Below are 49703 nucleotides of genomic sequence, written 5' to 3' on the forward strand. Positions count from 1 at the left end.
GCGATTGGCGGTAAAGGGCATCCAGTGGGCACGCAGGTTGAGCTGGGCGGCGACGGGTGGCGAAACGGTCAGCGGCTGGTTCATGACGAAGTCTCAAGCGGGACAGTGAGCCTTCAGAGTGCGCTGACACTCGCGTTAGTTAAATCGATCTTTTCTTTCATTCATATTCAAAAACATTCACGCATCACCTGCTGATTAGCCTTCTCGAATTTTTTTCACCTCTTCTCCTGACTCGATTTTCTCTCTCAAAACAAACAGTTAAATCCACGCGTTTAAGCACGGATACCCCTTTACAGCTCCCTTTCTACGATCAAGGTCGTTGACAGCCCGTTTTCGTCGCTCCTAATCTGCATGCAGCGCTGAATACAACAACACACACAAAAAAGCTTTTTTGCCTCCTGCCTATAACAATCGTCCAAATGGAGTAGCAGCTATGGCTCGGCGTCTTTCGTGTTCGCAATCCCTACGTGCAGTTCTGGGCAGTCTGGCGGTAGCCGGTGCCCTCCTCTGGCAGCCGGTCGCCCAGGCCGAGCAAGCTGGTGTGTGGCAGCAGATCCAAAAAGCCGGTGTACTCAAGTGCGGGGCTGCCGTCGCGGCACCCTATGTCATGCGCGACGCCGTCTCGGCGACCTACAGCGGCTACTTCGTTGATCTGTGCCGCGACTTCGGCGAGCGGGTGCTCAAGGTCAAGGTCGAGTTCGTCGACACCAACTGGGACAACCTGGTCGCAGGCCTCCAGGGTGGCAAATGGGATCTCGCCATGGCGCTTAATCAGACCCCCGAGCGGGCGCTGGCTGTGGCCTTCAGCACGGCGGCGACCGATTACCAGATCTCGCTGCTGCTGAACAAGGACAACCCCAAGATCGCTCAGGCTGGCGAAACCCTGGCGAACTACGACAAGCCTGGGGTGACTTTCGCGGTGATGTCCGGCACCGCCGCGGACAAGGCGATCTCGGCGGTCATAAAGCAGGGCACCGTGATGCGCCTGCCCGGCATGGACGAGACGCGTCTGGCTGTTATGTCGCGGCGCGCCGATGTGCTCGTTGACGCCAGCGACACCAATCACCTCTTCGCCCTCGCCAACCCCACCTGGGCCAAGGAGGTACTACCCCAGCCGGCATTGGCCAAGCAGGGCGTGGCCTTCGGCGTGCGCCGCGACATTTCCTGGGCCGACATGCAGGTGTTGAACATCTATCTCACCCAGCGCCGTGAGACCGGTGAGATCGCTGCCCTCGTAGACAAGGCCTCCAACCAGGTCAACGCCCAGAAAGCCCGGTAATCCGCCGCTGAGACAAAGGGCTCGCCCTGGCGAGTCCTTACCGGAGTTCACCCCTATGAAAGCCGTTTCCATCATGCCGACGCCCCTTACCACTACTACGCCGGAGGCTCGCCCGGGTCCCGATGGCTTCGTCCAGCTACAGCACGTGTGCAAGAGCTATGGTCCGGATCTCAAGGTCATGGACGACTTCTGCCTGGACATGCGTGCCGACGACCGCCTGGTGATCATCGGCCCGAGTGGCAGCGGCAAGAGTTCGCTGCTGCGCGTGATGATGGGGCTGGAAAGCATTCAGGACGGCCGCATCCACTTCCAGGGGCAGCCCTATATAGAAGGTAGCACCGGTCGCAGTCGCGTACTGGATCGGGACCTGCACCGGCAGATCGGCATGGTCTTCCAGCACTACACCTTGTTTCCTCACCTGTCGGTGCTGGGCAATCTGGTCCTGGCACCCATGAAGGTGCGCGGCTTGTCACGCGCCGAAGCCACCGAAAAGGCCCGGCTGTACCTCGCCCGGCTGGGGCTGGAAAGCAAGCTGCACGCCTACCCCAGCCAGCTGTCGGGCGGCCAGAAGCAGCGCGTTGCCATCGCCCGTGCGCTGATGCTGGAACCGGCGCTCATGCTCTTCGACGAGGTCACGTCCGCCCTCGACCCGGAGATGGTGATCGAGGTGCAGAACGTGATGCTGCAACTGGCCGAGCAGCGCATGGCGATGATCATCGTCACCCACGACATGCACTTCGCCAAGCACATCGCCACTCGGGTGGTGTTCTGCGCCAACGGCCGACCGGTCGAGCAGGGGCCGCCCGAGGAACTGTTCCGCCGCCCGCGCGAGCCCCGCACCCGGGAATTCCTGGAAAAAGTCCTGCACCTGGATTGAGGACGGCGCCATGAACTACCAATTCGACTTTCATTTTCTCAACGGCACCCTGGGCCCGCTTTGGCAGGGCCTCAAGGTGACCCTGCAACTAGCGCTGGTCGCCAACCTCATGGGCCTGGTGCTGGGCTTCCTGCTGTGCCTGCTGACCTTGAATCGCTGGCACCTGGTGCGGCTGCCCGCCCAGCTGTTCATCGAGTTCTTTCGCTGCACTCCGGTCCTGCTGCAGATCGTCTGGTTCTTCTACTGCGTGCCCATGCTGTTCAACGTCTTCGTCGACCCCATCACCATGGGCGTCCTGGCGCTGGGCCTGAACCTGACCGCCTTCAATGCCGAGGCCTATCGGGCTGGCGTGCAGGCAGTCCCCCGCGAGCATCTGGATGCCAGCGTCGCTCTTGGCCTGGGACCGTTGAACCGTACTCTCTATGTGGTCCTGCCGCAGGCCTTGCGCAGCGCGCTGCCGGTGCTGATGACCAACGGCATCGGCATTCTCCAGCAGAGCGCGCTGGTCGCCATCGTGGCCGTGGCCGACCTGATGTACATCGGCAAGTCCATCGCCACCGAAGCCTATCGCCCGCTGGAAACCTATTCGCTGATCGCGCTGATCTACTTCGCCCTGTCACTGCCGATCGCCCAGTTGGTGCGGTTCGTCGAACGCCGCCAAGACGCGGCCCTGGAGCGCTGAGATGGACATGCAACTCGATTTCTCCATTGTCCTCGGCTACTGGCAGGTGCTGCTCAAGGGCCTGGGACTGACGCTGACCATCACCCTCGGCTGCGCCCTGGTGGGCAGCCTGCTGGGCTTCGGCCTGAGCCTGGTACAGCTGGCGCCCAGTCGGCTGCTGCGGGCGCCAGTGCGGCTCTATGTGGAATTCTTTCGCGGCACGCCCCTGCTGATCCAGCTGTTCTGGGTCTTCTTCTGCTTTCCGGTGGTGTTCGGCCTGTCGATCTCACCCTATGTCTCGGTGGTGATCTCCCTCACGCTGTTCATGGCGGCTATCACCAGCGAGACCTTTCGCGGCGCGCTCAAGTCCATCGCTGGCGAACAGCATGACGCCTGCGTGGCCCTCGGCCTGACGCCCGGCGTCAAGGTTCTCTATGTGATCTTTCCCCAAGCTCTGTTGCGCGCCATTCCGCCGCTGCTCTCCAACGTCATCAGCCTGTTCAAGGAAAGTGCCCTGATCTCCTCGGTCGGGGTGGCGGACCTGATGTTCGTTGGCCAGAACCTTTCCAACAGCACGGCGCGTCCGGTCGAGTTCCTCTCGGCGGTGGCCGTTATCTACTTCTGCATAGCCTTTCCCCTGACCCGTCTGGTCGGCCTCGTCGAGGCCCGACTACTGAGACGCTTCGCCTACTGAACATCCATCCCGAAGAGGTAGTTCCATGAACATGCACGGCATCCTTCCCGCTCTCGTCACCCCCTTCGACCAAGCCGGCAACGTCGACTGCGCCACCCTCGCCTCCATCGTCGAGTACCAGCTCAAGGCCGGGGTGTCCGGCTTCGTCGCCCTGGGTTCTACCGGCGAATACTACGCCCTCGACAACCCCGAGCGCCGCCTGGTGCTGCAGACGGTCAAGGAAGTGGCCGACGGCAAGGGCACCCTGATCGCGAACTGCAACGGCGCCAGCACCCGCGAGGTCATCGCCCAGATCCGTCAGGCCATCGAGTGCGGCTTCAGCAATATCCTGCTCGCACCGCCCTTTTATGCCCTGCCGACCCAGGAAGAATTGATCAACCATTACCAAGTCGTGCTGGATACCTTCGCCGACATCAACGTCATCCTCTACAACTACCCCATCCGCACCAACGTCGAGGTTGGTACCTCGGTGCTGGAAGCCTTCCGCAACCATCCGCGCGTCATCGGCATCAAGGAAAGCTCTGGCAATCTTCTGCGCGCCATCGAGGTCACGGAAACCTTCAAGGGTGGCTATCAGTTGTCTTGCGGCTCGGATGACCAGGCACTGGACTTTTTCCTGTGGGGCGCCACCAGCTGGATCTGTGGCCCGGCCAACTGTTTCCCTGACCAGATCGTAGCCTTCCACAAGGCCTTCACCGCCGGTGACATCCAAGGGGCCCAGGCGGTGATGCGCTCGTTGTTCCCGGTGATGGCGAGCATGGAACAGGGCAAGTTCATCCAGAAGGTGAAATACGGCTGCGAACTGGCCGGTTTCAATTCCGGCAATGCCAGGCTGCCGCTGCTGCCACTGAGCGACGCTGAGAAAGCTGAATTCCGCGCCGTCTTCGAAGCCTCGCAACGCTGATCAGATGGCCCGCCCCAGCACTGCTGGGGCAGGTGGAGAAAGATCATGAGACTCAGCTTCATTGATTCTACAAGTCAGGCGTGCACCCGGCGAAAGGTGCGTCACGCCTTATCTTTGGACGCGCAAGAGCTTAGCTGTCAGGGTTCGCTATCAGCCGGTCCGTGCAACAAGCAGTCACCCAGCGAGAGAGCACTATGAACCAAGAGTCAGGCGTCCCCAGGACCGCGATCGTCGTCGGGGGCGGTATTGTCGGGGTGTGCTGCGCCCTCTGGCTGCAGCGCGATGGCCTGGTTGTGACGCTGGTCGATCCCGCAGCACCGGGCGACAGCACGGCCAAATGGAGCTGTGGCCAGATGGCCGTCAGCGAGGTGGTGCCCCTGTCCAAGCCGGGCATCCTGAAGAAGATCCCGGGCTGGCTGCTGGACCAGCAGGGTCCGCTCGCCCTGCGGCCCAGCGCCTTACCCGGCATCCTGCCCTGGTTCCTGCGCTTTCTGGCCTGCGCCCGGCCGACGCGTATCCAGAAAATCGCTGCGGAGTTGGCGACCCTGACCCGGGAGGTCTACCGCGACTATGCCGTTCTGCTGGAGGCCTGCCCGGACAAGCGCCTGCTCGGCGAGCGCCCGATTCTCGAGGTGTTCGACACGCCCCAGGGCCTGGCCCAGGAGCGTCATCACTTCGAGCTGCGCGAGCGGCTGGGCTTCCAGGTGGAAGAACTGGACGCTGCTGCCATCGCCGATCTGGAACCTGCCCTCACCGGACGCTTCAAGCACGGCCTGCTGTTTCCCGACTGGCGCGCGGTCAGCGATACCGAGGGCTTCATCGCCGCCCTGACCGCCAGCTTCGAACAGGCCGGTGGACGTCGGATTCGCGAACGGGTCGCACGCCTCGACGAGCACCAGGGCCAGGCGACCGGGGTGACCCTGGCGGATGGACGTCGACTGCCGGCCGAGCGCGTCGTCATCGCCGCAGGCAATGGCTCGCGGGCATTTTTCGGCCAGCTCGGGCTCTCCATTCCTTTGGCGGGAATCGCCGGCTACCAGGTGGTCCTGCCGAATCCAGAGATCGAAATCCACCACTCCACCATCTATGCCGATGGCGGTTTCTGCTTTGCCCCCATGACCCGCGGCCTGCAGATCGGCGGCACCATTGAATTCGCCGGAGAGGGCGCCAAGCCTAACTTCGCCCGGGCCGACATCATCCTGGAAAAGGCGCGGCGCGTGCTGCCACAGCTGCGTACCGCCGAGTTCGAATACGGCGTCGGCTATCGCCCCTTCCTGCCCGACACCAAGCCGATCATCGACCGCAGCCGGCGCCTGCCCAACGTGCTGCTCGCCTTTGGACACGGCCAGCTGGGCCTGACCCTGGGCGCCACGACCGGGCGACTGATCGCCGATCTCGCAAGCGGGCGCGCCGTGTCCCTCGACCTCCACCCTTTCCGCGCTTCGCGCTTCTGACAGGACTTCGCCGATGGCTTCCTACGACCACCTGTACATCGACGGCCAATGGGTTCGCCCGCTGCGTGGCGGTACCTTCGAGACCCTCGACCCAGCCCTAGAGACACCCATCGCCCAGGTTGCTGCCGCGACCGCCGACGACGTCAACCTGGCTGTACGCGCCGCACGCCGCGCCTTTGACGAGGGCCCCTGGCCACAGCAGAGCGGCGCCGAACGCGCGACCGTACTGCGTCGCATCGCCTCCGTGATCCGTGAGCGCCAGCAGCAACTTGCCGAACTGGAGGTGCGCGACAACGGCAAGCCGCTGCCCGAAGCACTGTGGGATATCGGCGACGCCGCTGGCTGCTTCGACTTCTACGCCGACCAGGCCGAGCGTCTGGATCGGGACCGCGAGCGCGCCATCACCCTGAGCGATGCTCGCTTCAGCGCTGTTGCGCGCCAGGAGCCCATTGGCGTGGCTGGCGCCATCATCCCCTGGAATTTCCCCCTATTGATGGCCGCCTGGAAGGTCGCCCCGGCCCTGGCCGCCGGCTGCACCCTGGTGCTCAAGCCCTCGGAACTGACCCCGCTGACCGCCGTGGAACTGGCCGACATCTGCCATGAGGCCGGGCTACCGCCCGGGGTCCTCAACGTGGTCACCGGCCTGGGTGCCGAGGCGGGTGCACCACTGGCCGAGCACCTGGGCGTCGACAAGCTGGCCTTCACCGGCAGCGTGCCGACCGGCAGCCGGATCATGCAGGCCGCCGCGCGCGACATCAAAAACATCAGCCTGGAGCTGGGCGGCAAATCGCCCTTCGTCATCTTCGCCGACGCCGATCTCGAGGCGGCCGTCGAATGGATCCTGTTCGGTATCTTCTGGAACCAAGGCGAGGTCTGTTCGGCCACCTCGCGCGTCTTGGTGCAGCGGGATCTCTATGAACCCCTGCTGGAGCGTCTGGCCCAGGAAGCCCAGCGCATCACCATCGGTCCGGGTCTGGATACCGGGGTACTGTTGGGTCCGCTGGTGAGCCGTGGCCAGCACGAGAAGGTGCTCGCTGCTATCGCCCGAGGCGAAGAAGAAGGCGCCCGCCTGGTCACCGGCGGTAAGCGGCCGGCGCAGTTGCCCACAGGGTACTACGTGCAACCCACGGTCTTCGCCGACGTCGCCGAGGACAGCTGGATCTGGCGCGAGGAGATCTTTGGTCCGGTGGTCTGCGTGCGGCCCTTCGACAGCGAAGCCGAGGCGGTGCGCAGCGCCAACGATTCCCGCTTCGGCCTGGCCGCCGCCGTGATGTCCCGCGACCTGGACCGCTGCGAGCGGGTGGCCCGTGCGCTGCGCGCCGGTATCGTCTGGATCAACTGCTCGCAGCCGACCTTTACCGAAGCTCCTTGGGGCGGCTACAAGCAAAGCGGCATCGGTCGCGAACTGGGCGAGTGGGGCCTGCAGAACTACTTGGAAACCAAGCAGATCACCCGCTACGACAGCGACCAGCCCTGGGGCTGGTACATCAAATAGGACGGTCATCATGCGCTGGAAAAAGACCCTGCAACTGGCAGAAGTCCACTGCGAAGGCGAGATCGGTAAGGTCATCACCGGGGGCGTACTGGACGTGCCCGGGCGAACCATGCTCGACAAGATGAAATACATCAACGAGGTGGATGACAGCCTGCGGCGCCTGGTGACTTTGGAGCCGCGGGGCTGCCTGCAGATGTCGGTCAATCTGCTGCTGCCGCCGACCCGCCCGGAGGCCCAGGTGGGCTTCATCGTGCTGCAGGCGGACAAGGCCCATCCCATGTCGGGCAGCAACTGCATCTGCGTGGTGACGGCGCTGCTGGAGCTGGGTATCCTGCCGATGCAGGAGCCGCTGACCACGGTCACGCTGGATACACCGGCCGGTCTGGTGGTGGCCCAGGCCGAGTGCCGTGACGGCCGCTGCCTGAACGTCTCCCTGGACATGGTGCCGGCCTTCGTCGAGGCGCTGGATCTGCAGATCCCTACCGCCCACCATGGCACCCTGACAGTGGACGTCGCCTTCGGCGGGGTCTACTACGCGCTGATCGACGTCGAGCAGATCGGGCTGAGCATCGCACCGGAGCATGCCCGCGCCCTGGCGGAGCTGGGTGTGGCGTTCAAGGGCGAGATCGGTCGCCAACTCAACGTCCAGCATCCGCTGCTGGCCAGCGTGAACGAGATCGCCTACGTCATGTTCCGCAACCGCCTGGACGCCCGCACCTATCAGACCTGCACCACCCTGCCGCCGGGCCGGGTGGATCGCTCACCCTGCGGCACCGGCAGTTCGGCGAACCTCGCCACCCTGGCCGCGCGCGGCCTGGTCGCGGTGGGCGACCAGCTCACCTCGCGCTCGACCATCGGCGGCGAGTTCACTATTGGCTTGCGGGACCTGACCGAGGTGGCGGGCCGGCCGGCGGTCCTGCCCAGAGTCACCGGACGTGCCTGGCTCTATGGTCTGCAGCAGCTGGGCATCGACCCCGACGATCCGCTCGCCGCGGGTTTCATGCTCAGTGATACCTGGGGCGCCGGATTCGGCTAGCGCTGTAGGCGCGATGCTAGACTGGCCCCTCTCAACCCCCGAGCGTGAAGATTTCCTCGATGGCTACCAAAGACGCCGATCCCACCGTTGCCGCCCGCCGTCATGGTGGCCGCTACATCTATGAAGAGCTGCGCAGACAGATCCTCACCCTGCAGCTCAAACCGGGTATGCCTCTGGACGAAACCTCGCTGGCAACCCAGTTCGGGTTGTCACGCTCGCCGGTGCGCGACGCCCTGGCACGTCTGGCGAGCGAGGGCCTGGTTACCATCCTGCCCAACCGTACTCTGCTGGTGACGCCGTTCGAGATTGAAGAATTTCCCAACTACATTTCAGCATTAGACCTCCTGCAGCGTGCGGTCACCCGGCTAGCCGCCATGAAAAGATCAGATAGCGAACTCGAGCAAATCAAAGCGATAGATCAGCAATACCTGCACGCTGTCCAGGCTCGCGACTACGAGCAGATGTCCGAGTTGAATAAGGCCTTTCACCTGAAAATAGCCAAGGCTGGGAAAAACTCATATCTCACGGCTGGATATGAGCGCTTGTTGGGTGAGGGTCAGCGCCTCCTCCACCTTCACTTCGACTACATCATCAACTCGGCGAGTTCGATAAGTCTTCACAGGGACCATGACCGGATCATCGCGGCTATCAGTAGCCGTGACGCTGATGAAGCCGAAGAAGCGGCCCATGAACACACGATGCTTTTTCAAAGAAGATTCCTAGACTTCATGCAGCAAAATCTGACGTCGACTATCGCGACACGGGTCGGCTGAATAGCCGCAACAGAGACATGAGGAGTTTGCCTGCGACCCGATTCGCTCATCACCTAACAATGGAAAGCTGGATCGTCGGAAAAGCCGATTCAAGGCTGGCTCTGTTTTATGGCCTCGGGACAGGAGTGCGCTGCAATACCAATTTTGTCTTCGATGTTATTACAAATATATGACACCACTCATCTGACCACTCACATTGACTACCCCAAAGTCGAAGGTGTACTGGATCATGGCCGGCGTCAGTCTTTGCGCCGGGCTCATGACGGCGGTCTGAGATGGGCTCTCAGCTCACTCGGCCACCCACGGATGCTGATCCTAGGCTTCATCACCTATGCGGTGTTGGTTATTTCGATGATGCCACTCATAGTCCCTATCTGACTCGCGGCGCTGGCGATGCTGGTCACCGCGCTACCGCTGCCTATCGCGCAGTCGGTGTGCTACCCCGCCTATGCTGAGCGGTTTCCCACGCGGGTGCGCTATACCGGCATGACCATCGCTGGACTCCACGATGATTACCAGCAGGCGAACCTGGTGATCGTGCAGCAGACCCAAGCCGATGCCCAGCTGTTGTTCTGTCTGCGCAATCCCAAGACCTGTCCGATTCTCGCCGTGGGGGATGCCGGCGATCCTCGGATGCAGCTGCCCGGGGCGCCCATCGACATCCGGACTATGCTGCCGCGCTATCGGTCAGCCTTCCTCCCAAGACCTTCCCTTTCCCTTCCATCGCGCGTGGGGCGCGGGTGGTTAGTGGGAGAAGCCCGGGCGGAGGGGTGTAGGGGAATGGGAGAGAGGGCATATGCAGGGGTGGTATAATTCGATGTGGCACTCTGTTGCTAGCTCCAACATGCTTGCGAATGCTCTTACTCAATCACCCTAAGGAGGGAATCACCAGCCTCCACTTTCCCGAGTAACTCAGCTGCAACTGCGCCAGTGGAGGCACGTCGAGGTGTGGAAACGCTGCCCATGGGCTCTGCAGGCAGTGCATCACCGCAGCACGAACGACCATGGGATGGGTCACCGCAATCCAATGCCCCGGATCTCGAACGTCATCCAACAAAAGAGCGATGCGTCGGCCTACCTCAACAAATGACTCGCCCCCATGCGAATCGAAGTGGGGATCGGTCAGCCAAGCCTGCAAAAGCGCTGGCTCACTTTGCTGCAGGTCTTTCAGAGACGTTCCTGCCCAACTCCCAAAGTCGCAGTCGCGCAGGCGCTGCTCGACCGTCCCTGATAGGCCGAGTAGCTGAGCCGTTCGCGCAGCTCTCAACTCCGGACCAATCAGGACCCTGGAATTCTCCAGCGCTATCAGCGGCTTCAAGGCTGTGGCTGCTACATCATCGCTACCCAAGGGGAAACGGCCTGATCGCTGAGCTGCGGTTGCTGCATGGGCTATCAGCGTCAGGTAGATAGCTTTCATGTATCGGCCTTTGGTACGTGAATTTTCACAGGGTGTATCATCTTGTTTCGCATTGGGAAGCCGGTGAAAACCCGGCGCGGTCGCGCCACTGTAATCGACTCCGAGAGCCAGACCCCAATGTCGTCAACCGTCCTTTTTTCCTGATCGAACGCGTCATTCTCCAGGAGCCTTGCATGTCCACGACTACTGTTACCGCCCCGGACAGCGATCTGTCGCTGCCTTCCCTACCACTCAGCGAAATCATCCCTTGGGCGGTCTTCGCTGGCCTGCTCCTGCTGCTAGCCATCTATTTCGTAGGTGCTGAGCAAGGTGCTACGGCGCTCTTTTCGGGTACCTACGTACACGAGTTCGTGCACGACGGGCGCCATTTGCTGGGCTTCCCCTGCCACTGATTGAGGAAGACGAAATGACAGGCAATCTCTTGCTGCGCGGCATGATCGCCGGGCTGCTCGCAGGCATGCTCGCTTTCGGTTTTGCGAAGGTGTTCGGTGAGCCCTCAGTCGACCAGGCAATCGCTTTCGAGGGGATGATGGCGCACAACCATGATCACGGCGATGGCACCACTGATGAAGAAGAGGAACCCGTCAGTCGTGGAGTGCAGAGCTCCATCGGGTTGCTCACGGGTGTGGTCGTCTATAGCACTTCTATCGGTGGCATCTTCGCCCTAGTCTTCGCGTTTTCAATGGGGCGTCTGGGTAGCGTAAAGCTCGGCCCGCGCGGATTGGCGGCCGTTCTAGCCGTGCTGGCCTTTATCAGCGTGGTACTGGTACCTGCGCTCAAGTATCCAGCCAATCCGCCGTCTGTAGGTGACCCTGAAACCATTCGGCAGCGCACGAAGCTCTTCTTCCTAATGGTGGTCGTATCTTTGGCCGCGCTGGTGGCGGCGATCAACGTGTTTCGCAAGCTGCTGGGTCGTCTCGACGGCTGGGCATCGATCACAGTCGCCGTCGTTTTTTACGTGGTGATTATGGCAATCGCTGCCGGCGTGTTTCCGGTGATTAACGAAGTGCCGGAAGGGTTCTCTGCCTCGTTGCTCTGGAACTTCCGTATCGCCTCCCTGGGAATACATGCGGTGGTCTGGACAACATTGGGCCTCGTTTTCGGCTGGTTGGCACAGGGGCCCGTATTGGCACCACGAAGTCGGCACATCGCTCGCCTTCAGTCCTGACGGCTCAGTCCAGCTACTAAGCTGAAGTAAAAAGAGAAACGCCTGATGGAAACATCAGGCGTTTTTTATCGGCCCAATTTCAGTATGGGACCGTACTGGATCGTTCGCATGTTGAAAGCGTGGTATTTGCTAGCCTCGCAGCTCTCTCAGAACGATGTCTGCACCATCACTCAAGGCTTTCAATTTGCTTCTCGCAACTCCCCGGGACAAAGGTGCCATACCGCAGTTTGTGCACGGATAAAGCTTGTCGGCTGCAACGAAATGGAGCGCCCTCCGTAAGGTGTGAGCAACTTCCTCAGGACCTGGCGCCCTACCCCATCATCACCTATCTCAACCGGTCGCCAATGCGCTCCTACGTCGATCAGGCTTTGAGCGAAGCCGGCGTCGTCCCGGATATTCGGGCCCAGGTGAGCCTGGCATTGACCGGCATGATGCTCGCCCGCTTCGGCGCCGGCATCGCGCTGGTCGAGCCCTTTCTGCTCTCAGTCATGGGGCTGCCCGGCCTGGTGGCACGGCCGCTCACGCCCAGTATTGCGGTACGCACGCTGATCCTGCGTCACCGTGATCCCGGTTGCAGCAGGACTTCCTCGAGCATCTCAAACAGCGCTACGCGCGTCCGGGACAATTGCCGTTGATGCAAGCGATTCCACAAGAGACACAGAACCCTACGAAGGATATGTAGCAATGCAGGGAATCGGATGAGACCTCGCCATCGAGTACCTTCGCTTCCTTTCCCCAACCCTTCTATCGCGCGCGCGGGGCGCGGGCGGATAGTAGGGGGAGCCCGGGTGGAGGCGGTGCAGGGGGGTAGTGAAGATGAGTGGCATGTGCAGGGGTGATACGTTTATTTCGTTAACAACGCTGAAAAAGAAGCGCCCGGAGATGGGGATTAGGCGTAGCTCGTTTTCGACCATAAAGGGACAGGACATCATGGCCAGCAAGAAGGCCTTGGTGCTAGGGAGAAGTCACCAAGCGGACAGGGTGCCCCGTGTGGTTCCAGGTAGGCGGCTGCCGCGTCCCTCGACGCTCTAACTGATCAGGTCTTTGGTAGGACCAACTGGTGGCGGCTGAAGAAGCGGTCTAGCTCCCGAGACTCCGGCTCCCGACCCGTAAAGATCTTCAGGTATTCAGGAATGAACTTCAGACGGTACTCCAGCGGTTCGACGGTCTTCATGCTGATGTAGCCGATCTGGGTCAGGTAGATGGAGCGAGCACGGGTTTCGGCAGCCCGGCCCTCGAAGCCAAAGCGGTCGAACATGATCTTGAGCGCAGTAATGCGCAAGGCATCGGCCTCGGCGATGTCTTGTGCCACCTCGGCGGACTGCAGCGCCCAGCTGCGCATGGCGAACTCGAACTGGGAATCAAACAGCCGGGTATCCAGCCAGCAGTCGAAGACGTTGAGGATGGCTTCGGTGATGGATTCTGCATAGGCCTCGGTGCGGGCCACTAGGTTACCGGTGTTCTTGCTCTTCCACAGGTCAATCAGCGCCTGCAGCAGCGCCTCCCGATCCTCAAAGGCCCAGTAGAAGCTCGTGCGCGAAAGCTTGAGCTTCTTAGCTAGCGGCTGGATGCGTACGGCATCCACGCCCGATTCTTTGAGGGCCTCATAAGCTGCATTCAACCAGCTCTCCATGGAGCTACGCGAAGTTTCTATTGCAGGGCGGGCAGATGCTTTCATGAGGCAATAGTACAGCGCCCATGGACGCTCGCCAACCAAACATGTTCACCAGCGACAGGCCAGTTGACACCTGTGTACATAGGGTTTTAATTTTGGTTCCACCTGATGAGCGCTGGTGGAACCGAACATGAAGAACGATCCTCTGCTGCAGCCGTATCAACTCAAGCACCTGACGATGCGCAATCGCGTCATCATCACCTCGCACGAACCCGCCTACCCCGAAGAGGGCATGCCCAAGCAGCTCTACCGCGCCTATCACGTGGAGCGCGCTAAGGCTGGTGTGGCGATGACGATGACGGCCGGCTCGGCGGCCATCTCTCGCGACAGTCCGCCGGTGTTCAACAACGTCCTGGCCTACAAGGATGAGGTAGTCGGCTGGCTCAAGGACCTCACCGACGAGTGCCACGAACACGGCGCGGCGGTGATGATCCAGCTGACCCATTTGGGCCGCCGCACCCGTTGGGACAAGGGAGATTGGTTGCCGGTGGTGTCTTCTTCGCACAATCGTGAGCCGGCCCACCGCGCCTTTCCCAAACGCCTGGAAGCCTGGGACATCGAGCGTATCGTCAAGGACTACGCCGACGCAGCCGAACGCATGGTCGCCGCGGGCATGGACGGTATTGAGCTGCAGGCCTACGGCCACCTAATGGACCAGTTCTGGTCACCGCTGACCAATGACCTAGACGAACCCTACGGCGGCTCCCTGCGCAATCGCCTGACCTTCACCTTCGAGGTGCTCAAGGCCATCCGCGCCCGCGTCGGCGACCAATTCATCATTGGCATGCGTTACACCGCCGACGAAGTCGCCAAGGGCGGCTTGACCAAGGACGAAGGCCTGACCATCACCCAGCTGCTCAAGGACAGTGGGATGATCGACTTCCTCAACGTCATCCGCGGCAATATCGCCACCGACGCCGCCCTCACCGACATCATCCCGGTGCAGGGCATGCGCAACGCCCCGCACCTGGACTTCGCCGGCGAGATCCGTTCGCGCACCGCCTTCCCCACCTTCCATGCGGCCAAGATTCCCGACGTCGCCACCGCCCGCCACGCCATCGCCGCGGGGCTGGTGGACATGGTTGGCATGACCCGCGCGCACATGACCGATCCGCATCTGGTGCGCAAGCTGATCGAGGGGCGCGAAGACGACATCCGCCCCTGTGTTGGTGCCAACTATTGCCTGGACCGCATCTATAACGCCGGGGCGGCCTACTGCATCCACAACGCTGCCACCGGCCGCGAAACCACCATGCCGCACACCATCCCCAAGGCTGCCACCCGGCGCAAGGTGGTGGTGGTGGGTGCCGGCCCCGGTGGGCTGGAAGCCGCCCGCGTGGCAGGCGAGCGCGGCCACCAGGTGGTAGTGCTGGAACTGGCTGAGCAGGCCGGTGGCCAGGTGCGGCTTACCGCTCAGTCCGAGCGGCGCAAGGAGATGCAGAGCATCATCGACTGGCGCTTGGCCCAATGCGATCGCCTCGGTGTGCAGTTCCACTTCAACACCTGGGCGGATGCCGAGCGGATACAGGCGGAAGATCCGGACGTGGTGATCATTGCCACCGGCGGCCTGCCCCATACGGAGGTGCTCGAGCGCGGTAACGAGCTGGTGGTATCCAGCTGGGACATCATCGCTGGCGACGTCAAACCGGGGCGCAATGTGCTGGTTTACGACGATGCCGGCGACCATGCCGGGCTGCAGGCCGCCGAATTCATCGCCCGTAGCGGGGCGCGCACCGAGATCATGACCCCCGATCGCAGTTTCGCCCCTGAGGTCATGGGCATGAACCTGGTGCCCTACATGAGATCCCTGCAGGGGCTGGACACCCACTTCACCGTCACCTACCGGCTCAAGGCCGTGGAGCACGACGGCAACGGGTTCAAGGCCACGGTCGGCACCGACTACAGCGATCTGGAAAGGGTCTTCCACTACGACCAAGTGGTGGTCAACCACGGTACCTTGCCGCTGGACGAGCTCTATTTCGAACTCAAGCCGCTGGCCAGCAACGAGGGCGCGGTGGAGTACCAGGATTTGATCGTCGGCCGGCCGCAGCAACTCGCCACCAACCCTGCAGGTCGCTTCCAACTGTTCCGCATCGGCGATGCGGTGTCTTCGCGCAACACCCACGCCGCCATCTACGATGCGCTGCGCTTGGTGAAAGACCTATAAGAACAACGGCTCGCCTCGTGATGAGCCTGTTGCACCCTTTTCTGCCTCTTCGATGTATCACAAGAACACGCCAGCCACGGCTGGCCAGACGAGGTTTTCATGCATTACCCAGAGTCCCTCCCCGGCTTCGATCCGCTCGTAGACGCCCGCTTGAGCTTCCGCCAGGACCCCAGCGTCAGCGATCACCAGCTCGCCCCGCTCGATGAGGAGTTGCTGCGTGCTCACGCCGCCATCGACCGCCGCGCACTGCGTCGCTACCGATTGGAGCGCATCCGCGCGCAACTGGTGGAACACGACTACGCCGCGGTGCTGCTGGCCGATCCGATTAACATCCGCTACGCCACGGACACTAACAACCTTGGGTTGTGGGTCATGCACTCCCCCAGTCGCTATGTGCTGGTAACTGCCACCGGCCCGATGATTCTGTTCGACTTCACCAGCAGCAAGCACAACAGCGAACACGTCGAGACCATCGACGAGATCCGCCCCGCAACGCCCTGGCTGTACTTCCTGGCCGGTCCGCGGGTCGAGGAGAAGGCGACTTCCTGGGCCCACGAAGTCGCCGAACTGGTGCTGCACCACGGCGGCGGCAACCGGCGCTTGGCAGTAGATCGCTGCGATCCCTGGGGCGCTACCAAGCTTGTCGATCTGGGCCTGACCCTGCACGACGCCCAGCCGCTCATGGAGCAGGCTCGACTTATCAAGTCAGCGGAGGAACTGGCCAGTCATCAGGTTTCGATGGGTGTCTGTGACCTGGCCATCGCGCGGATGCGCGCCAGCCTGCGGCCCGGCATCACTGAGAACCAGCTGTGGAGCATTCTGCACGGCACCAATGTCGCCCATGGCGGCGAGTGGGCCGAGAGCCGCCTGCTCAGCTCGGGCCAGCGCACCAACCCCTGGTTTCAGGACGCCACGGACAAGCCTATTCAGGCCGGAGAAATGGTCTGTTTCGATACCGACATGGTCGGCCCTGGCGGCTATCTGTCGGACATCTCGCGCAGCTTCGTTTGCCCCGGTCAGCCGGCCACGGTGCGCCAGCGTGAGCTGTTGCAAACGGCGGCCGAGCAGCTGACGCAGAACATCAACCTACTGCGCCCAGGCCTGAGTTTCCGCGAATTTGCTGAGCGCTGCTGGCCCGTGCCGGAGAGGTACCGGCATAACCGCTACATGATGATGCTGCACGGCGTCGGCCTGGTGGACGAATACCCCAGCGTGGCCTACGCCACCGACTTCGTCGACTGGGGCTACGACGGTACCTTCGCCGAGAACATGGTGGTCTCGGTGGAGAGCTTCATCGGTGAACAGGGCGGCCCCGAGGGGGTGAAGCTGGAAGAGCAGGTGGTAATCACAGCAGCGGGTGCGGTGAAGCTGTCGCGCACCCCGTTGTTGGATCCCGACCTGTACTGAAGGCCCCGCCTCCCTCGTGGAGGCGCCCCTCGAGGAATACGAGATGAGCCAGATGAGTATCGTCAGAACCCCCGTATCGCCAGCGCAACCGGAAACCCGGGAGCGCCCGACCTTCCTGCGCCTGGAAGGCATCGGTAAAAGCTTCGGCCCTTACGAGGTCTTGCAGGACGTATCCTTAGATATGGCCAAGGGCGAAGTCCTGGCCATCATCGGCCCCAGCGGGTCGGGCAAGAGCACCCTGCTGCGCTGCATCAACCAGCTGGAGCCGCCTACCCGGGGCACGGTCACGCTGGAAGGCCTCACCCTGCAGGCCGGCGAGATCCCCCGCCAGCAGCTGGTGGCCCTGCGCCGACGCATCGGCATGGTGTTCCAGTCCTTCAACCTGTTTCCGCACATGACCGTGCTGCAGAACGTCAGCCTGGCCCAGGTGCGTAGCCTGGGCCGCAGTCGCCAGGAGGCGGATCGGCGTTCGCTACAGCTGCTCGAACGCGTCGGCCTCGCCGCTAAGGCCAAGTCCTATCCCAGCCAGTGCTCCGGCGGCCAACAGCAGCGCGTGGCCATCGCCCGTGCCCTGGCCCTGGACCCGGAGCTGATGCTCTTCGATGAGCCCACCTCGGCCCTGGATCCTGAGCTTGGCATGGAGGTACTCAAGGTGATGCAGGAACTGGCCCAGGAAGGCATGTCGATGATCATGGTTACCCATGAGATGCACTTCGCCGAGACCGTCTCTGACCGCGTGGTGGTCATGGCGGACGGGCGCATCATCGAACAGGGGCCGAGCGCCCAGGTCATGCGTAATCCGCAACACGAGCGGGTGCAGCAATTCCTGGCCGCGGTGAGGAATCGCTGATGGGTACCATTCTTTACGCCCTGCTCCAGGGCATTCCCTGGACCCTGGCGGTGACCGCCACCGCCTTCGCCATTGGCGTGGTGCTGGGCTTTCCGCTGTGCGGCCTGCGCGTATGCCGGATCAAGCCGGTGCGCCTGCTGGCCTTCGCGGTGATCCTCACGCTGCGCGCCATTCCTCCTATCGTCTGTCTATTCTTCATATTCTTCGGCCTGGGCGGTGGCTGGCTGACTCTGTCGCCCTTCGCCGCCGCCACCCTAGGCCTTGGGCTGATCACCGCTGCCCATATGGCCGAGGTCTATCGTGGCGCCCTCACCGGAATTCCCGCCGGCCAGTACGAAGCGGCGCTGGTGCTCAACCTCAGCGCCCGACAGCGCTTTTTCGACGTCATCCTGCCGCAACTGGTGCGCATCGCCATCCCGGCCGCGGCCACCTATGCCATCGGCCTGCTCAAGGACTCGGCCATCGCCTCGACCCTGGGCGTCACCGACATCAGCGCCGCCGCCTACCAGCAAACTCAGCAGACGTTTCAGGGCTTGCCGGTATATAGCCTCGCCGCCCTGCTCTACATCGCCCTGAGCGTGCCGGTGGCGCTGCTCGCCCGCCGCCTGGGCGACCACCTGAGCCGGAGGATCCAGCGATGACCGAACTTTTTGCCAACTGGCTCGAGTGGTTTCCCGATCTCTGGCACGGCCTGCTGCTATCGCTCCAGGTGACTGCCCTGGCGTTGCTGGTGGGTATTCCCCTAGGTCTGATATTCGCCCTGGGTGTCTCCAGCCGGGCGCTGCCGCTGCGCTGGCTGACGGTGGTGCTGGTGGAGCTGGGCCGTGGTGCACCGGCGTTGATCCTGCTGCAGTATTTCTATTTCGGCTTACCGTCTGCCCACATCACCCTCACCGCCTACAGTGCCGCTGCTCTGGCCCTGGCCTACTGCACCGGCGCCTATACCAGCGAGATCCTCAGAGGTGGCCTGGACGCCGTCGCCCAGGGCCAGCGCGAAGCCGCGGATGTGATCGGCCTGAACGCGCTCGATTCGCTGCGCTTCGTCATCCTTCCCCAGGCCTTGCGCATCGCCATTCCAGCCTTGCTGGGCTTTTCCATCATGATCTTCCAGGCCTCGTCGCTGTGCTTCACCATCGCCTTGCCAGAGCTGGTGAGCCGCGCCTCGATGATCGGCTCCAGTACCTTCCAATACATGCCCGTGCTGGTCCTGGCGGGCTTGATGTACGCGGCCCTGTGCATTCCCGCAGCCTTGCTGGTGGGAAACCTGGAACGCCGCCTGGCCCCGGAACGGGCCTGACCTTCGCCCTGCCGATCATCTCTCCAAGGACTATCGCCATGACCGATGCAGCTAGCCTTTTCAAGCGCCTCACCCTCGCCACCCTACTGCTGAGCGGCAGCACCATCGCCCTCGCAGACTGCAAGCCCGCGCACACCTTCGATACCCTGGAAAAGGGCGTACTCAAGGTGGCGACCTACGTATTCCCGCCCTATGCCATTCCCGGGCCCGACGCCCAGGTAGGCGGCGTGGAGGGCGATATCGTCAAGAGCTTCGCCGCAGCCGAATGCCTGACCGTACGCGCCACCACGGTCGATACCGCCGCAGTAGTGCAATCGGTGATCACCCGCCGTGCCGACCTCGGTATCGGCGACTGGTATCGCACTGCCGAGCGAGCCAAGGTGCTAGGTCTTTCCGCCCCCACCTTCCTCGACGTTATGGGCATCATCTCCAAGGACAACTTGACCCGCATCGATCAGCTTGAAGGCAAGCGCGTGGGCACCGTGCAGGGCTATCTCTGGGTAGCAGACCTAAAGAAGGTGCTGGGCGACAACCTGGTGCTCTACCCCAACCCCGTGGCCATGGCTCAAGATCTAGCCTCCGGTCGCCTGGACGTCGCCACCGACAGCTTTGCCGTGGCCAAAACCGCCCAGCAAAAAGGTGCCTATTCAGGAGCCAGCATCAACGTCGCCGAAGGTGATCCACGGGTCAGGGCTTCACAGCAGCCCGGCCAGGCTGCCATCCTCTTTGCCAAACAGAACGAAGCCCTTGGTCAGGCACTGTCGGCGCACATCCAGCAAATGCATCAGGACGGTAGCCTGCGCAAGATCGTCTCCAGCTACGGCCTCGAAGAGAAGATCACCGACGTCGGCGCCCCTCGGTTGATCGAATGATGCGACTGGTCGCGGAGAACTGCACGTCGGCTGATACTGGCCTGGACATCCGCTTGCCGCTGCGCGAGCGCTTGGTCCAGGCGGCCCTTAGGTTATTTGTCGCCCAGGGCTATCAGGCCGTGAGCATGCGTGACTTGGCGCGCTGCGTGGGAATACAGCCGGGTTCACTGTACTACCACGTGCAGAGCAAGGAGGATCTCCTAGTCGAGTTGCTGGAAGGTACCTTGACCGAGCTGCTTCACCTAACCCGGCGAGCACTGCGCGACCAGACGCCGCCAAGCGCTCGTTTATCGGCCTTCCTGAGGATCTACTTCGACTTCAAGACTGACCACGAAGATGAGTTACGCCTCCTGGGCCAGGAGATACCTCTGCTATCCGCCGAAGCCAGAACAGGCATCCAGACCCTGCGCGAAGCCTACCTGGCAGAGTTGGTCCAGGTTCTTCAATGTCTGCCGATGGGCGCGGGTATGCCATGCGACGGCCTGGCGCGCCTGCTACTTGCCGCCCTGAGCGGACAGTTCTACTGGCAGGTACCTGATCGGGAGTTGCAAGGATTCCTGCTCCAGGCCTTGAATGCCATGTCCCGCCTGCGGATCAGCCCGTCTTGAGCCAGGCTACCTGTCACCCGCTGACGCACCACGAAGCCGAAGCCCTGGCGCGGGCCTGTTGCCTGCGCCAGGGCGCCAGCCCCGCGGTGTCCGACTCCCTGACCGCGGCGACCCTGGCTGCCGAACACCGCGGCTTGCCTGCGCTTGGTCTCGCCCATCTTCTCGATTACCTGGATGGCTTTCGCCAGGGTCGGATAGATCCCATAGCCGAGCCCGTGCTCACGCGCCCCGCTCCCGCGCTGATCCAGAGCGATGCCCAGCGTGGCATCGCCCAACTGGGTTTCGACCGTGCTTTCGAGGATCTCTGCAAGACGGCCAGGAATTTCGGCCTGAGTCTGTTCGCGCAGCGCGAAGCCTTTACCTGCGGCGAGTTGGGCTATTACACACGCCGTCTTGCCCGAGAGGGATTGGTGGCACTCGCTTTCACTAACGGACCGGCTTTGCTGGCGCCCCAAGGTAGTAGCCGGGCGCTGTATTCGACCAATCCGCTGGCCTTCGCCGCCCAGGCCGCAGACGGGCGTTTACTGGCAATAGATCAGGCATGCAGCTCCACCGCTTTCGTCAATCTTCTGCATGCGGCCGAGACGGACTCTTTAATCCCGGAGGGTTGGGCGCTAGATGCAGCCGGCCAGTCTACCTGTAATGCCCAAGACGCTGTGCGCGGCACCCTGCTGGCGTTCGGCGGCGCCCGTGGCGCCAATATCGCCTTGATGGTAGAAGTCTTGGCGGCTGGGGTCACCGGCGCGAACTGGTCCCTGGATGCAGGCGATTTCCGTCAGGGATCGTCTAGTCCTAGTGCCGGCATGCTGGTTGTGGCGATCGCCCCACGCCTGCTGGACGATGACTTCCCCTACCGCCTTGGACGGCAACTTACACGTCTTGCCGATAACGGCGTTTACCTACCCGGCGTCAGTAGGTGGCAAGACGGGGTAGTGGATCAAAACTCTCATATATTGTTACCTAATGAACTGTATCTGCACCTTATTGCGCTGAGCTAACAAGACGCTCATAAAAGGCTAGCAAAGGCCTTGGCGATGTTCCCTTTCAACGACCCAAGGCTGTTCTTGCAGCCATTCCTGCTCTTCCCTTCTATCACGCGCGTGGCGCGGGCGGTCAGTAGGTGGAGCCCGGGCAGAGGAGGTACAGGGGCCAGTCGGGCAGCGAGCATGTGCAGGGGTGATATGTTTATCGGACCGGCTGGCGGGCCTTGCATTCCGCCAGCAGCGCGTACGCTACAGCTAGATCTCTCGCCTGGCCCCGGGCACATCTGCGACAGGAGATTTCGATGCATGTGGACCGCATGCTCGGTTGGCTGTAAGCCATCCGCCTCTTGGAAGTGATCCAGACCTAACTCAAAATGACCTGTTGATGTAGGTGAGATTGCTCGAATGACAGACCGACCGCCGAATGTGCGCAAGCAGTACAGGGCTATCGCTGAAGTAGTCCGCCAATACACGGAAAAGCAAGTCAAAGAGGCGCCCGAGATGATCGGCGCCGTCGCCGACCACCACCTAATCAGATATGACAGCATCGACCATAACGCCCTGAAGAAAATGGAAGAGTGGTCAAGCAGTGACTTTCGCAAGCAGTGGCGGGATGTGCCAAGGCTGGGTAGAGGGCATCCGAAGGCGATCAGCCTATCGCTCTGGCACGATCAGACGTTATGCGGCCTGTGCTTTGCCACTCCGAAAAAAAGCAAGGTCCGAATCAAACTGATGCTGCTTGAGGGGCATCCTGATGAGCAGCATCCACTCAAGGGACTCGTGGCTTCCCTGATGCTCGTGGCGATCGAAAACTATGCCAGGCTCATCGGTCTGGAGAAGATCCTGATACCGGAACCGCTGCCAGGTGCCGTGCCACTCTACAAGGAGCTTGGCTTCGACTACGATGCGGACAATCAACTTGTCAAGGCTGTCGAACCGTCTTAGCATGAATGACAACGCCCCCGTGGAGGTGCAAATGTCCAAATCCGATAAAGTCGAATCCGGCAAGGTTGCTCACGACGAGCGCTTGTCTGCGATTTGGGAGCTGGCCAATTCACGTCTTGGCTCGAAGCTTTCGGCCTCGCAGCGTCGTATGCTCGCTGTTGCCGTCGCCCGTGGTGCTGAACTGGAACCCAGTGGCGTCCTGGCTGGCCCGATGAACGCGAAAAAGAAAAAGGCGCCAGTGAGCGAGCATAGGCACTCCGCCTAAGTATTCTCCTCTGGAAAGCCGCCTTCGGGCGGTTTTTTTGTGCCTGTCACCCGCGCAAGCTGGCGAGTGCCTGGGGCCAACGCCGCAGGCGTCGTGGAGAAGAACTTCCACGACCAGGACAAGCCGATGGGAGTCCCAGCATTTTCCGACGTCCCGCGAGCAACAAATTTTTTGCTGCTCGCGGGCAACAAATTGCGCTTTTGATGAAAGAAAACTTGGGATGAGATGGAGGCGCACCTTCTCACGAGGATTCCACCCATGGCGCTGTCACCCTTTCACCTTGCGATTCCCGTCTACAACCTGGCAGCCGCGCGCCACTTCTACTGTGACGTCTTTGGCCTTGCCGAAGGGCGTTCCAGCGAGCACTGGGTCGACTTCGATTTCTACGGGCACCAGCTGGTGATCCACGAGCACCCCAAGACTACTTCGCAGGGAGCGGCGCATACCAACGCGGTCGATGGCCACGATGTGCCGGTGCCGCACTTCGGCATCATCCTGAGCTGGGATGAATGGGAGGCCCTGGCCGATCGCCTGCGAGCGCGCGAAACCAAGTTCGTGATCGAGCCCTACATCCGCTTTCAGGGCCAGGTCGGCGAGCAGGCCACCATGTTCCTCTTCGACCCCTGCGGCAATGCCCTAGAGTTCAAGGCCTTCAAGGATATGAGCCAGCTGTTCGCCAAGTAGCACCGGGCGGCCCCGGCCGCTCGTGATGTCGCCGCGACCGGAGCCTCGAGAATTCCGGCGCGCTTCCCGTGATGTCTTCGCCTGCCGGTAACTCCTGTGGAAACTGCGAGCACTATTGCGCCCCTCTCCTCTGCAAGGCTTGAATGGCAGATTCGTCCGGTCGGCGAGCGCCTGTTGGTGATCGAGGCCAGCGCAGCACCGTCCGCGACGTTGAGCCGCCGCCTCGGCGCACTCGCCGCCTACCTGAACGAGCGCCAGGCCCAAGGCGCCCTATCCGGGGTGAGCGATATCGTGCCGGCGCTGGCCAGCATCGGCGTGCACTATCGCCCCTGGCAGGTAGCGGAGTATCTGAGGTATCCGACGCCGTTCGCGGCCCTGGCCGCCCAACTGCAGCTCTTGCTCGACGACAGCGACCAAGTCGGATCCCACTCGCCGCGGCTGATCGAGATCCCCGTCTGCTACGGCGGCGAATTTGGACCGGATCTGGCAGCAGCTGCCGCGGACTGTGGGATGTCCGAAGCCGAACTCATCTCGTTGCACGGTGCCGAGGTCACGGTGCTGATGCTTGGCTTCGCACCTGGACATCCCTACCTTGGCCACTATGACGAGCGCCTGGCACTACCACGCCGCCGCGTGCCCCGTACCCGAGTGCCAGCCGGCAGCCTGGGCCTGGCCAATCGGCAGAGCGTCATCTACCCGCAGACTCTCCCGGGCGGCTGGTCCCTGATCGGACGTACGCCCTGGCGCCTGTTCGATCCACAGGCAGAACAAGCCTGCCGGCTACGCGCCGGCGATCGAATCCGCTGCGTGCCGATTGATGCGGCCACCTTTGCCGCCCAGCAGGAGGTGCGGCCATGACCCTGGAAGTCCTGACCCCGGGCCTGGCCAGCACCTTCCAGGACCTTGGACGCCATGGCCACCAGCAGTGGGGCGTGCCGGTGGGCGGCCCCATGGATGAGGTATCCCATCGCCTGGCCAACGCCCTGCTGGGCAATGCGCCCGACGCGCCGGCGCTCGAGATCACCCTCCTCGGGCCAACGCTGTATTGCCATGGTCGCTGCCGTCTTGCCCTGACCGGTGCGGACCTGGGCGCGTCACTGAATAGCCGGCCTTGGCCGCCCGGCCAGACGCGGACCTTGCGAGAGGGCGACCAGGTCAGCTTCGGTCGCCGTCGGAGCGGCGCCCGCGCCTATCTGGCGGTGGCCGGCGGCTTCCGCCTGGAAAAGGTGCTGGGCAGCAGCACCACCAACCTGCGCTCCGGCTTTGGTGGCTGGCATGGCCGCCGGCTCGAGAAGGGTGACCTGCTGCCCCTAATGGGCAGCTTTGCCAATCCCCCGCGCCTGCTGATACCGGACAGCCTGGCGCATGTGATCGGCACCGCCCCGCTGCGGCTGTTGCCAGGTCGCGACTGGACCGCTTTTACCGATGCCGCCCAGGCCGCACTGCGCGAGAGCCCTTTCACCGTCACTCCACAGTCCGACCGCATGGGTTACCGCCTGCAGGGCCCCACGCTGCAGTTCGCTACGCCCCGTGAGTCCCTGTCCGAGGCGGTCGCGTTCGGCACCGTGCAGGTACCGCCGGATGGCCAGCCCATCGTGCTCATGGCCGACCGCCAGACCACGGGCGGCTATCCCTGCATCGCCCAGGTCGCCCACGTCGACCTTCCACGCCTGGCGCAGTGTGTGCCTGGCGATGTTCTCGCCTTCACCTTCATCGACCTCGCTGAAGCGCAGCGCCTGGATCTTGCCCGCGAGCGCCTGTTGGCGGCGCTTGAGCGTAACCCCAGCGTCGCCTGACACCACCCGGATCGGTGCGACAGACGCCGACCGTTCTCACCTTGCCCCACCCTGCTGAGCAACGTTCCCATTACAGAAGGATACGTCCATGTCTCGCGTGCTCTCTTCCACCCCCCTCACGGCCGCTGCATCCCGGGCCGATACCGAACGCCTGGCGCGCCGCGCGGCCACTGCCGCTGCCACCGGTACCGCCATCGAGTATTACGAGTTCGGCGTCTATGGCTTCATGGCGGCCTTCCTCGGGCCACTGTTCTTTCCTGGTGACGATCCCACCGCGGCGCTGCTCGCGGTCCTGGCGGTCTTCGGCAGCGCTTTCCTGGTGCGTCCCCTGGGTGGGGTGCTGCTTGGGCGTCTAGGCGATCGGCACGGCCGGCGCCTGGTGCTGCTGGTTACCGTGATCGGCATGGGGCTGGCCACCGCCGGTATCGGTCTGCTGCCCACCACCGCCCAGGCTGGCTTGCTGGCGCCAGTACTGCTAGTCGCGCTGCGCCTGGTGCAGGGATTCTTCGCCGGCGGCGAGGTGATCGGCGCGGCTGCCTTCGTCGCCGAGTCGGCGCCTGAAGGCAGACGGGGCTTCTTCGGCGCCTTCACCCCGGTAGGGGTCGCCTTGGGCGGCTCGCTGGCCGCTATCGTCTGTGGCGTCACCACCACCCTCGCCGGCGCGGAAGCGATGCAGGCCTGGGGCTGGCGTGTGCCCTTCCTGCTGGCTCTGCCGCTGGTGGCATTGTCCGCTGTGCTACGGCACAACGTAGAGGAGACGCCGGCATTCCAACGCTTTCTGTCCAAGTCTCAACCACCCAAGGCGCCGGTGCGGGAAGTACTCGCCGACCACCGCCCGGCGGTCCTCAAGGTCATGCTGCTCGCGCTGGGGCAGAACGCTGGCTACTGGGTCGGGCTCATCTTCATGAACCTCTACCTGACTACGCACCTTGGCTACCCCAAGGCACAGATGTACTGGATCATGGCGGGCGTCAGCCTGTGCGCGGCACTGATGATGCCGTTCTGGGGCGGACTGTCGGATCGACTCGGCCGGCGGCGGGTGCTCACCCTGGGCTTCACCGCCTATGTGGTGCTGGTGATCCCGATGATGCTGCTCATGGCCCAGGGCAACATCTGGCTCGCGGCGCTGGCGGTGCTGGTGGCCGCGCTACCAATGCCGATCGTGCAGTCGGTGGGCTACCCCACTTATGCCGAGCAGTTTCCCACCCGGGTGCGCTATACCGGCATGGCCATCGCCATCAATCTGGGCGCCATCCTCGGCGGGGGACTCACCCCCTACCTCTCGACCTGGCTCATGGCCAAGAGCGGCAACCTGCTGATGCCGGGTTTCCTCCTGGCCACTGCAGCAGTCATCGCTCTGGTAACGCTGCGCCTGGTGCGGGAAACCTCGAAGGAGGCACTGCAGTGACGCCGGCCGAGTTGCGCTCGCAGATTGCCCAGGGCGAATGGACCACACCCACCGCCGGCGTGCTCGATGACTACCAGCAGGCCAACCTGGTGATCGTGCCGCAGGCCGAGGCCTATGCGCTACTGCTGTTCTGCCTGCGCAACCCTAAGGCCTGTCCGATTCTGGCGGTGGGCGATGCCGGGGATCCTTGGGTGCCCTTGCCCGGGGCGGCCATCGACATCCGGACCATGCTGCCGCGGTATCGCGTTTGGCAACATGGCCACCTGGTAGCGGAGCCCACGGACATCGAAGCCTATTGGCGAAAGGATTCCGTGCTCATCCTGCTGGGCTGCAGCCACACCTTCGATGCGCCGTTGCGCCGCGCGGGTATTGGGGTCAGCAGCGCGGCACCGCCGGTCTACACCACCACGGTACCCAACACGCCGGCCGGCGCCCTGGGCGGGACGCTGGTGGTGAGCATGCGACCGGTACACCGCGCGCTAGTCAGTCAGGCAGTGTTGGTGACCGCGCGCTTTCCCAGCGGGCATGGCGCACCTGTGCACATCGGTAATCCTGAGGCGCTCGGCATCACCGATCTGAAGGCGCCGGAATTTGGCGTGGTGCCGCCTATGGGCCCAGACGACGTGCCGGTATTCTGGGCCTGCGGGGTAACGCCACAGCAAGTGCTGCCTCAGCTACGAAGCGCCTACTGCATCTCCCACTACCCTGGACACATGCTGGTGCTGGACCAGCGTCCGGAGGCGTTCGGCTAAAAGTGAACACTTCTCGTGTCGGCCAGAAGCGCGTGAAGGAGGATAGGAATAATGGTTATCGGATCAGCGAGAGCGGCGCCACTGAGGGGTTTCCACCGGTCGCCAGAGGCTGCCCCTCAATGCAGTGGTTATTGCAACAACTGATACGCACCCACACTGTTTATGATGTTATTCCGATGCCACAGCTAAGCTTTTCCTATGTCCAGTTTCACCTAAAGTGGGGTCCGCCAAACCTTGCTAAACCCTGCATCGCCAGCTACGGGAAAACTCTGAGCGCCTTAGCGAAATCGAGTGCAACGACCCAAACGCCCGCGCGGTGATCGACGCGGTCGACCCGCTCAATGAGCTCGCAGCGAGCCTTGCCGTGGAAGTATCACTTCTCGTTCCTGCGGTAGAAGGCGTCGGGGAAAAGATCACACGCCAGCGTTTATTAGATTAGGTAGACGTCAGTGAGTTTGGAGGGAACTGCTCTCATCGATCCTTAAGAAGTACATCTAGGCCTTCCCTGGAACGATTGCCACTCCAATCCGCTCCGCCAGATCCAGCACAGCGTCGTATGTGCTGGCGTCCTCGGTCAGACTATAGGAGCTGGTACCCGGTTGCAGGGCGCCCTCGGCAATGCGGTCCCCAAAGAGAACGACGGCCCGTGCGGTGTCATCCTGGCGCGATACCCAGAAGAGTCCCTGCGCTTGGGGGCATTGGCGGTAGAGCGCCATGGCCCATTTACGCGTGGCAGGGTACTGATCCTTTTCCGTGTCGATCAGCCGCTTTCGCGTCACGCCGAGCTTGCGTAGCGGTACGCTGGATAGGTCGACGACCTGCAGAGCCGCTTCCAAGTGAACAGTAGAGTGAACCTGTCCGTTGAGCTTTGCTTTGTCGAAGCTTTTGAAGCCGGCAGTATGAGGAACGTCGTGAAAAACGGTTTCCATCAGCGCGCAAGGTAATGTCGTGCCTGCGTACAACGTCGGTATCGCTTTTCCCTTCTCATCCTGGATTGGACTGAAACGGGCATTGCCACGTACCCCAGGGTTGAACTGATCCGCCTGGTACTCACTCAGGTGCACTCGGTGGAGCACGGTACCCAGGGCGAGCTCGGTAAGAGCTATATGCAGATTCTCCGCCGGCTCGGGCGTGGCCGTTGGCGAACCGCCGTCCTCTTCGACCGAAGGCGTCGCAGGACGCTTAGGCATGGGCGACTTCCTGGATCTCGTCCAGTGCGGCCGCTATGACGCGCTCCGGCGAGCAAGCCAGCAGATCTTGCGGCCGCTTTCCGCCAAGAAAGCTATTGTCGGATCGGAACCAGTAGGCCAAGCCCCAACTGTCCTTATGGTCGCCGAAGGCCTCAATGACCTTGGCCAGTGACTTCAGCGGACGGAAGCCTGCATCAGCATCCAGCCCATAGCCCGGGAAAAAATCGCTACCGTTATGGCTGATGGCGAATATCTGCCCCTGCTTTTTCCATTTATTCGGTTGGGCACTGGGGTTTCGAGAGCTGAGCCCAGCTAGCTCCGCGAGCTGGGCTGCCGTTAGCCAGTCACCGCTTTCCAGCACTGCCCGGCGTGCCTTCACCAACATGCCGGCTTCCTTCAGCAACCGGGGTGATGGTAGATCACGCGGCACCAGCACTTCGGCCAGGCGCTCGAGTGATTCGCGGTCCTGACGTTGGAGAAGCACCTCGAGCATAGAAGAGGCCACGTTGGCCATGTTCTCCTCGAGCGCCGCTAACGCCACGGGCCTGATGTGATCAAACGTCATAACCAGCACACGGTCAGCCTGCGATTTGCCGAGCCGGGCGCGAACCTCTTTCGGTGTGCCCACCAGGGTCGACACACCAGGATGATCTGCAACGTCACTCATGAGTGGGCCCTCAAAGTTATATCGGATATCCGATTGTAACCATAACCACCATAGCCTTCAATCAGGATTCGCCTGTCAAACTGTTGGAGCCGGACCTGGGGGAAGGCTTCTCGGATGTTCAACACACGCGTGCGCCGCCGGCAACTGAGCGCTGCACCTTTCCCCGTCAGGGCCGAGCTGACCGCGGTTGGTTACTGGCCGTTTCAAAAGGGCCGCTAGCCTTCTACTCAGGTCGAGAAAGACGCGCTTTCAGCGGGCCGATGAAGCTGGCTTTCCATAGTTTGGGGGCCATAGTCTGCTCGATCAGCCCTCGGTGCGGCTCGATACGCCACGAAGGCATGAGCTTAAGGATCGGTGTTGCATCAACGGTCGCCGTGGCCGGTACGGGGCATCGCATGATGTCGATCCCCGCTAATAGGCGCTGCGAGATAGGAGCCGGTATCGCCGAACACCCTGGGCAAGAGAACGTGCGTTTCCAGACTCTACCGCCGCGGTACCGCCCGTACACCCTCTCCACCCGCGTGGGAATCCCAAGCCTAATACCGTAGGTCACGGCTGCCGCCTTAAAGACGACCATATACCGATCGAAATAGGCCTGCGCACTTACGTCTGCTCCCATCGCCGTCGTCGAGGTGAATGTGCGGCCGGTAAGGCAGCAGCTGGCATAAGCAGGTGAAACCTCGGCGCTCACACGGTTAGGTAGCAGGATTGCGCCAAAGGGATAGAGCCAACGTTGGCCACAGGCGCAGTCGATACGCAGCGCCAACGGCTTGGCCGGGGTTTTCCTGAAGATTGAGAGATCGTCGAAGAATGCTCTACCGCTGCAGACCGCGCTGGCAATCCGTTCGGCCTCCGTGGCATTTCGAACGACAAATACCGGCGTGCTTTCCAGGAGGTCCGAGGAAAGGTGCCCCATGAGTCGGCCGGTACCAAATAGCCATAGCGTTGGCACGCCCGCCCGGCGTCGCTGGGCAGTCCGGTCATAGGTGCGCTGGGCAGACTGTTGGGTGAGCTGAACCTCAATGGCCAGCGCGGTTGCAAATGCCGATACTCCAACCAGGAGATCTGCTCGCCAATCGTCATGCCCCGCCTCGAGTTCGACGGGAACACCGAGCTGCAGCAGCCGCTGGTAGATGGCAAGCTTCATCGCCATGTGCTCAGGGCTCTCCGTGCTGGCATAGCCCGGCGGCGCTTCACCCGGGAAGTGCGAGAAGTACCGGGTGATGCTTTCATTCCAGCGTAGTGTCTTGGCCTGGGCCGGACACCTGGTGTCCGGCATCAGTACTTTACGGTCTTTAGACAGTGCCACGACCTCTTTCCAAGCTTCAGCGCTCAGAAGCGGTGCGACGACTCGACGCCCGTCGATCTCACCGACACATCCCAATGTCTGCCCCTCCAATGGCTCGCTACCGCACGTTGAGCGACCGTTACTTCAAGGGCCAGTAGTTCTGCCCAAAAGGGATCACATTGGGGATACGGCCAAACCGCTGGGCCATGGCCGGTGCCAGGTCGGGATAACGTTCCTCAACGTATGGGATCATCATAGCGGCGTACTGCTCGAACGAAGGGTGCTTGCGCCATAGCCCCGCGTCGATAGCGCTCGCGAACGAGCGATCAAACCAAGCGCGTAGCACCAGAATCGCCCCTTCTACGCGCTCCTCAAGCGTCGTAGCCCTATGCACCAGGTCATATCCCTTCGTCTTCTGAAGCTCCCGCTGTGCAGCGGTCATAGGGCGGAACCCACAACGATCCTCCGCCTCCATGATCCGCTCATGAAATTCTCGGTGCTCCAGCTGATCTTCCTTGAGCTCTGGCGCAAACCGAAAGCCGCAGTAGCGACAATACGCAACACCGCTTCGTCCTTCCGGTAATTCCAGGTGCTGATCGATCACCGCCTTAAACCGGCGGCTCAGCTCGTGGTAATTCCTGACGCCCAATAGATCGGCTGCAGCAAGATCCAGACGCTTACCGTGAGGCAGCTCAGGATGGGTAGCTTTGAGTGTTTTGGCGTGGCGCTTGACGTTTTGAACGTCAGCAAAAGAAGGGGCGTGCTGCATCATCAGCCTCCAGAGGCCGGCCTGGCGTCCACAACGAGAACCCATAGGGTTGGGTAGAGCGAAAGATCACGATAGTGCTGTTGCTTTGCGAACGTGGACCGCAGGCACCTACCGAGCGCCAGTGATCATCCTACCTGAAAGGAATGAGATGAGGGTCTTCTGACAGGTCGATTTGCACGCGCTCACGGTGAATCTCGAACCGGCGCTGCGGACTGGTCGTCGATTGCGCGCAAAGCTGTTTCCAGTGTTTACCGGAAGCAAAATCCGCGCATGCGCGGATTATTAGATGCGTCCAGCCTGCTGTAGCCGTCCAGGTCAATGCCTTTTGCTAGAGGGATAGCTCGGACGTTGCACTAAGCCAGTGCTCTGCTCCCCTGCTGGATTCATCAACGGTCAAAGAGCCTACAGATGTCCGGTACAGCACGGCGACCGTAGTTGACCACGAGGCTGCGCTGAGCCCCCATGAAGTAAAAGCGTGAGGTTGAGTGGCACCGCGGCGACGTTTGGGAAAAGGTTAACGCGTACACCCCGCGTTATCTTGAGAATCTTCGAAGTATCATGAACAGACCTAAACGCATTCTAGTTGTAACTGTTGGCCTGACTGCACTGCTGTTTTCTTCCTCACTCTCCAATGCTGGATATGTCATCCAGCTCCACTCAACCGGACTGTGCGGTGACTGCATCCCGTGGTTACGGCCGCCTACCGAGCGAACCGGTTACCAGTTGCTACGCTCATTCGGATCCGCCGGCGCTTCTAAGAGCGGCCACAATTCAGCCTGCAAAGGTTGGCTTAGGGTAGGACCTTAGGTGGTAAATCTCGCGATATAGCAGCTACCGAGCTCTTGGCGCAGCTTCCTCAGTTCTTCCACATGATGCGGCAAGAGGTCGAGGTAGATGGCGTTGTAAGCCACGAGAAGCTTCCGAATAAGGGATCCGGCGACGCGGGTGTGGTGCAAGGCGCGTTCCTCCAGGTCGTTGAATGCGTCCCGCGTAGTTGCTCCGTTCATAAAGCCTCCTAAGCGATGGTCTGGTTTGTAGTTCTTGAGATTTGTGGAGCGCCACCCGGGGCGCCCTTCCGGTCGCGACTATTACAGCTCAGCGGAGCGACGCCCCTGAAGGAAATCAAGCGCCTCGCGCTCTGCGTTCAGCTAGTGAAAAGGTAGCTCCAAAGTAACCGTCCGGCCAAGGCACCTACCGAACTCCAGCATTAAGGGCGATGGTGTCCGCCTATTTTTAAGCGGACACCATCGCCCTTATCGCTAGGACTTTCATGCGCCAACGAAGCTCTTACCCCAAACCATTCAAAGCCCAGGTCGTCCAGGAATGTCTGCAACCCGGAGCGACGATTTCCAGCGTGGCCATCCATCACGGCATCAACGCTAACGTGATCCGCAAGTGGCTACCTGCTTACCGGGATCAATCGCCTGCAACCTTGCCGGCTTTTGTTCCAGTAAAAGCGGTACCAAGGCGAGCAACAGAAGAAATGGTCACCATCTCGCTGCCTCTGGGTGATAAATCCATCACCGTAAAGTGGCCAGCCTCGGATCCGGACGGCTGCGCGTGTTTTATTCGTGGCCTGGCCCAATGATTCGTGTCGATGCCATCTGGCTCGCCACCGAGCCCCTGGACATGCGCGCCGGCACTGAGACCGCGTTGGCCAGAGTGGTCGCAGTGTTCGGTGCGGCGAAGCCGCACTGCGCCTACCTCTTTGCCAACCGCCGGGCGAACCGGATGAAAGTCCTGGTGCACGATGGCGTCGGTATCTGGCTGGCGGCGCGGCGCTTGAACCAAGGTAAGTTTCATTGGCCAGGCATCCATCGTGGGATGGAGGTCGAACTCGACCCCCAACAACTCCAGGCGCTGGTGCTTGGATTGCCTTGGCAACGAGTCGGTGCGGGCGGCGCAATTACATTGCTTTAAATGCTCCTTTCAGCTGTAGCACTCGGGCTGCTTTGGTAAAATCCACGGCATGACTTCGTTGCCCGATCTCGACCAAATGACTCCCGAACAACTGCGCGCACTGGCTGCGCAGTTGATGTCCAAGGTCGACACCATGGGCCGAAAGATCCATCGTGATGAAACGATCATTGAACAGCTCACTCACGAGATCGCCATCCTCAAACGGCACAAGTTCGCCAAGCGCAGCGAGCAGATCAGCCCGGCGCAAGGCAGCTTACTTGATGACCTGCTCAATACCGACCTCGAAGCCATCGAGGCCGAGTTAAAAGCCCTTCATCCAGCGCCCGCAGAGACAGAACCACGCCAGCAACCCAAGCGTGCGCCGCTGCCGCCGCAGTTCCCTCGCACTGTGATCCATCACGAACCGGACAGCACTCAGTGCGCGTGCGGCTGCCAGCTTCAGCGCATCGGTGAAGATGTCAGCGAAAAGCTGGACTACACGCCGGGCGTGTTCACCGTTGAACATCACGTCCGTGGGAAGTGGGCCTGCCGGCAGTGCGAAACGTTGATCCAGGCGCCGGTGCCGCCGCAAGTAATCGATAAGGGCATCCCCACGGCGGGCCTGCTGGCCCACGTGATGGTGGCCAAATTCGCCGATCACCTGCCGCTCTATCGACAGGAAAAGATCTTCGGCCGTGCCGGCCTGGCTATCCCGCGCTCAACACTGGCGCAGTGGGTGGGTCAAACTGGAGTGCAGCTTCAGCCGCTGGTCGATGCACTGCGCGAAGTGGTGCTGGCCCAGCGCGTGGTTCACGCCGATGAAACGCCGGTACCAATGCTGGCACCCGGCGAGAAGAAAACCCACCGCGCCTATGTCTGGGCCTACAGCACGACGCCGTTTTCGGCCTTAAAGGCCGTGGTCTACGACTTCAGTCCCAGCCGTGCTGGCGAACATGCGCGTAACTTTCTGGGCACCTGGAACGGCAAGCTCGTCTGTGATGACTTTGCCGGCTACAAGGCCAGCTTCGAGTTGGGCATCATCGAAATCGGCTGCATGGCCCATGCGCGCCGCAAGTTCTTCGACCTGCATGTCGCCAATAAAAGCAAATTGGCGGAGCAGGCGCTTCACTCGATTGGCGGGCTGTACGAAGTCGAGCGACACGCCAAGGAAATGAGCGATGAAGACCGTTGGCGATTACGCCAGGAAACAGCGGTGCCCATCGCCGAAAAACTGCATGAGTGGATGCTGGCCCAATGCGAACTTGTGCCCGAGGGTTCGGCTACGGCCAAGGCTCTGGATTACAGCCTCAAACGCTGGATAGCGCTGACGCGCTACCTGGAAGATGGTGCTGCGCCCATCGACAACAATCAAATCGAGAACCTAATCCGGCCGTGGGCTCTTGGCCGCTCGAATTGGTTGTTCGCAGGCTCGCTACGCAGTGGCAAACGTGCCGCAGCGATCATGAGTTTGATCCAGTCTGCGCGGCTCAATGGGCATGATCCATATGCATACCTGAAGGATGTTCTTACACGCCTGCCGACGCAACGGGCGAGTGAGGTTGATAAGTTGTTGCCACATGGGTGGACGCCTACCTAACCACGGAAGTGGATTTAGGTAGGCGCTATTCCGCTAGTTATTGGATCCGAGACGGATCAGATCCAATCTAGCGTCCAGCGGATTCAGCTTTGGCAGAATCTTATCCGATTACCGAAAGGGTCATAAACCTCCAGAACCTGCCCCCATCCCTGCTGGACAATATCCGGACGACCGTATCCGTACCGTTTGCCAAGTAGCTCATCACGAAGCATTTCGATATTTTGCATCGGAACAAATATCGTCGACCCTGGACTGGCATCACCATGATGTTCGGACAAGTGGAGCTGTAACCCGTTTCGATTGATCCCTAAATACAGCGGTAGATCCGCTTCGAATCGGTGCTCAAACTCGACGCTGAAGCCCAGAAAATCAAAATAAAACTCGCGGGCCTTGGTTTCGTCAAATATTCGCAATATGGGAATTGCTTTGTCGAATGTGACAGCGGGTTGAGGATTTTCATCCGGAAGCATCGCTGATGCTACGTTCCAGTCCTTATAGCCCAGTTGCTGTGCCACCAGTTCGAGTGCAACGGAGTGCGACACTTCCTGATTGCGCTTCTCCAACGAAGCACGCAGGCTCTTGGCCATCTGTTTGGCTTTCTGGATTGAAGACATTATTTCTCCTTGAGTCGAAGCATTTTGGTGCTCGCCTTGCCAAACCTCGACCATCAAGAGAGATACGATGTGGTTTGTAAAAATATGCTTTCACCTTTCCTTTACGGAGCGAGCGGCTGGCAGCATCGGCCAGCCCTGATCATACACAAACACTAATAAAGGCGAAAGTTTGTGCCAGCAGGCTGCGTAAAATCACGCAAGGTGGGTTAACCGGGCGCATACCGTCGGCGTAGCCTTCGACCCGCTTGACGTTGGAGTAGCCGATATCGAGGCCAACCACATACGGGTGGGTGTTCTGGGACTTCTTACTCATGCGTGCACTCGCTTGAAAGGGTTCGCTACGCGTTACGCTCCGCAATGGTCAACCAGGCGTCCTATAGGACGCCTGGTGCAGGCACAGCCAGGCAACAGCACCGCCGCTTATCCCTGAGGCGTCCTGTAGGACGCCTACCGGTCGAATCGGGGCAACCTCACTTCGCCATCCTTTCCGTAGGCGTCCTGCAGGACGCCTACGGAGTACGTCGACCATTGCGGTGGGCAACGAGGCGTCCTACAGGACGCCTAGGTCAAGAGTGCCCGTCGCCAGTTCCCTTCTTTCTCCAATTCGCGCCCTTGGAGGGCTCGAATTCACCGAATCCTTGGAGATCGGGGTGTTTAGATAGCGGCATCTCCCATTTGCAAGACATCCGTATGAGTTGCGGTGACAACCTAGTCGTTTCAAAAAAACTTTCCCCCATACTTAATGACAATACAAACGGATGTATTGCAGATTTTATAGCGTTGGGGCAGCGCCTCGCCCAGCCATACTTAATGACAATACAAACGAATGAATTGAATCCTTTGATTTTAGCATCGCAGGTATAAACTCGGCCTTCTGGACTCTTAAAAAACGGTATTGCAGCGCAGGAAATCCGGAACTTCCCATCAACATTGTAAATAGTATTGACAATGTATCCGGCACTTGGAAAAACCGCCCGTAGGGCTTTTTACAGGAGCAATGCTGAAGGGCGATCTTCCATACTTATTGACTACCTAAACGGATGTATTGGTTTGTCTCTTCCTATTGACAACACAAACGGATGTATTGGGTAGGACATTTTCGTCCTTCAAAGGCTCACTTCCCCATACTTAATGACAATACAAACGGATGTCTGGCTTTCCAAGAATGCGGGATTCCACCGATGAAACCGCCATACTTAATGACAATACAAACGGATGTCTTGATTTCGCGGGAAAGTGTACATCGGTATGAATCTAGCGCGAAAACCGCCAAGGCAACCGTTCCACAGACACTTTCGCCAACATCCGAATGCCGAGTTTTTCCATACTTATTGACAATACAAACGAATGTATTGCCTTTCCTACCTCCGCATTCCAGTTAGCAGCGAAAAATACATAGTTAATGACAACCTATACGGAAATGTTGGTTTTCTCGAAAAAAGTGGATTTCCAGTCCTGTTTTCTCCCTCGTTCGCTAATGACAACCCGAACGTCCTCCTTGTAAATAGATAGGATATGACAATGACCCCTGCAATCGACCCTCAAGCCAGCAACGGCCGTATCTCGCATCTTTACGGGCTGGCATTGACTACTTTGGACGAAGCCCACGAAGTCCTGCGCGAAGAAGCAGTGCGGCTAAGAGATGAATACTTCGAAGATGCCAAGGCAAGAGCCAATGGAAAGATCATCTATCGCCTGATCGATGTCCGGGGAAATGGCAAGGGATCCGTGTCCATTGCCTGGTGCAAGGTCTACTTCTTCAACGGGGAAGGAGGAAAGAAGAAGCACGCACGGAGTCCGATTGCGAAGGGTCTGGGCCATACGTACGCCGCCAGCACAGTTACCTTCGGAATGGAGACGTGGTTCGTCGAGCTGTTCCAGCTGTATGAGCCCAAGCTGGCCATGATCAGGGAGCAGCTGCTGAACGTTGGCAAGGTGCGAAAGCAGCTGCTGCTGCAGCAGCGCAAGGTGAACGCCAATCCCCCGGTGGCCTAGTTGCGTTTTCAGAACTAGCGGTACGGTGATCCTTTTCCAGACAGAAAGGACCCGTTATGAAACGCCCGCCAGAAATGGATCACCCCGTCATCGTCGATCGTGTCGACCTAGACATGTGGGCTGACCTCTACTTTCAAGCCTACTGCGGCCGCCCGAACGCGGTGCCGCTATCGGACTTCCTGACTCAGCCCTATGCCTATCTGCACGAGGCTGGCCTCCTACAGGTGGATCAGCAAGAGCCTGAGTATCCGGTCTTGCTGCCCGTCCGGACGGGTACCGCACGGCAGATCCAGGATGAGTGGGCAGTCGAACAAGAGACGAAGCTAGCGCGTGTCTCGGCGAGGCGACATCTCACGCTCATACACGGCTCGATTCGCTGACACCATGCATACCAGGCGGGCAACTGGAAAGGGGCCGGCAGCTTGCTGCCGGTAGCGGGCCCTCCAGTGCTGCCCCTGTCCAAGGTTTCAACCGTACCGGACTCCACTATCGCTGACCGGTATCGGGCGCGGATTGCGTGCCAGGCCGCGGTCGGCGATGCGATCCTTTTTCTCTCAGATTTGAGGGAACACAGATGGCGGTAAGGTCCGTAGCGCGAACGTTGGTGGGTACCGGGCTGGTAGCAACGGCATTTGCCATCGTCTGCGAAGGTGCTCGATGGCTTCATGCAGCCAGAAACGGACTGCTGCCAGCAGAGCTTCCCGCGCCGTTCGATTCGGACCCTGTAATCGCGCTTCTCACGGCGGCCACTTCCATAGCGACGCTCCTGCCTGGCTGCATACTCATTGCACGCCACACCGGCTAGGTGAAATCAGGTGCCGATGTGCATCCGCCTGGATGAACGAAAGAATCTTTCGCTTCGTCTTCTCTGCCGTCTGTCGCTGTCAAGCTTGCTGGATCGTTCCTCCCTGATTACTGTCTATTTATACAGTAATCACAAAGGAGCCTATCCCATGTCCATTTCTCCCCGTATCCCTCGTCCCTGTCACCGCTGTCCCGATCGCTCTGTTGAGTACCAGAAGGGCATGGCATCAGGGATTGAGCAGGTGGGCCGCTATGGACATGCTTGGTGATGAGCAGGACAGTTTCGAACAGCAGCAGTCGCTCCTCCGCCCCACGGAGCTGATGTACTGCCGCAACCTCGTTGATCTGCTGACTGAAGAATTGGACCAGGTGCGTCAGTGCTTAGGGCAAGCCCAGCGGGCCAATCGCATACTGGTCGCTGAGCGGGATGTCCTGACGGCGGAGGTGCAGCGCCACCGACTGCGCTACGTCCAATTCGTCCAGGAAGAGAACCAACGCCACGTACCCCGCGGTGACCGACTCATCCCGGACGACCGCGACGATCCCCTCTCGCGTGCCCAGCGTCATATCCTGCGGCTGGAGTCGATGAACTCCGTCCTGCATGCAGATCTGTTCAAACTGCGTGCGCAGCTGCAGGTCATGCTCACCGAGCGCGGCAGCTCGCCGTCGGCGCCGACGGGGGTGCAGCATGGATAACGCCGCCACGAACGTCGTTGCGCTCGACTCCCTGCTCGATAGTCGCCGTGTATGGCGCGGGCAAAGTCCGCACGTCGACGACGCCAGCACTCAGCCAACCGGACACTCGGCGCTCGATGCCCAGCTACCCCTTGGCGGTTGGCCTGATGCAGCGCTTACCGAAATCCTGAGCTCCCGACCGGGCCTGGGTGAGCTGACGCTCGTGTGGCCGACGCTTGCGCGCCTAACCGCCGCCGGCGAACGCGTGGTGATGATCGCCCCTCCCTACCTGCTCTACCCGCATGCGTGGCTGCAGGCCGGCGTCGATCTTGGCCGGCTGAGCGTCATCCAGGTGCAGGGCAAGGACGTGCTGTGGGCGGCAGAGCAGTGCCTGCGCTCCGGTAGCTGTGGTGCGGTGCTCTGCTGGCCAAGCCGTGCGGACGATCGCGCGCTGCGCCGGCTACAGGTCGCTGCAGAGACCGGACAGACCCTGGCATTCGCGTTCCGCCACCAGCGGGAAGCCGTCAATGCCTCTCCTGCAGCACTGCGCCTGGTGCTCGAGGGTTCGCCTCAGCAGCTGCGGGTACTCAAGTGCCGCGGCGGCAATCCACCGGCGAATGCGCTGGCGCATCGGGTCTGGCATTGAGGGACGACTGCCATGAAATGGGCCTGCATCTTTTTCCCGCAGTTCGCGCTGGACGGTGTGCTGCGCAACTGTGCTGATCCGGACGAACCCCTGGTACTGCTCCACGGGCCTATACAGCGTCGGATCATCAAGGCGGCGAACCCGGCGGCGTTGGCGCTTGGGCTCCGACCCGAGATGACCTACACCGCGGCTCAAGCGATCTGCCCGCAGTTTGCGACGGTGGAGTACGACGAGGCGGCGCTACGGCGTCAGCACGAGCTGCTTGCCGCCTGGGCCTATGGGTTCAGCTCGCAGGTGAGCCTGCACTTCGCCGACGCCCTGGTGCTCGAGGTGCAGTCGAGTCTGCCGCTCTTTGGGCCTTGGCCGAGATTTGAAGCTCGCTTGCGCCAGGAGCTCACGGCGCTGGGCTTTGGCCACCGGATCACCATTGCACCCAACCCGGTGGCCGCACGGGTATTAGCCAACGCCGGCGATAGCCTTGCCGTGCGCGACGATGCCGGCCTGGCCAGCGCCATGCGGACGCTGCCGGTGGCGCTGCTTGGCTTCGAGCCTGAGATCGTCTTGGCCCTGAGCCGCATGGGGCTCCGTCAGCTTGATCAAGTACTGGCGCTGCCCCGGGCGCAGCTCGCCCGGCGCTTCCCCCTGAGTCTGCTCAATCACCTCGATCAGATGCTGGGCAGCAAGGTCCTACCCCTAGAGTTTTTCCTGCCCCCGACCACCTTCAGGCTGCGGATCGAACTCAACTTCGAGGTCGAGTCGACCCAGGCCCTGCTATTCCCGCTGCGCCGGCTGACATCGGACCTGGCCACCTACCTCGCCGGCCGGGACATGGGCGCCCAGCGCTTCACCCTGCGCCTGGAGCATCGGCAGGCGCCAACCACGGAGGTGGTGGTTGGTTTGCTCGCACCGGAGCGCGACCCGGCACTGCTGTTCGAATTTGCCCGCGGCCGCCTGGAGCCCACCCAGGTAGTTGAGCCGGTGCTCGCCATCGGCCTGGTTGCCGACGAGCTGCCCTCCTTTGTCCCTCAGCACCGCGGCCTCTTCGATGAGCGCCCCCAACAGACCGTGAGTTGGGAACAACTGCGCGAGCGGCTGCGCTCCCGCCTGGGCGACGACGCGGTCTATGCGGTTGGCGCCCAGGGCGATCACCGCCCGGAACGGGCCTGGCGGCGCGACACGCCTTCGCTCGCGCTCCAGGCGCTGGGACCGAATCGGCGGCCAGGGTGGCTGCTACCGGCGCCGGAGCCCCTGGATGTCGATCAGTTACGGGTCCTGAGCGGGCCTGAGCGTATCGAGAGTGGGTGGTGGGACGGAGAGGATGCCCGGCGGGATTACTACGTCCTCGAGCTCGCCGACGGTCGCACTGTCTGGGCCTTCCAGTCGCCGGCGGAAGGGTCAGGCTGGTGGGTGCAGGGGTGGTTCGCGTGACACCCGGCTATGCCGAGCTCCACTGCCTGTCGAACTTCAGCTTCCAGCGCGGGGCCTCAAGCGTCGATCAGCTGTTCGAACGCGCCAAGGCTATGGGCTACGACGCGCTGGCCATTACCGACGAGTGCACCCTCGCCGGCATCGTGCGTGCGTGGCAGGCGTCGGAGAAGCACGACGTACGCTTGATCGTCGGCGCTGAGTTCCAAGTGGCCCAGGGGCCCAAGCTGGTGCTGCTGGTGGAAGACCTGCAGGGGTACCAGCAGCTGTGCCGACTGATCACCCTCGCGCGCCGGCGCGCGGACAAGGGCAGCTATCGACTGCTGCGCGAGGATCTCGACCAGGTCGCCGGCCTCCTCGCGCTCTGGGTACCTGATCGGGGAGCGGAGGCAGAGTCTGCGCGCTGGCTCCTGGAGGTGTTTCCCGGGCGCCTATGGATCGCTACTGGGCTGCATTTCGATCAGGACGACCAGGTGCGGCTGCAGCAGCTGAAGCGACTGGGTGAGGCGTTGAAACTCCCCCTGGTAGCGGCCGGCGACGTGCACATGCACTGCCGCGGGCGCCGGGCCCTGCAGGACACCATCACCGCGATCCGCCATCACGTCCCGGTAGCCGAAGCCGGCCAGCTGCTCTTCCCTAACGGGGAGCGTCATCTGCGCACCCGCGAGGCCTTGGCGAGGTGCTATCCGTCCGAGCTGCTGGAGGAGACCCTCCGCATTGCCGAGCGCTGCACCTTCAGCCTGGCCGAGTTGCGCTACCAGTATCCCAGCGAGGTGGTGCCGGAGGGTCACACGGCCACCAGCTGGCTGCGGGTGCTGACCGAAGAGGGCTGCGCCTGGCGCTGGCCCGAAGGCCTGTCTGATCGGCTGCGCGCCCAGATCGAAAAAGAGCTGCAGCTGATCGCCGACAAGGCATACGAGAGCTACTTTCTGACGGTGCACGACATCGTCCGCTTCGCACGGCAGCAGGGAATCCTCTGCCAGGGGCGCGGCTCGGCGGCCAATTCGGCGGTCTGTTTCGCACTGGGCATCACTGAGCTGGATCCGACCCGCATCAATTTGTTGTTCGAACGCTTCATCAGCCAAGAGCGCGATGAGCCGCCGGACATCGACGTCGACTTCGAGCATGACCGGCGGGAAGAGGTCATCCAGTACATCTTCCGCCGTTACGGCCGGCAGCGCGCCGCGCTGACCGCGGTGGTGTCCACCTACCACGCTGCTGGCGCCGTCCGGGACGTGGCCAAGGCCCTGGGCCTGCCTCCGGATCAAATTACCGCGCTGGCGGACTGCTGCGGTCGCTGGACGGACAACCTGCCGCCGCCGGAGCGCCTTCGCGAATCTGGCTTCGATCCTGATAGCCCCCTGCTCCACCGGATCCTGGTGCTTACCGGCGAGCTGATTGGCTTCCCTCGGCACCTGTCGCAGCACCCGGGCGGTTTCGTCATCGCCGACCAGACACTGGATACCCTGGTGCCGGTGGAGAATGCCGCCATGGAGGGTCGAACGGTGATTCAGTGGGACAAAGACGATCTCGATGCCATGGGCCTGCTCAAGGTCGACATCCTCGCTCTGGGCATGCTCAGCGCCCTGCGCCGCTGCTTCGACCTGGTCAAAGGCTACCGGAGCAAGGAACTGACGCTGGCCACCGTCCCCCAGGAGGACAAGCCGACCTACGCGATGATCAGTCGGGCGGACACTCTCGGCGTGTTCCAGATCGAATCGCGTGCGCAGATGGCCATGCTGCCGCGACTGAAGCCGCAGACTTTCTACGACCTGGTGATCGAGGTGGCCATCGTCCGGCCGGGCCCCATCCAAGGAGGTATGGTTCACCCGTATCTGCGCCGGCGGACGGGCCAGGAAGAGATCAGCTACCCGCCGGCGCTAGAGCGCGTCTTCGGCCGGACCCTGGGTGTGCCCCTGTTCCAGGAACAGGTGATGGAGCTCGCCATTCTTGCCGCCGACTACACCCCGGGCGAAGCCGATCAACTACGCCGCAGCATGGCGGCGTGGAAGCGGCATGGCGGGTTGGAGCCGCACCGGGAGCGGCTGACCTCGCGCATGCTCGCAAACGGCTACACGGCCGAGTACGCCGCGGACATCTTCCGCCAGATCGAGGGGTTCGGGAGCTACGGCTTTCCCGAATCCCATGCGGCCAGCTTCGCCCTACTGACCTACGCCAGCTGCTGGCTCAAATGCCATGAGCCGGCCGCCTTTGCTGCTGCGCTGATCAACTCTTACCCCATGGGCTTCTACAGCCCCGACCAGATCCTGCAGGACGCCCGACGCCATCGTCTGCAGACCCTGACCGTCGACGTGACCTGCAGCGACTGGGATTGCAGCCTCGAGCCTGTTGCCGATAGCCCGCAGCCGGCCATCCGGATGGGGCTACGTATGGTGCGAGGCCTCGCTGAGAAAGCCGGGCGGGCGGTTGAGCAAGCGCGCCGGCAGCGGTCATTCCGCGATGTCACCGACCTGTGCCTGCGCGCAGGCCTCGATGCCAAAGCCCGGGAGTGCCTGGCGGATGCGGGAGCCTTGAAGGGGCTGGTTGGGCATCGTTTCCAGGCCCGCTGGGCGATGGCTGCGATCGAGCCGCAGCTGCCGCTCTTTGCCGAGGGCGCGGTCGTTGAGGAAGAAATCCAGGAGCTGGTCGCCCCGACTGTGGGTGAGGACCTCTGCTCGGACTATGCCTCGTTGGGTACCACCCTGGGGCCGCACCCGCTCACGCTACTGCGGCCGGAGCTGTCGGCCCGGCGGCTGATGAGCTCGCTGGAGCTGAAGGAGCGGCGCCACGGTCAGCCGGCGCGGATCGCTGGCCTGGTGGTCGGCCGGCAGCGGCCGGGTACCGCCAGCGGCGTGACCTTCGTGACGCTCGAGGACGAGTTTGGGATGGTGAACGTGGTGGTCTGGCGAACCATGGCGGAGCGTCAGCGACGTGAGCTGGTAGCGTCTCAGCTGATGCGCGTGGATGGCACCATCGAGACGCGAGATGGTGTACTGCATGTGGTCGCAGGTAGGTTGCAGGATATCAGCGGGCTGTTGCAGGGATTGGATACATGTAGTCGTGATTTCCACTGAATGCGTCAGAGAAGCGATTGTATACCGCTACCTGCCCGGGACACCCATTTCTCACAAGCGCGGGCAGAGCCTCTTGGTGATAATTGATATGAGCTGATTTGCAGGGTCTATGAAGGGCAATACTTAGAACGGCGGTGGGTAAAATGCGTGTGCGGCGCCGAATTTCGTTTAAGCTAACTCCAGCGTAATCCTGTTGGTTGAATGAGCATCGGATTTCCCAGATCAGCCAGTAAAAATCAGTCGGAATTAGATAGGGAGTTAAGGTATGCCCCATTGCTTTGTGATGCAGCCATTCGATGGCGGTGCCTATGACAGCAGGTTTGAATATGTTTTTGAGCCTGCAATTGCCGCGGTAGGGCTTGAAGCTTACCGTGTAGATAGAGATCCAAGCGTTAGTATACCTATTCAAGAGATTGAAAACGGAATCAAAGATGCCCGGGTTTGCCTTGCTGAGATCACCGAAGACAATCCCAACGTCTGGTTTGAACTGGGGTACGCCATAGCCATAGGCAGAGAAGTGATACTAATCTGCTCTGATCAGAGAAAAACTAAGTTTCCCTTCGATGTGCAACACCGAGCGATCATTCGTTACAGTACCGGCTCGATACGTGACTTCGAGGCCCTAAGGATAAATATTGTCAATCGCTTAACTGCGATTCTTCAGAAACCTCAAGCGCTCGCAGAAACTACATCCACCGCGTTGATCAAAAACATAGAGGGGCTTAGTCCTGCGGAGATCCTGGCACTTGCAGCAGTTGGCGAAAATCTGCCAGATGGCGGCGAGTTCGCACCGTCCTACACGATACATAATGACATCAAGAGCGCTGGTTATACGCAGTTAGCAGCGAAGCTAGCATTGCAGCGACTGGAACAACTTGGTTTCATAGGCGGCGAATACTACTTAACTCAATATTCAGAAGACGAGACCTCTGGATATACGCTAACGGACAAAGGCTGGGAATGGATAATGAGTAATAGCGAGCGATTCGTTCTGAAGAAAACGAATGGGAGCCGACCGACTGACTACGATAACGATTTACCCTTCTAATATATCTCAATTCTCGCTATTCATGCCGCCGATGCCAATGGCATGAATACACCCCTAGATGCCTTCAACGCCGAACGTCCGCCCTGTGCTACAGACCAAAGCGCGAGCAGCATCCCTAAAAATACTAATCTGTCAGTATAGGTTCAGTCCTAGTGCTTGACATCGTAACTGCTCGGACTGACTCCTACGCTATAGCCCAACTTCAAGTCAATCATTTACCAAATATTTATTTTATCTGGAAATAAAATTTTTCAAAAAAATGCATCTTTTATGGTTTCCCGCGATAGCTTGCCAAAATCTCTGCTCTGCCTTTACCACCTGCTCGGGGAGTCTTATTTTATTGTAATCCATCCTTAACAAAATATTTCTATCAAAAGTATTTATCTTATAAATAGAATCATCAACTACAATCCAGGCAGCTTTAGGCCCTGTAAATAGAGACCAGCCGACTCGCATCTCTCCGCCCTCTAAATAATATGTTTTTACTACTTTGGACGCCTGCAGTCCAAATCCGTTAAAATCCGACTGCAGCTCCCGATGCGCCATATCTTTACCATGTTGATAAGCCGTGATGATCGGAAAAGCCGGGGAAATGCATATTAGCGAGCCAAGTCCGTAGGCGATCAGTATGTTATTGCTATTAGATCTAGCAGGATAGCATTTTTTAATAAAAACCACATTAAAAAGGTAACAAAACTATAAATATGCTAACCACAAACCATCCTGAACCAGATAGAAAATTCCACCAATCCAGGATATAAATATAGCCATAGAATAAATATGAACTTAACGGAAGTTCCGCTTCTACGATGTTTATTTTATAATAATTTAAGTATCCAGCGATACTTAAATATCCAGCACCAGTGATCAATCCATTTACGATCACTCCGATTAAGGCGAAAGGACCTGTGAGCTTTATTCTAGGATTACTAGGCCTTTTAAAACTTCGAGGATTAGCGCTGCGGTTAGAGCTGCCCATATTCAACCTTATTACTAGATGATAGTTAACTTCAATTTTAGTAGAGAGTCTCTCGATCTCCTTATCGACCACTCTTTAACCAATCACCCATAGCGCTATCTTCCAAAGCATACTCCCCACGGTTCGCCTTCCAAATCAGCTCCCGCTCACGTAATACTTCGAGTGCCTTCTGCACGTTGGGCTTCGTGGCATTCGGCGTCTCCTGGGATTGCTCCAGCTTGCGATTAATCGCTTCGAGTGTCTCTGACGAGAACGGTGCGAAGGGCTGCTTGCGCAAGGCCCGCTCGGCGATCACCTCCAGGACAGCACGCTGTAGTGGTGACAGATCGTTGCAGGCGCTTTCGTAGTCGCTCCACACGCCCTGCTGGTGGTTCAACGCCCCCTCACGCAGCAGCTCGCCCAGGTTGCCGGCATCGCCCAGGATCACCCGCGTGTCGGAGAGGAGCGCTGTCAGCATCTCCGGCCGGCGGCCGACTAGCTCAAAGGCACACTCCACGTCCTCGATCGCGAACTGATTGTGCGCGGCGAGGCTGCGATTCCAAAGCTCGGTAACGAACTCAACGTAGTCACGGCCCAGGCGGGGGAATTCGGAGACCCGAGCGCCGTAGAAGGGCTGGCCATTCTTGAGTACCAGGTTGGTCAGCTTGTCACGGCTGGAGCCGGTGAAGACCATCCGGACGCCATCCTCTTCTTCGCCGCTGTTGAGCTGGTCGCGGGCTGCCTTGAGGGCGAACATGGCTGCCACGCCCGCCTCGCTGTTGAGCGCATGCTGAGCTTCGTCGATGATCAGCACAATCATGCGACCTGATACTGTGCGCAGCACGTCCAGCGCCTTCGACAGGGTGGTACCGGCGGGCAGCTGCGGCCGGGTAAAGTCCCAACTCAAGGTGCGCAGCAAGTTGAGCTTTTCGATGCCGGCTTTCTTGGCCACCTTGCTCAGGCCCGATTCGTATTCGGCCAACGCTTCGCCGATGGCGCCCGCGATCAGGTCGGCGGGATCGGTCTGCTTGTCCGCCCACAGGTCGACATAGACAGCGAGCCAGCCACGGGCTTCGCAGGCGGGAATAAGGTCGTTCTTGAGGAAGGTGCTTTTGCCGGTGCGCCGCGGCGCCGCCAGGAAAAGCCCTGAGCTATGATCGTGGAAGGTCTCGCCTGCCAGCTCTCGAACCAATGACTCCGCCAGAGCGGTGCGTTTGAAGAGTGGACGTCTTACGGCCATGGCCAGTATCCTAAAGTATCTACGCTCTGATACAGTATACCTAAGAAGATACTTTAGCTATACCGGCCGGCGCTTATCGCCGCTGGGGGAGTTGCGACAGTAGCGCGACGCCTGCGCACACTGGCGCGGCGCCCGATGGATTTACTGGCCGGGAGTGTTCTCGTATTCACCCGACCACTGCCATTCGCGCGGCGCCCCTGCCTCCCGGTAGTTGGCGGCGAGCACGTCTGTAAGGTGAGACGAGGTGCAGGGCGTATCGTACGTTGGCGCAGCCATCCAGCGCTCCAAGGCGCCCTGTAGCTCGGCAAATTCATCGGCGCCGATGCCGTCGAAATCCTCAGGCCGGAAGATGTTGCCGTCGACGGCCGTTGGGCTGATGTCTGCGGACAGGAACATCGCCAAAGCACCATCAACCGGCGCAACAAACAGGAGCTCGCTGTCGACTTTGGCAATGGTGCCGGCCGGCGCCGCAGCGAGGATCGGCGCCACCTGATTCCAAACCACAAGCAGCTGCTGGAAGGCCGGGTCTTCGGCGCTGGAGTAATAGCGGTGGACGCACAGCTGTAGCGGCAGAGCCGGAGTCGAGGAGGTTTTGGAGGTCTGCATGGGGAAGCTCCGTCAGCATCGATGAGTGATGCTGACCAACGTCCCATAGGTCTTCAGATACGCAAGCCGCGATGGGCTCAGCAGCTGCGTACCGGGGTAGGCCTGACTGTCCTATTGCGGCCGCTTTCAGATCCCGTCGAATCCCGCGATCCCGGATCTGAAGGGCTTCCACTCTTCCTCCGGTGCACCCAGTTTGCAGATAGCCACGATGACCTTCTGGCCAATATTGCGCACGCCTCACGAGTTGAGGCGCGATGATACCGCGCGGTGCCGGGATGGCCGGCAGCAGGTCGTCAGGTGACGCAGGGTACGACTACAGATTACGGCTCGCCGGGCGTTGGGATACCGCGCCGCCCGGTGCTGGCCGGTATCTTCCCGCCAGCAGGTGTGGCAGACGACTACAGATTCTGGCCGGCGGGGCAGACGTAGGAGATGAACTCGCCGCCCACCCATTCCTTGCCCATCTCGCCCGGTACCATGGGGATGCCCAGCGTCTCGAAAACCGGCCGAGCACCGACACATTCCTGGACGTACAGGACGGTGTACGCATAGCCCTTGGCGTCCGCGATTTCAGCCAGCTCATTGATGGACACGAAGTGGTCAGACTGGAACGAGTAGTCGAGGCAGGACCCGCCATGGCCATTGATGACTCGCGGCCGGGCGTCCGGGGCAGCAAAGCGCTTGAAGGCGGTGGCCAAGGTGTCGCCCCGGGCGACACTGTCCTTGAAGTCGAGGTAGCACAGGAGCGAACAATTCCCGTACCAATGCGCCTTGACCTGCAAGCCTCGGCGCCAGTTGACCCAATCTACCCGGCTGGTGATCTGCGGGCTCCACTTCGGAAGTTGTTCCACTGCGGCTTTGAGTTGTTCAACCGGTACCATGTTCGAGTCTCCATCAGGTGATGGCCTACCCTCTCACCGATCCGGAAAACGCAAGGCCTGTCGTGGTCCGCCTGGTGCCATGCCGCTAGACTGGCATGTGCTGCAGATGCTGTGAGTTGCGATGAAGACCTGGACAGACGAGATGCTTGCCCTGCTCGGCACCGAGAGCTATACCGCCCTGGGCGACCGGTGGGGTATGTCGCGCATGACCGTGGCGCGCAAGCGGCAGTCCTTGGCCATCGAGCCCTACGACCTGAAGCAGGGCGGCTTCCAGCGCGAGACGCTGTTCCGGTGGAGCCCGGAGAACCTCGCCCTCGTTGGACAGGAACCCGATGCGGCCGTCGCCAGGCGGCTCGGCATCAGCCGGCGGGCGGTCTACCTAATGCGCCGGCGCCAAGGCCTGGCCCCGGCGAAGCGAGCGCCGCGGGTGCACAGCCTGCCCCCGGAGGCCGTGCCGCTGCTGGGTAAGTTGCGCGACGCCGAGCTGGCTCACCGGTTCGGGATTCCTGACGATCTGGTGTACCGCGAACGCAAACGGCGCGACATTCCCAAGCTGCAGGACGAACAGCCTCTGAGCGAGGCGCTACTGGCGGATCTGGGCACCGATAGCGATCGGGCGATCGGCCTGAGGTACGGGGTCCACTACAGCAAGGTGAGACAGCTGCGCCTGAAGCGCCAGATCCCCGCGTATAAGCGCCCCAACCGCAAGAAGATCGCCGCCGGCGGTAGCGCCACTGACGGCGGCCGCGGCCGCTAGCCCAACGCCGCTAATAGCCACTGTCGGGTTCCAAAAGTATCGCGAGATCCTGGAAATACCAAACCGGAATCAGTCAATGACAGCAATCGACTGTGGATTCAAC

50 protein-coding genes, 1 pseudogene and 1 riboswitch are annotated in these 49703 nt (G+C 61.0%); of the genes and pseudogenes, 38 read left to right on the top strand and 13 right to left on the bottom strand.

Annotation, left to right across the window (positions count from 1 at the left end):
* A partial coding sequence (locus GSQ95_RS26545; protein ID WP_256664506.1) for a hypothetical protein occupies positions 1-84 on the bottom strand: 84 nt, incomplete at its 3' end.
* A 457-nt stretch (positions 85-541) separates the two neighbouring features.
* Between GSQ95_RS26545 and GSQ95_RS15640 the strand changes: the two genes are divergently transcribed.
* The 9 genes from GSQ95_RS15640 (at position 542) to GSQ95_RS15680 (ending at position 9173) form a co-directional block, all read left to right on the top strand.
* Positions 542-1279, top strand: coding sequence for a transporter substrate-binding domain-containing protein (locus GSQ95_RS15640; protein WP_256664604.1), 738 nt, complete (start codon positions 542-544; stop codon positions 1277-1279).
* 73 nt (positions 1280-1352) lie between these two features.
* A complete protein-coding gene (locus GSQ95_RS15645) occupies positions 1353-2156 on the top strand; it encodes an amino acid ABC transporter ATP-binding protein (RefSeq protein WP_218580214.1) in 804 nt (267 codons plus the stop codon).
* A 10-nt stretch (positions 2157-2166) separates the two neighbouring features.
* Positions 2167-2838 (top strand): amino acid ABC transporter permease, encoded by a 672-nt coding sequence (locus tag GSQ95_RS15650; RefSeq protein WP_158890835.1) that lies wholly within the window; start codon positions 2167-2169, stop codon positions 2836-2838.
* 7 nt (positions 2839-2845) lie between these two features.
* Complete coding sequence (locus GSQ95_RS15655; RefSeq protein WP_158890917.1) at positions 2846-3511, top strand: amino acid ABC transporter permease; 666 nt, start codon at positions 2846-2848, stop codon at positions 3509-3511.
* A gap of 25 nt (positions 3512-3536) precedes the next feature.
* A complete protein-coding gene (locus GSQ95_RS15660) occupies positions 3537-4415 on the top strand; it encodes a dihydrodipicolinate synthase family protein (RefSeq protein ID WP_158890837.1) in 879 nt (292 codons plus the stop codon).
* Between the two features lie 194 nt (positions 4416-4609).
* Entirely contained in the window at positions 4610-5869 is a 1260-nt protein-coding gene (locus GSQ95_RS15665; protein ID WP_158890839.1) for an FAD-binding oxidoreductase, read from the top strand.
* Between the two features lie 13 nt (positions 5870-5882).
* A complete protein-coding gene (locus GSQ95_RS15670; protein WP_158890841.1) occupies positions 5883-7364 on the top strand; it encodes an aldehyde dehydrogenase family protein in 1482 nt (493 codons plus the stop codon).
* 10 nt (positions 7365-7374) lie between these two features.
* The gene (locus tag GSQ95_RS15675) at positions 7375-8400 is read left to right on the top strand and encodes a proline racemase family protein (RefSeq protein ID WP_158890843.1); all 1026 of its coding nucleotides are present in this window, start codon (positions 7375-7377) and stop codon (positions 8398-8400) included.
* Positions 8401-8459: 59 nt separating this feature from the next.
* Positions 8460-9173, top strand: a complete 714-nt coding sequence (locus tag GSQ95_RS15680; protein WP_158890845.1) for a GntR family transcriptional regulator — start codon at positions 8460-8462, stop codon at positions 9171-9173.
* An 868-nt stretch (positions 9174-10041) separates the two neighbouring features.
* On the opposite strand, the gene GSQ95_RS15685 is transcribed toward GSQ95_RS15680, so the two are convergent.
* Positions 10042-10590 carry a histidine phosphatase family protein gene (locus tag GSQ95_RS15685; protein WP_158890847.1) on the bottom strand — a complete coding sequence of 183 codons (549 nt, stop codon included), beginning with the start codon at positions 10588-10590 and terminating at the stop codon, positions 10042-10044.
* A riboswitch (cobalamin riboswitch) is annotated at positions 10584-10725 on the top strand. Its footprint overlaps the gene before it by 7 nt.
* A 38-nt stretch (positions 10726-10763) precedes the next feature.
* On the opposite strand from GSQ95_RS15685, the gene GSQ95_RS15690 reads away from it, so the two are divergent.
* Complete coding sequence (locus GSQ95_RS15690; protein ID WP_158890849.1) at positions 10764-10982, top strand: CbtB domain-containing protein; 219 nt, start codon at positions 10764-10766, stop codon at positions 10980-10982.
* Positions 10983-10996: 14 nt separating this feature from the next.
* Positions 10997-11758: a CbtA family protein gene (locus GSQ95_RS15695; RefSeq protein WP_158890851.1), complete on the top strand. Its 762-nt coding sequence runs from the start codon at positions 10997-10999 to the stop codon at positions 11756-11758.
* Positions 11759-11887: 129 nt separating this feature from the next.
* Here the strand turns inward: GSQ95_RS15695 and GSQ95_RS26550 are convergent.
* Positions 11888-12058, bottom strand: a pseudogene (locus GSQ95_RS26550) (methionine synthase); the annotation flags it as partial.
* Here GSQ95_RS26550 and GSQ95_RS15700 point away from each other — a divergent pair.
* On the top strand, positions 11986-12393 hold the full coding sequence (locus GSQ95_RS15700) for a LysR substrate-binding domain-containing protein (RefSeq protein WP_256664608.1): 408 nt from the start codon (positions 11986-11988) through the stop codon (positions 12391-12393). The pseudogene GSQ95_RS26550 and the gene GSQ95_RS15700 sit on opposite strands and share 73 nt — an antisense overlap.
* Before the next feature lie 401 nt (positions 12394-12794).
* On the opposite strand, the gene GSQ95_RS15705 is transcribed toward GSQ95_RS15700, so the two are convergent.
* Positions 12795-13436 carry a TetR/AcrR family transcriptional regulator gene (locus tag GSQ95_RS15705; RefSeq protein WP_158890854.1) on the bottom strand — a complete coding sequence of 214 codons (642 nt, stop codon included), beginning with the start codon at positions 13434-13436 and terminating at the stop codon, positions 12795-12797.
* Positions 13437-13563: 127 nt separating this feature from the next.
* On the opposite strand from GSQ95_RS15705, the gene GSQ95_RS15710 reads away from it, so the two are divergent.
* From GSQ95_RS15710 to GSQ95_RS15780, 15 genes are all read left to right on the top strand, one after another.
* A complete protein-coding gene (locus GSQ95_RS15710) occupies positions 13564-15600 on the top strand; it encodes an NADH:flavin oxidoreductase (RefSeq protein ID WP_158890856.1) in 2037 nt (678 codons plus the stop codon).
* Between the two features lie 99 nt (positions 15601-15699).
* A complete protein-coding gene (locus tag GSQ95_RS15715; RefSeq protein WP_158890858.1) occupies positions 15700-17007 on the top strand; it encodes a Xaa-Pro peptidase family protein in 1308 nt (435 codons plus the stop codon).
* Between the two features lie 52 nt (positions 17008-17059).
* Positions 17060-17857, top strand: a complete 798-nt coding sequence (locus GSQ95_RS15720) for an amino acid ABC transporter ATP-binding protein (RefSeq protein WP_372240044.1) — start codon at positions 17060-17062, stop codon at positions 17855-17857.
* Entirely contained in the window at positions 17857-18498 is a 642-nt protein-coding gene (locus GSQ95_RS15725) for an amino acid ABC transporter permease (protein WP_158890862.1), read from the top strand. The genes GSQ95_RS15720 and GSQ95_RS15725 overlap by 1 nt, the downstream gene beginning before the upstream one ends.
* On the top strand, positions 18495-19154 hold the full coding sequence (locus tag GSQ95_RS15730) for an amino acid ABC transporter permease (protein ID WP_158890864.1): 660 nt from the start codon (positions 18495-18497) through the stop codon (positions 19152-19154). The genes GSQ95_RS15725 and GSQ95_RS15730 overlap by 4 nt, the downstream gene beginning before the upstream one ends.
* 38 nt (positions 19155-19192) lie before the next feature.
* The gene (locus GSQ95_RS15735; protein WP_158890866.1) at positions 19193-20026 is read left to right on the top strand and encodes an ABC transporter substrate-binding protein; all 834 of its coding nucleotides are present in this window, start codon (positions 19193-19195) and stop codon (positions 20024-20026) included.
* Positions 20023-20634, top strand: coding sequence for a TetR/AcrR family transcriptional regulator (locus GSQ95_RS15740; protein WP_158890868.1), 612 nt, complete (start codon positions 20023-20025; stop codon positions 20632-20634). Before GSQ95_RS15735 ends, GSQ95_RS15740 begins: the two co-directional genes overlap by 4 nt.
* Positions 20631-21632 (top strand): Ldh family oxidoreductase, encoded by a 1002-nt coding sequence (locus GSQ95_RS15745; RefSeq protein ID WP_158890870.1) that lies wholly within the window; start codon positions 20631-20633, stop codon positions 21630-21632. The genes GSQ95_RS15740 and GSQ95_RS15745 overlap by 4 nt, the downstream gene beginning before the upstream one ends.
* Before the next feature lie 486 nt (positions 21633-22118).
* Complete coding sequence (locus tag GSQ95_RS15750) at positions 22119-22562, top strand: GNAT family N-acetyltransferase (protein ID WP_158890872.1); 444 nt, start codon at positions 22119-22121, stop codon at positions 22560-22562.
* A gap of 31 nt (positions 22563-22593) precedes the next feature.
* Positions 22594-22827, top strand: a complete 234-nt coding sequence (locus GSQ95_RS15755; RefSeq protein WP_158890874.1) for a hypothetical protein — start codon at positions 22594-22596, stop codon at positions 22825-22827.
* Between the two features lie 258 nt (positions 22828-23085).
* Positions 23086-23511 (top strand): VOC family protein, encoded by a 426-nt coding sequence (locus GSQ95_RS15760; RefSeq protein ID WP_158890876.1) that lies wholly within the window; start codon positions 23086-23088, stop codon positions 23509-23511.
* Between the two features lie 96 nt (positions 23512-23607).
* A complete protein-coding gene (gene pxpB, locus GSQ95_RS15765; protein ID WP_158890879.1) occupies positions 23608-24369 on the top strand; it encodes a 5-oxoprolinase subunit PxpB in 762 nt (253 codons plus the stop codon).
* Positions 24366-25307 carry a biotin-dependent carboxyltransferase family protein gene (locus GSQ95_RS15770; protein WP_158890881.1) on the top strand — a complete coding sequence of 314 codons (942 nt, stop codon included), beginning with the start codon at positions 24366-24368 and terminating at the stop codon, positions 25305-25307. The genes pxpB and GSQ95_RS15770 overlap by 4 nt, the downstream gene beginning before the upstream one ends.
* 88 nt (positions 25308-25395) lie before the next feature.
* Positions 25396-26715, top strand: coding sequence for an MFS transporter (locus GSQ95_RS15775; RefSeq protein ID WP_158890883.1), 1320 nt, complete (start codon positions 25396-25398; stop codon positions 26713-26715).
* Positions 26712-27467, top strand: coding sequence for a D-glutamate cyclase family protein (locus tag GSQ95_RS15780; protein WP_158890885.1), 756 nt, complete (start codon positions 26712-26714; stop codon positions 27465-27467). Before GSQ95_RS15775 ends, GSQ95_RS15780 begins: the two co-directional genes overlap by 4 nt.
* A 494-nt stretch (positions 27468-27961) precedes the next feature.
* On the opposite strand, the gene GSQ95_RS15785 is transcribed toward GSQ95_RS15780, so the two are convergent.
* From GSQ95_RS15785 to GSQ95_RS15800, 4 genes are all read right to left on the bottom strand, one after another.
* Positions 27962-28657, bottom strand: coding sequence for an RES family NAD+ phosphorylase (locus GSQ95_RS15785; protein WP_158890887.1), 696 nt, complete (start codon positions 28655-28657; stop codon positions 27962-27964).
* Positions 28650-29324, bottom strand: a complete 675-nt coding sequence (locus GSQ95_RS15790) for a hypothetical protein (protein ID WP_158890889.1) — start codon at positions 29322-29324, stop codon at positions 28650-28652. Before GSQ95_RS15790 ends, GSQ95_RS15785 begins: the two co-directional genes overlap by 8 nt.
* 223 nt (positions 29325-29547) lie before the next feature.
* A complete protein-coding gene (locus GSQ95_RS15795; RefSeq protein WP_256664605.1) occupies positions 29548-30633 on the bottom strand; it encodes a competence protein CoiA family protein in 1086 nt (361 codons plus the stop codon).
* A 118-nt stretch (positions 30634-30751) separates the two neighbouring features.
* Entirely contained in the window at positions 30752-31384 is a 633-nt protein-coding gene (locus GSQ95_RS15800; RefSeq protein ID WP_178118379.1) for a hypothetical protein, read from the bottom strand.
* A gap of 1267 nt (positions 31385-32651) precedes the next feature.
* Between GSQ95_RS15800 and GSQ95_RS15805 the strand changes: the two genes are divergently transcribed.
* From GSQ95_RS15805 to GSQ95_RS15815, 3 genes are read left to right on the top strand one after another with little or no spacing between them, the layout of a single operon-like run.
* Positions 32652-32969, top strand: coding sequence for a transposase (locus tag GSQ95_RS15805; protein ID WP_098950582.1), 318 nt, complete (start codon positions 32652-32654; stop codon positions 32967-32969).
* Positions 32966-33301: an IS66 family insertion sequence element accessory protein TnpB gene (tnpB, locus tag GSQ95_RS26555; protein WP_158890891.1), complete on the top strand. Its 336-nt coding sequence runs from the start codon at positions 32966-32968 to the stop codon at positions 33299-33301. The genes GSQ95_RS15805 and tnpB overlap by 4 nt, the downstream gene beginning before the upstream one ends.
* A 49-nt stretch (positions 33302-33350) precedes the next feature.
* Positions 33351-34877, top strand: coding sequence for an IS66 family transposase (locus tag GSQ95_RS15815; RefSeq protein ID WP_158890893.1), 1527 nt, complete (start codon positions 33351-33353; stop codon positions 34875-34877).
* A gap of 83 nt (positions 34878-34960) precedes the next feature.
* Here the strand turns inward: GSQ95_RS15815 and GSQ95_RS15820 are convergent, their stop codons facing one another.
* Together GSQ95_RS15820 and GSQ95_RS15825 are read right to left on the bottom strand one after the other, a co-directional pair.
* Entirely contained in the window at positions 34961-35491 is a 531-nt protein-coding gene (locus GSQ95_RS15820) for a glyoxalase superfamily protein (protein ID WP_065874734.1), read from the bottom strand.
* Positions 35492-35630: 139 nt separating this feature from the next.
* On the bottom strand, positions 35631-35804 hold the full coding sequence (locus GSQ95_RS15825; RefSeq protein WP_158890895.1) for a hypothetical protein: 174 nt from the start codon (positions 35802-35804) through the stop codon (positions 35631-35633).
* Between the two features lie 1208 nt (positions 35805-37012).
* Between GSQ95_RS15825 and mobI the strand changes: the two genes are divergently transcribed.
* The 7 genes from mobI (at position 37013) to GSQ95_RS15860 (ending at position 45158) form a co-directional block, all read left to right on the top strand.
* Positions 37013-37486 (top strand): conjugative transfer protein MobI(A/C), encoded by a 474-nt coding sequence (gene mobI / locus GSQ95_RS15830; RefSeq protein WP_158890897.1) that lies wholly within the window; start codon positions 37013-37015, stop codon positions 37484-37486.
* 56 nt (positions 37487-37542) lie between these two features.
* The gene (locus GSQ95_RS15835; protein ID WP_256664606.1) at positions 37543-37866 is read left to right on the top strand and encodes a hypothetical protein; all 324 of its coding nucleotides are present in this window, start codon (positions 37543-37545) and stop codon (positions 37864-37866) included.
* Positions 37867-38542: 676 nt separating this feature from the next.
* Positions 38543-38986 (top strand): hypothetical protein, encoded by a 444-nt coding sequence (locus tag GSQ95_RS15840; RefSeq protein ID WP_158890899.1) that lies wholly within the window; start codon positions 38543-38545, stop codon positions 38984-38986.
* The gene (gene imuA, locus GSQ95_RS15845; protein ID WP_158890901.1) at positions 38979-39611 is read left to right on the top strand and encodes a translesion DNA synthesis-associated protein ImuA; all 633 of its coding nucleotides are present in this window, start codon (positions 38979-38981) and stop codon (positions 39609-39611) included. The genes GSQ95_RS15840 and imuA overlap by 8 nt, the downstream gene beginning before the upstream one ends.
* A gap of 12 nt (positions 39612-39623) precedes the next feature.
* Complete coding sequence (locus GSQ95_RS15850) at positions 39624-41039, top strand: DNA polymerase Y family protein (protein ID WP_158890903.1); 1416 nt, start codon at positions 39624-39626, stop codon at positions 41037-41039.
* Positions 41036-44110, top strand: a complete 3075-nt coding sequence (locus tag GSQ95_RS15855) for an error-prone DNA polymerase (protein ID WP_158890905.1) — start codon at positions 41036-41038, stop codon at positions 44108-44110. Before GSQ95_RS15850 ends, GSQ95_RS15855 begins: the two co-directional genes overlap by 4 nt.
* Positions 44111-44375: 265 nt before the next feature.
* Entirely contained in the window at positions 44376-45158 is a 783-nt protein-coding gene (locus GSQ95_RS15860; RefSeq protein WP_158890907.1) for a hypothetical protein, read from the top strand.
* 1040 nt (positions 45159-46198) lie between these two features.
* Here the strand turns inward: GSQ95_RS15860 and GSQ95_RS15865 are convergent.
* The 3 genes from GSQ95_RS15865 to GSQ95_RS15875 all read right to left on the bottom strand — a co-directional run bounded on the left by GSQ95_RS15865 (position 46199) and on the right by GSQ95_RS15875 (position 48843).
* Positions 46199-47356, bottom strand: coding sequence for a hypothetical protein (locus tag GSQ95_RS15865; RefSeq protein ID WP_158890909.1), 1158 nt, complete (start codon positions 47354-47356; stop codon positions 46199-46201).
* A 141-nt stretch (positions 47357-47497) separates the two neighbouring features.
* Positions 47498-47962: a hypothetical protein gene (locus GSQ95_RS15870; RefSeq protein WP_158890911.1), complete on the bottom strand. Its 465-nt coding sequence runs from the start codon at positions 47960-47962 to the stop codon at positions 47498-47500.
* 398 nt (positions 47963-48360) lie between these two features.
* Positions 48361-48843 carry a hypothetical protein gene (locus GSQ95_RS15875; protein ID WP_158890913.1) on the bottom strand — a complete coding sequence of 161 codons (483 nt, stop codon included), beginning with the start codon at positions 48841-48843 and terminating at the stop codon, positions 48361-48363.
* A gap of 142 nt (positions 48844-48985) precedes the next feature.
* On the opposite strand from GSQ95_RS15875, the gene GSQ95_RS15880 reads away from it, so the two are divergent.
* Positions 48986-49600, top strand: a complete 615-nt coding sequence (locus tag GSQ95_RS15880; protein WP_256664607.1) for a hypothetical protein — start codon at positions 48986-48988, stop codon at positions 49598-49600.
* Positions 49601-49703: the final 103 nt, after the last annotated feature.

Source organism: Pseudomonas sp. BAV 4579, from assembly GCF_009765395.1.
GTDB lineage: Bacteria > Pseudomonadota > Gammaproteobacteria > Pseudomonadales > Pseudomonadaceae > Chryseomonas > Chryseomonas aestiva.

Coding starts and splice junctions, on each gene's coding strand:
- GSQ95_RS15645 (WP_218580214.1), top strand. CDS start 1,353: ATGCCGACGCCCCTTACCACTACTACGCCGGAGGCTCGCCCGGGTCCC.
- GSQ95_RS15650 (WP_158890835.1), top strand. CDS start 2,167: ATGAACTACCAATTCGACTTTCATTTTCTCAACGGCACCCTGGGCCCG.
- GSQ95_RS15655 (WP_158890917.1), top strand. CDS start 2,846: ATGCAACTCGATTTCTCCATTGTCCTCGGCTACTGGCAGGTGCTGCTC.
- GSQ95_RS15660 (WP_158890837.1), top strand. CDS start 3,537: ATGAACATGCACGGCATCCTTCCCGCTCTCGTCACCCCCTTCGACCAA.
- GSQ95_RS15665 (WP_158890839.1), top strand. CDS start 4,610: ATGAACCAAGAGTCAGGCGTCCCCAGGACCGCGATCGTCGTCGGGGGC.
- GSQ95_RS15670 (WP_158890841.1), top strand. CDS start 5,883: ATGGCTTCCTACGACCACCTGTACATCGACGGCCAATGGGTTCGCCCG.
- GSQ95_RS15675 (WP_158890843.1), top strand. CDS start 7,375: ATGCGCTGGAAAAAGACCCTGCAACTGGCAGAAGTCCACTGCGAAGGC.
- GSQ95_RS15680 (WP_158890845.1), top strand. CDS start 8,460: ATGGCTACCAAAGACGCCGATCCCACCGTTGCCGCCCGCCGTCATGGT.
- GSQ95_RS15685 (WP_158890847.1), bottom strand. CDS start 10,590: ATGAAAGCTATCTACCTGACGCTGATAGCCCATGCAGCAACCGCAGCT.
- GSQ95_RS15690 (WP_158890849.1), top strand. CDS start 10,764: ATGTCCACGACTACTGTTACCGCCCCGGACAGCGATCTGTCGCTGCCT.
- GSQ95_RS15695 (WP_158890851.1), top strand. CDS start 10,997: ATGACAGGCAATCTCTTGCTGCGCGGCATGATCGCCGGGCTGCTCGCA.
- GSQ95_RS15705 (WP_158890854.1), bottom strand. CDS start 13,436: ATGAAAGCATCTGCCCGCCCTGCAATAGAAACTTCGCGTAGCTCCATG.
- GSQ95_RS15710 (WP_158890856.1), top strand. CDS start 13,564: ATGAAGAACGATCCTCTGCTGCAGCCGTATCAACTCAAGCACCTGACG.
- GSQ95_RS15715 (WP_158890858.1), top strand. CDS start 15,700: ATGCATTACCCAGAGTCCCTCCCCGGCTTCGATCCGCTCGTAGACGCC.
- GSQ95_RS15720 (WP_372240044.1), top strand. CDS start 17,060: ATGAGTATCGTCAGAACCCCCGTATCGCCAGCGCAACCGGAAACCCGG.
- GSQ95_RS15725 (WP_158890862.1), top strand. CDS start 17,857: ATGGGTACCATTCTTTACGCCCTGCTCCAGGGCATTCCCTGGACCCTG.
- GSQ95_RS15730 (WP_158890864.1), top strand. CDS start 18,495: ATGACCGAACTTTTTGCCAACTGGCTCGAGTGGTTTCCCGATCTCTGG.
- GSQ95_RS15735 (WP_158890866.1), top strand. CDS start 19,193: ATGACCGATGCAGCTAGCCTTTTCAAGCGCCTCACCCTCGCCACCCTA.
- GSQ95_RS15740 (WP_158890868.1), top strand. CDS start 20,023: ATGATGCGACTGGTCGCGGAGAACTGCACGTCGGCTGATACTGGCCTG.
- GSQ95_RS15750 (WP_158890872.1), top strand. CDS start 22,119: ATGATCGGCGCCGTCGCCGACCACCACCTAATCAGATATGACAGCATC.
- GSQ95_RS15755 (WP_158890874.1), top strand. CDS start 22,594: ATGTCCAAATCCGATAAAGTCGAATCCGGCAAGGTTGCTCACGACGAG.
- GSQ95_RS15760 (WP_158890876.1), top strand. CDS start 23,086: ATGGCGCTGTCACCCTTTCACCTTGCGATTCCCGTCTACAACCTGGCA.
- GSQ95_RS15770 (WP_158890881.1), top strand. CDS start 24,366: ATGACCCTGGAAGTCCTGACCCCGGGCCTGGCCAGCACCTTCCAGGAC.
- GSQ95_RS15775 (WP_158890883.1), top strand. CDS start 25,396: ATGTCTCGCGTGCTCTCTTCCACCCCCCTCACGGCCGCTGCATCCCGG.
- GSQ95_RS15785 (WP_158890887.1), bottom strand. CDS start 28,657: ATGCCTAAGCGTCCTGCGACGCCTTCGGTCGAAGAGGACGGCGGTTCG.
- GSQ95_RS15790 (WP_158890889.1), bottom strand. CDS start 29,324: ATGAGTGACGTTGCAGATCATCCTGGTGTGTCGACCCTGGTGGGCACA.
- GSQ95_RS15800 (WP_178118379.1), bottom strand. CDS start 31,384: ATGATGCAGCACGCCCCTTCTTTTGCTGACGTTCAAAACGTCAAGCGC.
- GSQ95_RS15805 (WP_098950582.1), top strand. CDS start 32,652: ATGCGCCAACGAAGCTCTTACCCCAAACCATTCAAAGCCCAGGTCGTC.
- tnpB (WP_158890891.1), top strand. CDS start 32,966: ATGATTCGTGTCGATGCCATCTGGCTCGCCACCGAGCCCCTGGACATG.
- GSQ95_RS15815 (WP_158890893.1), top strand. CDS start 33,351: ATGACTTCGTTGCCCGATCTCGACCAAATGACTCCCGAACAACTGCGC.
- GSQ95_RS15820 (WP_065874734.1), bottom strand. CDS start 35,491: ATGTCTTCAATCCAGAAAGCCAAACAGATGGCCAAGAGCCTGCGTGCT.
- GSQ95_RS15825 (WP_158890895.1), bottom strand. CDS start 35,804: ATGAGTAAGAAGTCCCAGAACACCCACCCGTATGTGGTTGGCCTCGAT.
- mobI (WP_158890897.1), top strand. CDS start 37,013: ATGACCCCTGCAATCGACCCTCAAGCCAGCAACGGCCGTATCTCGCAT.
- GSQ95_RS15835 (WP_256664606.1), top strand. CDS start 37,543: ATGAAACGCCCGCCAGAAATGGATCACCCCGTCATCGTCGATCGTGTC.
- GSQ95_RS15840 (WP_158890899.1), top strand. CDS start 38,543: ATGGACATGCTTGGTGATGAGCAGGACAGTTTCGAACAGCAGCAGTCG.
- imuA (WP_158890901.1), top strand. CDS start 38,979: ATGGATAACGCCGCCACGAACGTCGTTGCGCTCGACTCCCTGCTCGAT.
- GSQ95_RS15850 (WP_158890903.1), top strand. CDS start 39,624: ATGAAATGGGCCTGCATCTTTTTCCCGCAGTTCGCGCTGGACGGTGTG.
- GSQ95_RS15860 (WP_158890907.1), top strand. CDS start 44,376: ATGCCCCATTGCTTTGTGATGCAGCCATTCGATGGCGGTGCCTATGAC.
- GSQ95_RS15865 (WP_158890909.1), bottom strand. CDS start 47,356: ATGGCCGTAAGACGTCCACTCTTCAAACGCACCGCTCTGGCGGAGTCA.
- GSQ95_RS15870 (WP_158890911.1), bottom strand. CDS start 47,962: ATGCAGACCTCCAAAACCTCCTCGACTCCGGCTCTGCCGCTACAGCTG.
- GSQ95_RS15875 (WP_158890913.1), bottom strand. CDS start 48,843: ATGGTACCGGTTGAACAACTCAAAGCCGCAGTGGAACAACTTCCGAAG.
- GSQ95_RS15880 (WP_256664607.1), top strand. CDS start 48,986: ATGCTTGCCCTGCTCGGCACCGAGAGCTATACCGCCCTGGGCGACCGG.